33 protein-coding genes, 2 tRNA genes and 2 pseudogenes (1 of these 37 running past the window's edge) are annotated in these 43,257 nt (G+C 71.0%); 20 read left to right on the forward strand and 17 right to left on the reverse strand.

Annotated features, from left to right (window positions below):
• On the reverse strand, window positions 1-1,363 hold the 5' portion of the coding sequence (locus ACWDY5_RS07410; protein WP_449721422.1) for an MFS transporter. It extends 161 nt beyond the left edge of the window; 1,363 of the gene's 1,524 nt are visible here — the first part of the coding sequence; it begins with the start codon at window positions 1,361-1,363; its stop codon lies beyond the left edge, outside the window.
• 69 nt (window positions 1,364-1,432) lie between these two features.
• Here ACWDY5_RS07410 and ACWDY5_RS07415 point away from each other — a divergent pair, with 69 nt between their 5' ends.
• The 8 genes from ACWDY5_RS07415 (at window position 1,433) to ACWDY5_RS07450 (ending at window position 13,255) form a co-directional block, all read left to right on the forward strand.
• Window positions 1,433-2,035, forward strand: coding sequence for a TetR family transcriptional regulator C-terminal domain-containing protein (locus ACWDY5_RS07415; protein ID WP_449721423.1), 603 nt, complete (start codon window positions 1,433-1,435; stop codon window positions 2,033-2,035).
• A 269-nt stretch (window positions 2,036-2,304) separates the two neighbouring features.
• Complete coding sequence (locus tag ACWDY5_RS07420) at window positions 2,305-3,474, forward strand: serine hydrolase domain-containing protein (protein WP_449721424.1); 1,170 nt, start codon at window positions 2,305-2,307, stop codon at window positions 3,472-3,474.
• A gap of 350 nt (window positions 3,475-3,824) precedes the next feature.
• Window positions 3,825-9,473, forward strand: a complete 5,649-nt coding sequence (locus tag ACWDY5_RS07425; protein WP_449721425.1) for a hypothetical protein — start codon at window positions 3,825-3,827, stop codon at window positions 9,471-9,473.
• A 16-nt stretch (window positions 9,474-9,489) separates the two neighbouring features.
• Window positions 9,490-10,038, forward strand: a complete 549-nt coding sequence (locus ACWDY5_RS07430; protein WP_449721426.1) for an RICIN domain-containing protein — start codon at window positions 9,490-9,492, stop codon at window positions 10,036-10,038.
• Window positions 10,039-10,099: 61 nt separating this feature from the next.
• Entirely contained in the window at window positions 10,100-10,975 is an 876-nt protein-coding gene (locus tag ACWDY5_RS07435) for an ABC transporter ATP-binding protein (RefSeq protein WP_449721427.1), read from the forward strand.
• Window positions 10,972-11,958, forward strand: coding sequence for an ABC transporter permease (locus ACWDY5_RS07440; RefSeq protein WP_449721428.1), 987 nt, complete (start codon window positions 10,972-10,974; stop codon window positions 11,956-11,958). The genes ACWDY5_RS07435 and ACWDY5_RS07440 overlap by 4 nt, the downstream gene beginning before the upstream one ends.
• A 29-nt stretch (window positions 11,959-11,987) precedes the next feature.
• Window positions 11,988-12,386, forward strand: coding sequence for a GntR family transcriptional regulator (locus tag ACWDY5_RS07445; protein ID WP_283663390.1), 399 nt, complete (start codon window positions 11,988-11,990; stop codon window positions 12,384-12,386).
• A complete protein-coding gene (locus ACWDY5_RS07450) occupies window positions 12,374-13,255 on the forward strand; it encodes an ABC transporter ATP-binding protein (protein WP_449721429.1) in 882 nt (293 codons plus the stop codon). The genes ACWDY5_RS07445 and ACWDY5_RS07450 overlap by 13 nt, the downstream gene beginning before the upstream one ends.
• Here the strand turns inward: ACWDY5_RS07450 and ACWDY5_RS07455 are convergent.
• From ACWDY5_RS07455 to ACWDY5_RS07465, 3 genes are all read right to left on the reverse strand, one after another.
• Window positions 13,246-13,827: a hypothetical protein gene (locus ACWDY5_RS07455; RefSeq protein ID WP_449721430.1), complete on the reverse strand. Its 582-nt coding sequence runs from the start codon at window positions 13,825-13,827 to the stop codon at window positions 13,246-13,248. The two genes, ACWDY5_RS07450 and ACWDY5_RS07455, sit on opposite strands and share 10 nt — an antisense overlap.
• The gene (locus ACWDY5_RS07460) at window positions 13,740-14,123 is read right to left on the reverse strand and encodes an RNA polymerase sigma factor (protein WP_449721431.1); all 384 of its coding nucleotides are present in this window, start codon (window positions 14,121-14,123) and stop codon (window positions 13,740-13,742) included. The genes ACWDY5_RS07455 and ACWDY5_RS07460 overlap by 88 nt, the downstream gene beginning before the upstream one ends.
• 103 nt (window positions 14,124-14,226) lie before the next feature.
• Window positions 14,227-15,342 carry an acyltransferase family protein gene (locus ACWDY5_RS07465; protein WP_449721432.1) on the reverse strand — a complete coding sequence of 372 codons (1,116 nt, stop codon included), beginning with the start codon at window positions 15,340-15,342 and terminating at the stop codon, window positions 14,227-14,229.
• A gap of 94 nt (window positions 15,343-15,436) precedes the next feature.
• Here ACWDY5_RS07465 and ACWDY5_RS07470 point away from each other — a divergent pair, with 94 nt between their 5' ends.
• The gene (locus ACWDY5_RS07470; RefSeq protein WP_449721433.1) at window positions 15,437-16,708 is read left to right on the forward strand and encodes a glycosyltransferase 87 family protein; all 1,272 of its coding nucleotides are present in this window, start codon (window positions 15,437-15,439) and stop codon (window positions 16,706-16,708) included.
• On the opposite strand, the gene ACWDY5_RS07475 is transcribed toward ACWDY5_RS07470, so the two are convergent.
• A complete protein-coding gene (locus ACWDY5_RS07475) occupies window positions 16,678-17,511 on the reverse strand; it encodes a helix-turn-helix domain-containing protein (protein ID WP_449721434.1) in 834 nt (277 codons plus the stop codon). The two genes, ACWDY5_RS07470 and ACWDY5_RS07475, sit on opposite strands and share 31 nt — an antisense overlap.
• A gap of 101 nt (window positions 17,512-17,612) precedes the next feature.
• Here ACWDY5_RS07475 and ACWDY5_RS07480 point away from each other — a divergent pair, with 101 nt between their 5' ends.
• From ACWDY5_RS07480 to ACWDY5_RS07500, 5 genes and pseudogenes are all read left to right on the forward strand, one after another.
• Window positions 17,613-18,791 (forward strand): MFS transporter, encoded by a 1,179-nt coding sequence (locus tag ACWDY5_RS07480; protein WP_449721435.1) that lies wholly within the window; start codon window positions 17,613-17,615, stop codon window positions 18,789-18,791.
• Between the two features lie 97 nt (window positions 18,792-18,888).
• Window positions 18,889-19,229, forward strand: a pseudogene (locus ACWDY5_RS07485) (beta-ketoacyl synthase N-terminal-like domain-containing protein).
• Between the two features lie 22 nt (window positions 19,230-19,251).
• Window positions 19,252-19,774 (forward strand): annotated as a pseudogene (locus tag ACWDY5_RS07490) (ketoacyl-synthetase C-terminal extension domain-containing protein); the annotation flags it as partial.
• A 93-nt stretch (window positions 19,775-19,867) separates the two neighbouring features.
• Window positions 19,868-21,433, forward strand: coding sequence for a polyketide synthase dehydratase domain-containing protein (locus tag ACWDY5_RS07495; protein WP_449721436.1), 1,566 nt, complete (start codon window positions 19,868-19,870; stop codon window positions 21,431-21,433).
• Between the two features lie 43 nt (window positions 21,434-21,476).
• Window positions 21,477-23,651, forward strand: a complete 2,175-nt coding sequence (locus ACWDY5_RS07500; protein WP_449721437.1) for a type I polyketide synthase — start codon at window positions 21,477-21,479, stop codon at window positions 23,649-23,651.
• A 9-nt stretch (window positions 23,652-23,660) separates the two neighbouring features.
• Here ACWDY5_RS07500 and ACWDY5_RS07505 read toward each other — a convergent pair whose 3' ends face one another.
• The 3 genes from ACWDY5_RS07505 to ACWDY5_RS07515 all read right to left on the reverse strand — a co-directional run bounded on the left by ACWDY5_RS07505 (window position 23,661) and on the right by ACWDY5_RS07515 (window position 27,020).
• Entirely contained in the window at window positions 23,661-24,824 is a 1,164-nt protein-coding gene (locus ACWDY5_RS07505; protein WP_449721438.1) for a serine/threonine-protein kinase, read from the reverse strand.
• A gap of 100 nt (window positions 24,825-24,924) precedes the next feature.
• Window positions 24,925-25,794: an AraC family transcriptional regulator gene (locus ACWDY5_RS07510; RefSeq protein WP_449721439.1), complete on the reverse strand. Its 870-nt coding sequence runs from the start codon at window positions 25,792-25,794 to the stop codon at window positions 24,925-24,927.
• Between the two features lie 593 nt (window positions 25,795-26,387).
• Window positions 26,388-27,020: a TetR/AcrR family transcriptional regulator gene (locus ACWDY5_RS07515; RefSeq protein WP_449721440.1), complete on the reverse strand. Its 633-nt coding sequence runs from the start codon at window positions 27,018-27,020 to the stop codon at window positions 26,388-26,390.
• Between the two features lie 25 nt (window positions 27,021-27,045).
• Here ACWDY5_RS07515 and ACWDY5_RS07520 point away from each other — a divergent pair, with 25 nt between their 5' ends.
• From ACWDY5_RS07520 to ACWDY5_RS07530, 3 genes are all read left to right on the forward strand, one after another.
• Window positions 27,046-28,554, forward strand: a complete 1,509-nt coding sequence (locus ACWDY5_RS07520) for an amidohydrolase family protein (RefSeq protein ID WP_449721441.1) — start codon at window positions 27,046-27,048, stop codon at window positions 28,552-28,554.
• Window positions 28,555-28,607: 53 nt separating this feature from the next.
• Window positions 28,608-29,108 (forward strand): anthrone oxygenase family protein, encoded by a 501-nt coding sequence (locus ACWDY5_RS07525; RefSeq protein WP_449721442.1) that lies wholly within the window; start codon window positions 28,608-28,610, stop codon window positions 29,106-29,108.
• A 284-nt stretch (window positions 29,109-29,392) separates the two neighbouring features.
• Window positions 29,393-30,424, forward strand: a complete 1,032-nt coding sequence (locus ACWDY5_RS07530; protein ID WP_449721443.1) for an SGNH/GDSL hydrolase family protein — start codon at window positions 29,393-29,395, stop codon at window positions 30,422-30,424.
• A gap of 691 nt (window positions 30,425-31,115) precedes the next feature.
• Here ACWDY5_RS07530 and ACWDY5_RS07535 read toward each other — a convergent pair.
• Window positions 31,116-31,188 (reverse strand) — tRNA-Lys (locus tag ACWDY5_RS07535).
• A 296-nt stretch (window positions 31,189-31,484) separates the two neighbouring features.
• Between ACWDY5_RS07535 and ACWDY5_RS07540 the strand changes: the two genes are divergently transcribed.
• A complete protein-coding gene (locus ACWDY5_RS07540; RefSeq protein WP_449721444.1) occupies window positions 31,485-32,702 on the forward strand; it encodes a L,D-transpeptidase in 1,218 nt (405 codons plus the stop codon).
• A gap of 196 nt (window positions 32,703-32,898) precedes the next feature.
• Here ACWDY5_RS07540 and ACWDY5_RS07545 read toward each other — a convergent pair.
• Together ACWDY5_RS07545 and orn are read right to left on the reverse strand one after the other, a co-directional pair.
• Window positions 32,899-32,971: transfer RNA gene (locus ACWDY5_RS07545), tRNA-His, on the reverse strand.
• A gap of 66 nt (window positions 32,972-33,037) precedes the next feature.
• Window positions 33,038-33,658, reverse strand: coding sequence for an oligoribonuclease (gene orn / locus ACWDY5_RS07550; RefSeq protein WP_449721445.1), 621 nt, complete (start codon window positions 33,656-33,658; stop codon window positions 33,038-33,040).
• A gap of 117 nt (window positions 33,659-33,775) precedes the next feature.
• Between orn and ACWDY5_RS07555 the strand changes: the two genes are divergently transcribed.
• Complete coding sequence (locus tag ACWDY5_RS07555; RefSeq protein WP_449721446.1) at window positions 33,776-35,287, forward strand: helicase HerA-like domain-containing protein; 1,512 nt, start codon at window positions 33,776-33,778, stop codon at window positions 35,285-35,287.
• On the opposite strand, the gene ACWDY5_RS07560 is transcribed toward ACWDY5_RS07555, so the two are convergent.
• The 6 genes from ACWDY5_RS07560 to ACWDY5_RS07585 form a co-directional block, all read right to left on the reverse strand.
• Complete coding sequence (locus ACWDY5_RS07560; RefSeq protein WP_449721447.1) at window positions 35,284-36,894, reverse strand: PH domain-containing protein; 1,611 nt, start codon at window positions 36,892-36,894, stop codon at window positions 35,284-35,286. The two genes, ACWDY5_RS07555 and ACWDY5_RS07560, sit on opposite strands and share 4 nt — an antisense overlap.
• Window positions 36,891-37,412 (reverse strand): PH domain-containing protein, encoded by a 522-nt coding sequence (locus ACWDY5_RS07565; RefSeq protein WP_449721448.1) that lies wholly within the window; start codon window positions 37,410-37,412, stop codon window positions 36,891-36,893. Before ACWDY5_RS07565 ends, ACWDY5_RS07560 begins: the two co-directional genes overlap by 4 nt.
• Window positions 37,413-37,660: 248 nt before the next feature.
• A complete protein-coding gene (locus tag ACWDY5_RS07570) occupies window positions 37,661-39,295 on the reverse strand; it encodes an AMP-binding protein (RefSeq protein WP_449721449.1) in 1,635 nt (544 codons plus the stop codon).
• A gap of 26 nt (window positions 39,296-39,321) precedes the next feature.
• Window positions 39,322-41,226, reverse strand: a complete 1,905-nt coding sequence (locus ACWDY5_RS07575; RefSeq protein ID WP_449721450.1) for an SDR family oxidoreductase — start codon at window positions 41,224-41,226, stop codon at window positions 39,322-39,324.
• A 61-nt stretch (window positions 41,227-41,287) separates the two neighbouring features.
• Complete coding sequence (locus ACWDY5_RS07580) at window positions 41,288-41,812, reverse strand: GNAT family N-acetyltransferase (RefSeq protein WP_449721451.1); 525 nt, start codon at window positions 41,810-41,812, stop codon at window positions 41,288-41,290.
• On the reverse strand, window positions 41,812-42,015 hold the full coding sequence (locus ACWDY5_RS07585; protein ID WP_449721452.1) for a hypothetical protein: 204 nt from the start codon (window positions 42,013-42,015) through the stop codon (window positions 41,812-41,814). The genes ACWDY5_RS07580 and ACWDY5_RS07585 overlap by 1 nt, the downstream gene beginning before the upstream one ends.
• A gap of 168 nt (window positions 42,016-42,183) precedes the next feature.
• Here ACWDY5_RS07585 and sph point away from each other — a divergent pair, with 168 nt between their 5' ends.
• Entirely contained in the window at window positions 42,184-43,134 is a 951-nt protein-coding gene (gene sph / locus ACWDY5_RS07590) for a sphingomyelin phosphodiesterase (RefSeq protein ID WP_449721453.1), read from the forward strand.
• Window positions 43,135-43,257: the final 123 nt, after the last annotated feature.

A 43,257-nucleotide genomic window follows, 5' to 3' on the forward strand; every position in this document is an offset into this window, starting at 1 on the left:
ACGGCCAGCTGTAGCCGATGATCGCCAGCACCACCTGGGCCACCACGAAGATCACCGCGTGGCCGGCCCAGACGTTGAGCTCCGGGGCGTCCGGCTTGTCCGGCTTCGCTTCGGGGGCAACGGTTTCCGGAGCGGCCTCGGTGGCGGGGGCCGCTTCGGCGACCCTGGCCGGTTCGGCGACCGCGGCCGGTTCCGGCGCGGGCACCCGGTCGGACACCCCGATCCGCCGGATCGCGCCGCGCATCAGCAGCGCGGCGACCGCCAGCAGCACGGCCGCCACCACGCAGGCGATCTGCCAGCCGGTGCCCTGGTCGTAGAGCAGGCCCGCGCCGAAGGTGCCGATGGTCGCGCCGAGCAGGGTGGCGCTCTCGTAGATCGCCATGCCCCGGCCGAGGCTGCCGCCGGCGGCCTCGGCCACGATGGACTGCTCCACCGGGATGGCCGCGGCGAACGCGGCCGCGGACAGGATCCACATCCCGGCCAGCACCACCGGGTGCGGGGCGAAGGACAGGCCGACCGCGAACACCGCGCTGAGCAGCAGCGCCACCGTGACCACCCTGGTCCGGCCGAGCCGGGTGACCACGCCGTGCAGGTAGTCCGGCAGCACGCTGTAGACGATGAAGCCGGGCAGGAACACCGTGGCGATCGCGCCCAGCTGCAGGTTGTGCCCGCGCTGCAGGTGCATCAGCAGCAGCAGGGCCACCCCGGCCTCGGCGATCGCGGTGATCACGATGACGCCGAGCAGCGGGTACATCCGCCCGCCCAGCTCGCGCAGCCGTGGCGATGCCGAGTCGACCGCCGGTCTGCCGGGGGACTTCTGGATGGCCAGCACCACCGCCGCGGCCACGCAGGCCGCCGCGCACAGCCAGAACACGCCGGGGTAGTCGATCCGGGCGACCAGGGAGATGGCCGCGACCATCGCGATCAGCGTGCCCACGCCCTCGGCGGCGAACAGCTTGCTGAACGCGCCGCTGTCGGCCGGCAGGTCCTCGCCGACCTTGGCCCGCAGCGCCACCCAGAACAGCGCGCCGCCCGCGCCGCCGACCACCGCCGCGACCAGCGCCAGGCCGAACCCGGTGGCCAGCGCGAACAGCGCGAAGGAGGCCGCGTAGCCGAGCGCGCCGAGCGCGGCCAGCCGGGCCCGGTCGTACCGGTCGGCCAGCACCCCGGCCAGCGGGCGGATGAGGAAGGAGACCAGGGTCTCGGCCGCGGTCAGCGTGCCGACCAGGGTGGGGGACAGGCCGAGGGCCGCGCCCGCCCACAGCGGCAGCAGGAAGTCGAGCACCTCGACCGGGCCCTTGGTCAGGGCGGCGGCGAGCCGCTGGGACTTCGTGTGCCGCGCCTCGGTGACGGCCTGTGCCATGAACGGCCCCTTCCCCTATTAGAATACGATCGTATCCGCAAGCGGGCGAACGGGGCAATCGGAGGTCGGGTGCCGAGGATCGTGGACCACGGCCAGCGGCGGCGGATGATCGCCGAGGCGCTGCTGCGACTGGTGGCCAGTGAAGGCATCGAGACGGTCAGCGTGCGCACGGTGGCGGCCGAGGCAGGCATGTCCGCGGGCGCGGTGCAGAAGTACTTCGCCACCAAGGAGGAGATCTTCGAGTTCGCCCTCGAGCTGACCGGCGAACGCCTGGAACGCCGCTGGGCCACCCTCTCCGCCGACGGCGACTACCTCACCCTGCTCCGCGACCTGCTGCTGGAGACCTTGCCGCTGGACGCCGAGCGCCGGGCCGAGATGATCATCGTGACCGCGTTCACCGCCCGCGCCGCGGTGCGCGCCGACTGGGGCCAGCGGCTGCACGCCAACGACCGGGACATGCGCACCGCCACCGCCGCCTACCTGCGCATCGCCCAGGAATCCGGTCAGGTGCGCGCGGACCTGCCGGTGCTGACCCTGGCCGACCTGCTGCTCGCGCTCAGCGACGGTTTCGCGCTGCGCCTGCTGCACCTGCCGCTGGGCGCGCCGGGATCGGCCGGCCTGCTGGCCGCGCTGGACCTGGCGCTGCGGGAGCTGCTGGTCCCGCGCGGCTGATCGCTAGGGCGTGTCCGCCGGGTCGCGCCTGCGATAGCCGCGCCGGATCGGCCGCTGGCGGCACGGCCGGAACGCCCGAATACGCCCGGTATGAGGGCGTTTCGGCCGCACCGCCAGCGGCCGATCCGATCACGACTCTCGCAGACGCGACCCGGCGGACACGCCCTAGTACGCCCCGCGCAGGACCCGGTGATCCGCCTGGAGTTCGATGTGGGCGTAGCTCGGGCCTGGTTACCGTCGGCCAACGGCTGCGGAGCAAAGGAACCAGGATGAGAAGCACGCGGATGCTGACGGCCCTGCTCACCACGGGCGCGCTGCTGGCAGGAGCCGCGCCTGCCTCGGCAGCGGCGCCCCAGGACCGGCCGGAGGTGCGGGCGGCGATGGCCGAGCTGCTGGCCGCGGGCGCGGTCGGCGTCCAGCTCAGGGTGCACGACCGCCGCGGCGACTGGACCGCGAGCGCGGGCGCCACCCGGCTGGGCGGCCGCGCGCCGGTGCCGGCCAACGGCCGCTTCCGCACCGGCAGCGTGACCAAGGTCTTCGTGGCCACCGTGCTGCTCCAGCTGGTCGGCGAGGGCAGGGTGGAGCTGGACGAGCCGGTGCGCGAGTACCTGCCCGAGTTCACTGTGGACGGTCGCATCACGGTGCGGATGTTGTTGCAGCACACCAGCGGCCTGTTCGACTACTCCGGCGAGCACCGGCCGGACGGCAGCATCGAGTCGCTGATCCCGTTGGCCGGCGAGCGTTTTGTGGACAGCCGGTTCCGCTCCTACCAGCCCGCCGAGCTGGTCCGGCTCGCGCTGGCCAAGCCGGCCAACTTCGAGCCCGGCACGGACTGGTCCTACTCCAACACCAACTACCTGCTGGCCGGGCTGCTGATCGAGAAGGTCACCGGCACCTCCTACGCCAGTCAGCTGCGCAGGCGCGTCATCCTGCCGCTGGGCCTGTGGGACACCAGCCTGCCCGGCGCCCAGGAGGACATCCCCGGCCCGCACGCCAAGGGCTACTACGCCTACCGCGGCGCGGACGGCGTGCACACCGTCGACGTCACCCTGCTCAACCCGTCCTGGGCCGGCGCGGCGGGCGAGATGATCACCACCACCCAGGACCTGGACACCTTCCTGGCCGCGCTGCTGGGCGGCGAGCTGCTCAGCCCGCCGCTGCTGGCCGAGATGCGCAAGACCCGGCCAATGGCCGACAACGCCGCTTACGGCCTCGGCCTGATCCAGCGCGACGGCGGACCCGGCTGCGGCACGATGCTCGGCCACACCGGCGGCATCCACGGCTACCTCACCTTCGCCTTCGCCAGCCCGGACGGCAGCACCCGGATGGTGCTCTCCGCCTCGCTGCGCACCGCCAACCTGCGCAGCGGCGACATCGCCGACCCGGCCACCAACGAGGCCGCGGCCGCCGTGCAGGCCGCGGTGTTCTGCACCAGCTGACCCGGCCACCCGCGTGGCCGCCAGGGTTCCCTGTGCGGCCGAGCGGGACCTCGATGCCCGAGCACTTCGCCGACGACCCGTCGCGCCGAGTCCGCGCCGCTGCTCATTCCGGTCGCTTTCACCGATTCCGGTGGCCGTCGGAGGCCGCCCGCTCTGGCCCGGGGTATGCCCCCGAGGGCAGTCAGCCAGTCGCGCGATCGGTTGTTTCCGCTGGCCAGCGGCCGTATCCCGGCGCGGGGTCCAGATCGGAATACGCCCACACCCTGGCGTCCGGGGGCCGGTCCGGGTGAACTCCGGTACCGCGCAACGACCTGCTCAACCGGGTCTCCCCCCGACCGCGAGGAACTTCGATGAATGTGACAGGGTTCGCCAGACGTGTGGTCGCCCCGGTGGTGGCTGTCGCGGTGCTGGCGAGTGGTCTCGGCGCGCCGAATGCGGTCGCGGCCGAACCGGGCCTTCCGCCGGAGCAGTTGTCGAACGCGTTGTTCAACGCCGCGGTCCAGCTGAAGGACTCCGGCCGGGTGTACGACCGCAACCTCATCCTCACCGCGGAAATGGTCGACTGGCGGGCCAAGAACCCGACCGCGACGGCCGATGTGCTGGACCGGCACGCGGCGAAGGTGGAGAAGGTGGTCGCCGCCGCGGTCGCGCCGGCCACCGAACGGGACCTGGTGCCGGACGTCTTCGGCCGCGGCGTGGAGGCGCTGTACACCGTGCCCGAGGTGGACAAGGCAGGGCCGCAGCTCAAGGTGCTGCTCACCGTGCTGACCGCGCGCGACCTCAAGGCGACCAACGCGCCGGAGGAGCTGCGCGGGGTGCTGCACCAGTTCAGCGTGACCTCCTCCGACATCGCCCCGCAGATCTGGACCGCACTGCGCGAGGCGGTCAAGCGGGACGGCACGCTCAACGGGACCTGGAAGGCCAGGCTCGGCACGGCCACCGTGCCCGAGGCCGCCCCGGTGGACCCGGCCGCGCCGATCGACACCATGAAGCAGCTGCCGCAGATCAAGAAGGTCATCGACGTCGACGCCATCCAGGCCGCCTTCAAGCTGGGCACGAAGCAGGGGCTGGAGGCGCTGAACAAGCAGATCAAGCCGCTGATCAAGGTGCTCGGCGACCCGAACTCGCCGAACACCCCGCTCGGCCAGGCGATGGAGTGGGTCAAGAAGCACGTGGACCCGGTCACCGGCGAGCTGGTCCGGCCCTCCGATGAGGAGCAGAAGCAGTTCGAGGAGCGGATGAAGCAGTTCGACTCCGTGCTGGACGGGGTCAAGGGCGGCCTGATGGCCGTGGCGACCGTGGCCAAGATCCTGAACTCGCGCTACGCCAAGGACGTGGTGAAGTTCGCCGAGGCCCTGTACGCGATCGGCAAGAACGTGGTGCCGATGATCGCCGCGGTCACCGCGCTGGGCACCATCGCGGCCGGGGCCGCCATCGGCTCGGTGATCCCGGCCATCGGCACCGTGATCGGCGCGGTGGTCGGCCTGGTCGTCACCCTGGTCGGGCTGCTCGGCAGCGGAGGCGGCGGCCCCAGCCCCGAGTTGCAGGCCATCCAGGCCATGCACAAGGAGATGCGGGAGAGCTTCACGCAGCTCAAGGAGTTCCTGGTCCAGTTCCAGAAGAACGTCAACGCCAGGTTCGACCAGATCGACGCGGCGCTGAACAAGATCTACAGCGAGATGCTGGACAAGTTCAACCAGGTGCTGGTGGCCATCGAGCGGTCGAACTTCGAGCTGACCCAGGAGATCAGCACCCTGCACTCGGCCCTGCTCGGCCTGGCCACCAACGTGCAGAGCAACCACCAGCAGACCATGGCCGCGCTCCAGGACGGCGCGGCCAAGGAGTTCAAGGACTTCGTCGGCAAGTACCTGGACTACGCCGCCCGCGAAGGGCACCCGATCCCGTCCTACGACAACCGGCTGGGCGACAACTACCTGGAGGCCGCGCAGGCGTTCTCCGCGGCGGGCAATGGTCTTGCCCGGTCCAAGGTGTTCATGCGGGCCGGTGACGACGTGCCCTCGGACTCGGTGCTGGAGACCAACAGCTCGGCCTCCGCGGTGAACTACCTGACCAGGTACGCCAGCACGAGGTTCGGCGCGCAGTACGGCCAGAACTACCCCGCTGCGGGCACGCCCAACGCCGACCTGTTCGCCGCGGCGGCCCGCGCCTACGCCCTGCTGATGCAGCAGAACCAGCCGCTGGCCGCGAAGGAGAAGCTGGTCGAGCTCAACGGCAAGTTGACCGTGGCGCGGGTCGAGGACCTGTTGAAGGCGGGCGAGGACGTCGTGGCCGCGGCCCGCCGGTTCAACCAGCCGCGCGGCAGGCCGGTCACCGGGCCGTGGACGGCGACCAACACGCTGTTCACCGGCTTGCAGGAGGAGAACGGCAACCGGATCGCCGAGTTCGCCAACAGCCTGACCCAGCTGGAGAACGACAGCTCGGTGAACCCCACCGTCCGGCCCTACAACCTGTGGGGTGACCGGAACCAGACGGTCGTCGGCGAGATGAAGGCAGACGTCGGCCCGGTGCCGCACTGCTACCAGCCTGCTGAGGACAAGGTCGTGCGGCAGATGCCCGAGTTCATCAAGAGCGAGCACCTGCCGGCTCCGGTGCGGATGCTCAAGCAGCTCAACCCGAACATGCGCATGTGGACCTGCTGGACGCACATCTCCAGCGTGCGGGACTGGACGGAGAAGAAGCCCAGGCCGCCGATCACCATCCCGTGCCAGTACCACCCCGACCCGCCGCCGGGCTGCCGCAAGACCACGACCGTGCAGACGCACAAGAAGGCCGAGGTCCGGGTCGGCTTCGCGGTGATGGCCGACATTCCCGGCCGGGGCGACAACGAGGTGGCCAACATCAGCGGCGGCGGCGAGGTGGAGGTGTGCAACTACCCCGGCGCCATCCCCGCCGATGACGAGCCGTGGACCGGCTGTGGCCTGAACCCGGTCGACCTGGCCAAGAAGGTCGGACAGGTCGAGGCGTACCAGTCCGCCGGCACGATGTACCGGCCCAACCCGCACTACGTCGACTCCGTGGTCGACCGCCAGCTGCACGAGCGCCGCACCGCCTACTACGGCCTGGTCGCGAACCGGCTCAACCAGGAGAAGCTGGACTCGGCGAAGAACATCGACACCAACGTCCGGGTGCTGCGGGCCTTCACCGAGGTCGGCTTCCCGACCGCGCTGCAGAGCGACGCCCGGCTGCGCGAACTGTTGTACGGCACCAGGGCGATCCCGTCCTCGCTCAACCGCAGCAAGCTCCTGGGTGAGGCGAGCCCGCTGGCCGTGCTGTACACCAAGGCCGCGCTGAACTTGAGCGCGAACAAGGACGCGCTGCACGAGCAGTCCGTCTTCAGCAAGGCGGAGCTGCGCGACTGCACCGGGGTGCCCGCCGGGGTCACCAGCCAGGACCCAGTGGCCCGCTGCCTGGCCACGGTGGCCGGTTCGCGCCGGGCCGCGCTGGGCGAGCGGATCGAGTACTACGCCGCCGACCTCACCCAGAACCCGGCCGCACAGGACCCGCAGACGGTGACCGCGCTGATGCGGGCGCTGCGGATCGAGACCAAGGCAACCCACCCGGACTACCCGATCGAGGGCCCGGCGGACCCCGGCCCGACCCCGCCCGGCGACATGGGCAAGTCGGTGGGTGAGCTCGGCGGCTCCGGCCGCGCGACCTTGCAGGGCAAGCATTACCTGGCCTGGCAGGGCAAGCAGAACGAGGTGCTGATCGCCGCCAGCGCGGACGGCAGGCAGTGGTCACCGCCGGCCACCGTCTCCGGCCCGCACACCGCCAGTGACGCGCCCGCCATCCTGGCCTTCCAGGACAAGCTGCTGGCCTTCTGGCGCAGCGGGCCGTTCTCCTGGGCCGACGGCAACAACGACCGCACCATCGCGATGTCCACCAGCGCCGACGGCAAGACCTGGAGCGCGCCGGCCCGGCTGGTGCCGGTCACCGTCGGCAGCCAGGGCATCAGCGTGGCCGTGCAGAACAACAAGGTGCAGGTGATGTTCAGGGGCAGCGGCACGGACGGAACGAAGTACGTCACCTACAGCCACGACGGCAAGAACTGGAAGCGCCCCCAGCCCACCGTCAACAACGGCGGCACCAGCACCGCGCCGGGGTTGACCGCGCTCGGGGACAAGCTGGTCCAGCTGTGGCGGGGCTATGCCGCCGACCCGGCGATGTGGTTCGCCACCAGCGCCAACGGCGTGCAGTGGAGCGACCAGCGGGCGCTGGCCGGTTCCGCGGCCGACGGCGCGCCGAGCCTGGCCGTGCACAACGGGAAGGCCTTCGCGGTGTGGCGCAACGCGGCCAATGACGGGCTCTCGGTCAGCGACACCGCCGACGGCGGCGGCTGGGCCGCGCCGAGGGCACTGCACGCCGCCGCGCACGCGGTCGGGGTGCCCTCGCTGGGCGTGGTCGGCGGCAAGCTCGCCGCGATCTGGCGGGATGCCACCGACAACCACCGGGTCAACGTCTCCACCAGCGCCGACGGCATCACCTGGGCCGCGCCCGAGCCGATCTCCCGGATCCCCACCGAGGCCCGGCACCAGCAGAGCGAGGCACTGCTGGCCGCGGCCGCCGCGCACTGGAGCCGGTCCGAGCGGGAGCAGGCCGTGGTCAAGGCCAAGGAGGCGCTGGCGATCGCCCGCGAGATCGTGCCCGAGAGCCCCGGCTACGCGGCCACCCTGGCCCGCTGGATCCAGGCCCCGGTGAGCGGCTACCTGGCCGACACCGGCCGCCACGACGAGGCGATCTCCTTGCTGGACGAGGCGATCGCGGCCTACCAGAAGCTCGGTGAGCGGGAGCCGCAGAACCCCGAGCACCAGCTCCGTGAGGCCGATGTCACGGTGGCACAAGGCACGCGGATCTGGCACAAGGGCGATCGCGAGAAGGGCCGGGACAAGGCACTCGCCGGGGTCAACCTGGCGCGCACCTTGGTGGCCAAAGGGTCCGGCTACGCCACCGCCTTCGGCCAGTGGATCCGGACTCCGGTGAGCGGCTACCTCGCCGACACCGGGCGGCACGACGAGGCGATCTCCTTGCTGGGTGAGGCGATCGCGACCTACCGCAAGCTGGGCCAGCAGGAGCCGCAGAAGTTCGAGCACAAGCTGCACGAGGCGGATTCGACTGTGGCGCAGGGCATGCGGATGTGGCACAAGGGCGACCGGGAGCAGGGCCGCGACAAGGCCGTGGAGGGCGTGAACCTGGCCCGCACCCTGGTGGACAAGGGGCCCGGCTACGCCGCCGGGTTCGGGCAGTGGATCCGTTTCCCGGTCAGCGGCTACCTGGCCGAGACCGGCAAGCACGACGCGGCGATTTCCTTGCTGGGTGAGGCGATCGCGGCTTACCGGAAGCTGGCGCAGCAGGAGCCACAGAAGTTCGAGCACAAGCTGCACGAGGCCGATGCCACGGTGGCACAGGGCTTGCGCATGTGGCACAAGGGCGACCGGGAGCAGGGTCGCGACAAGGCGGTGGAGGGCGTCAACCTGGCCCGTCCGCTGGCCGCCAAGGGACCCGGCTACGCCGCCGCGTTCGCCCAGTGGGCCAAGTCGCCGGTCAGCGGCTTCCTGGCGGAGACCGGCAAGCACGATGAGGCGATCTCGTTGCTGGGCGAGGCCGTGGCCACCTACCGCAAGCTGGCCCAGCAGGAGCCGCAGCAGGTCCAGCACAAGGTCAACGAGGCGGATTCCCTGGTGTGGCAAGGCATCCGCACCTGGAACAAGGGCGACCGCCCGGCCGCGCTGACCAGGGTGGTGGAGGGCATCGGGGTGGCCCGGCAGCTCGCGCCGCAGGGTCCGGCACACGCCGACCGGCTGGGGGAGTGGCTGCTGACCCCCGGCGCGGACTACGCCGTCGGCAACGGGAAGAAGCCGGAGGCGATCGCGATGGCCAAGGAGGCGGTGGAGATCTACACCCGGCTGGCCCAGGCCGATCCGCAGTACCAGGCCAAGCTCGCCAACGCCAAGCAGAAGCTCACCGCGCTCCAAGGCTGAGAAGGACGTGTTCACGATGAGATCCAGCAGAACAGTTCTGGCGCTGGCCGTCACCGGCCTGCTCGCCATGGCAGGCCTGGCCCCGGCGCAGGCCGCGGAGGAGAGGTTGTTCCTGATCTCCACCACCAGCGCCCAGCCCGGCACCGAGGGCTGCCTCGCCCCGCTGTGGGGCAGCAAGGAGTCCGGCGCGTACCTCGGCTACGAGGTGTGCGACAACTCGAAGTCCCAGTCCTGGCGGGTGATCGAGCACGGCGGGGGCTGGTACGGATACCAGTCGGCCGGCTCCGGCATGTGCGTGACCGTGTTCAACGCGGGCACGGGCGCCGGCGAGGACCTGGTGCAACAGCCTTGCACCGGCGTGCCGCACCAGCGCTGGCGCACCGTCCAGCATGACCCGGTCGCGGTGACCCTGGAATGGCGGGCCCAGCACAGCGACAAGTGCCTCAGCGTCGCGGGCACCCGGGTCGCGCCCACCGACGTGCTCCAGCTGGACTGCTCGAACCAGGGCTGGCAGCGCTGGGCCCTGGTGAACTGGCCGGTGCCGCCGCCGGGCGGCGTGGGCTGACGAGGCGGCCGCTACCACCCTTTCACTAGTTAAGTAGTGAAAGGGTGGTAGCTTGCCGCTCATGGCAGTGGAGAAGAGCGCGCCGGTGCTGGCGGACGGGCTGGGCAAGAGGTACCCGAGGGGCTGGGCGCTGCGGGACTGCTCGCTGACCGTCCCGCCGGGCCGGATCGTGGCGCTGGTCGGGCCCAACGGCGCGGGCAAGAGCACGCTGATGGGCATGGTCACCGGTCTGGTCCGGCCCAGCGCGGGCCGGATCGCCGTCTTCGGCGAGCAGCCCCACGGCCGCGGCATGCACTCCTCGGTCTCCTTCCTGACCCAGCAGAAGCCGCTGTACCCGCAGTTCACCGTCGCTGAGACGCTCCGGCTCGGCAGGCACGCCAATCCCGCCTGGGACCAGGCCTACGCCGAGCAGCTGGTGGCGCGGGCCACCGTCCCGCTCTCCGCCAAGGTCGGCACGCTCTCCGGTGGGCAGCGCACCAGGGTCGCGCTGGCGTTGGCGCTGGGCAGGCGGCCGCGGCTGCTGATGCTGGACGAGCCGCTGGCCGACCTCGATCCGCTGGCCCGGCAGGCCGTGCTGGAGACGCTGGTGGCGGAGTGCCGGGGGCAGGGCATCACCGTGCTGCTGTCCTCGCACGTGCTCGCCGAGCTAGAAGGCGTGTGCGACCACCTGGTGCTGCTCACCGAGGGCCAGGTGCGGCTGGCCGGTGACGTCGCCCAGCTGGTGGGCGAGCACGCGCTGCTGGTCGGCCCGGCCGGTCAGCCGTGCCCGGTGCCGCCTGGCTCGATCATCGACGTGTTGGAGTCCAACGGGGTGCGGCAGGTGCTGGTGCCCGCGCGCGCCGTGGGCAGGCTGCCCGGCTGGCAGGCGTACCGGCCAGGGCTTGGCCAGCTCGCGCTCGGCTACATGCGCGGCGCGCGGGCGGAGGTGGCGGCATGACCTGGATCGTCTGGCGGCAGCAGCGTCCCGCGCTGATCAGCCTGGCCGTCGCGCTGCTCGCCGGGGTGGCGGCGATCCTGTTGCTGCGCGCGGGAATGACCGCCGACATCGCGGCCAAGGGCCTCGGCGCCTGCGTGGCGGACGGCCTGACTCCCGGCACGGCCTGTGGTGGCACGGCCGTCGGCGAGTTCCGGGACATCTGGTTCGACCGGTTGAAGATCGCGCAGATCCTGGTGCTCGCGCTGCCCGCGCTGATCGGCGTCTTCATCGGCGCGCCGCTGTTCGCGCGCGAGTTCGAGCAGGGCACGCACGTGCTCGCCTTCACCCAGTCGGTGAGCCGGACCCGCTGGGTGGCGAGCAAGGTCCTGGTCACCGCGGTGCCGGCGCTGGTCGTGCTGGTCGTGCTGCAACTCCTGGTTGGCGGCTGGCTGGCGGACGCGGGCATGCTCGGGCCGCTGACCTCAGGACCGTTCGCGTACAACAACTTCGGCAGCAGTGGGATCGCGCCGTTCACATACACCGTGTTCGCCTACACCCTTGGCATGTTCATCGGCGCGCTGTCCCGGCGGACGCTGATGGCGATGACCCTCTCACTCCTGGCGTTCGTGGTGCTCCGGTTCGTGCTCTCCGGCCTCCAGCCGCTGCTGCTCACCCCGGACCGCCTGGTCGCGGCCGATCCGACCCAGACCGCGATCCCGCCGAAGAGTGGCGCGCTGGTGGTGGACAGCGGCCACCTGGACGCGGCGGGCAACGTGGTGCCCGGCAGCTTCGCCCGGATCTCCGGCTGCGGCGCGCGCGGCGACGAGTCCGCGCCGGCCGACCTGGTCACCTGCTACCGCGAGCGCGGGCTGGCCAAGGCCTACGCCGACGTCATTCCGGCCGACGCGGCAGGCTCGCTGCACCTGCTGGAGGGCTCGATCTTCCTGGGGCTGGCGGTGCTGTTCGTGCTGGGCGCGGTGTGGGCGGTGCGCAGGCAGGTGTGAGCGGCGGTGACGCGCCTATGCTGAGCGGCGTGATCGAGTTTCGCATCGATCGGCACTCCGGGGTGGCCACCTACCTCCAGATCGCGCACCAGGTCAAGCAGGCGATGCGGATGGGCCTGCTGGGACCCGGCGACCAGCTGCCGACGGCCAGGGAGGTGGTGGCGGCCACCACGGTGAACCCCAACACCGTGCTCAAGGCCTACCGCGAGCTCGAGCACGAGGGCCTGGTGGAGGGCCGAAGGGGAATGGGCACGTTCGTGACCGCCTCGCTGGTCAGCGACGCGGCGCGGGCCGGCGCCCCGCTGCGCAAGGACCTGGAGCGGTGGATGGGCCGGGCGGTCACCGAGGGCCTGGTGGTGGAGGAGGTGGACGCGATCTACACCGACGTGCGGGACGCCCACTACCCGGCGGCGTCATGCGGGAGGTGACCGCCTGCCCGGTCCGGGTGACCGGCCTGGCCAAGCACTTCGGCCGCACAGCCGCGCTCAGCGACTGCTCGTTCACCCTGCCCGAGGGCAGCGTGACCGCGCTGGTCGGGCCGAACGGCGCGGGCAAGAGCACGCTGCTGTCGCTGGTCGCGGGCCTTTCCCGGCCGACCAGCGGCGAGATCAGCGTCTACGGCGCGCCGGTGCGCGGCCGGATGCACCCGGACATCTCGCTGCTCACCCAGCGCCGCCCGCTCTACGACGGGTTCACCGTGCGCGAGATGATGCGGGCCGGCGCGGCGATGAACGACCGCTGGTCGGCCGAGCGCGCGGACGAGGTGCTCGGGCTGCTCGCCGGGGTGGACCGGGACGCCAAGGTGGGCGAGCTGTCCACCGGCGCGCGCACCCAGGTGGCGATCGCGCTGGCGCTGGGCAGGCTGCCCAGGATGCTGCTGCTGGACGAGCCGCTCTCCGACCTGGACCCGCTGGCCCGGGACGAGACGCTGCGGATCGTGATGACCGAGGTCGCGGACCGGGGTACCACGGTGCTGCTGTCCTCGCACCTGCTCACCGACCTCGGCGATGTCTGCGACCACCTGCTGCTGCTCGACGAGGGCCGGGTCCAGGTGGCCGGTGACATCGAGGAAACCCTTGCCGGGCACCAGATCCTCATCGGTCCGGCGGACGCCACGCCAGCCGGGACCGGCACCGTGGTCGACTCCTCGCACACCGAGCGGCAGACCACCGCGCTGGTCCGCGGCGGGACCGCGCCGGAAGGCTGGCTGGCGGCGCGGCCCGACCTGGAGTCGCTGGTGATGGGTTACCTGCGGGCCTCGCGGACCCGCAGGAGCGCCACCGCCGGTCAGCCCTGAGCGCCCAGCGCGCCGACCACCTTCGAGGTCACCGAGCTGTTGCCGGTCTCGGTGCCCGCCTTGACGCCCAGCCAGTCCGCCGCCAGGACGGTCCGCGAGCCCAGGTAGTCCCCGCGTTCGGCGTCGATGACGATCTGGCTGGTCTGCCCGTTCGCGGTGAGACCGAGCGCGGAACCCTTGCGCCCGTTGAGGTGCACCGCGTTGGGGTCGCGGGGCAGCTTGGCCAGGTAGGCGGGGGTGGGGTTGGCGAAGTTCGCCGGATCGTCCTTGCCGAGGTGCGGGCCGCCCTTGCTCCGCCACTCGCCGAGCACCTGCGCCGGGATCCCGACGGGCTCATCGGCAGGGGAACCGGCCAGCCACTCCTTCGCACCCACGGCGGCGCGGCGGTGCAGCCACTCGCCCCGCCGGTCGGCCGGGATCCAGGTCTCCAGCTTCTGCCGCAGCAGGTAGGCGAAGTCCTGGCCGTGGTTGCCGTCGCCGGAGGTCATCCACTTGGCGTCCGCCAGCACGTACCGGAACTGGCCGGGCTGGAGCACCACGTCACCGGTGGTGGTCGCGGCCTTGTTGAGCACCTCGGCGGCGGCCGCGGAGGCCGCGCCGAAGCGGACCGGCGCACCGCCACCGACCGGACGTCGACCACCGAGGCGGTGCGCTCGTCCACGTGGTCGGCCACCGTGCGCCGCCCGTGCTCCCCGGACCAGGCCCGCAGGCGGCGGCCCTCCGAGCGCGCGTGCTGGCGCAGCAGGTTCATCGCGATGCCGAACACCCACGCCTTCAGGCTCGCCCGCTCCGGGTCGAAGGTGTCCCGGCGTTTCCAGCCGATCAGGAACGCCTCCGACACCAGGTCGTCCGCGACTTGGGCGTCCACCCGGAATGGTCGTAGAGCTCGACCCACGCTTCCCTGTCCAGAGGTTTCGTCACCCCCGGCCCTCCCGTTCGCGCCTGCGGCGCCGTTGTGGTGCTCACGGAACCTATTTGCCGACCGGCTCCGCCGCATTCCCGAGTGGACGGTGTGAGCCGGCCGACAGGGCCTCGCGGCGGCGGCCCAGCTCGATCAGCGGGCGCTCCACGAACCGGTAGCAGAGATCGGCCAGACCGATCGCGACCAGCGACACCGGCACCGCGAGCAGCAATCCGGCGGCGCCGGGCGCGACCACCACCACGATGCCGTGCGCGATGCTCTGCACCAGGTAGATCGAGTACGAGCGCTCGCCGAGGTACACCATCAGGCGAGTGGAGAGCAGCCGCTGTGGCAGTCCTGGCGCCAGCAGCGCGGGCAGCAGCAGGGCCGCCGCGATCGCGTAGAGCGGCACCACCGCGACGAAGCCGGGGATGCCGAGCACCGCGTTGTCCAGCAGGGTCGACACGGTCGCCACCGACAGGTGCGCGCCGAGGAACGCCAGGCACACCGCGCCTGCTACCCAGGGCCTGGTCAGCGGCTTGACCAGGGCGTATCCGCGTGGGTGGTGCATCACCATGGCGAGCGCGCAGCCGATGAGCACGGTGAAGTAGTGCACCGACCAGCCCTTGGGATCACTCGAGACGGTGAACGGGATGATCGCCAGCGCGAGCCCCATCAGCGCCGCGGTGACCAGCGGGCGGCTGCGCGGGAACAGCGTGAACGCCAGCAGCGGCCACAGCAGGTAGAACTTCTGCTCGATGCCCAGCGACCAGGAGTGCCCGTACGGCCCGCCGAGCCCGAACTCGTTGAAGAAGACGAGGTACAGCCCGAAGTCGCGGCCCAGCGGGTTCGCGCTGAACTGCCCGGCGACCAGCAGGCCCGCGGCGGTGAGCAACAGCACCACGAAGTACATCGGCAGGATGCGGAAGGCGCGCCGCCGGTAGAAGTTCGGCAGGTTGATCCGCCCGTTGCGGGCGTGCTCGCGCAGCAGCAGGGTGGTGATCAGGAAGCCGGAGAGCACGAAGAACACCTGCACCCCGAGCCAGCCCTGCAACAGGTCGGGGCCCTGGTTGTGGAAGAACACGACGAGCAGCGCGGCGATCGCGCGCACCCCGTCCAGTGCGGGAAAGCGCTTCAGCGCGAGGAACTCCTCGTGCCGCATCGGGGCGTGGCGAGTTGGGCTCATGGACACTAGTTGCCGATGGGGGTCTGAGTGTTTCATGAGGACAGTCACACCCCGGCCGATGAAACGCTGGGACCGCCATCGGCAACTAGTGTCCATGCAGAACGAGATCGTGGCGGCCAGACAGGCCCTCGCGGACGTCCCCCTGATGTCCGCCGAGGCGTTCGCCATCGGCCGCCGCAGGCTGTGGGAGTCCTTTTCGGACGATCAGGCCCGCCGCAGGTGGGCCCGCGCCCGCCGGGTGGCCTGGGTGCTGTGGTGGGTCGCGCTGGCCTGCCTGTCGCTCGCGCAGCTGAGCCGGAGCCTGATGGACCTGGAGGTCTACCGCAACGGCGGACTCGCCTGGCTGCACGGCATCCCGCTCTACATCGACTTCCCCGGCCCGCTCCCCGGCCCCCGGCTGCCCTTCACCTACCCGCCCGCGGCCGCGGTCCTGTTCAGCACCTTCGCCACCTTGCCTGCCTGGCTGACCACCGCCCTGCTCACCATGGCCGGCTTCCTCGCGCTGACCGCGGTCTGCCTGGTGGTGACCAGAAGGCTGTGCCGGCACCGGGATGTCGCGCACGCCCTCGGCCTGACCGCCGCGATCACCGCGATCGGCCTGGAACCCGTGCTCTCCACCTTCAACCTGGGCCAGATCAACCTGCTGCTGATGGCCCTGGTCGTGATCGACTGCCTGGCCGTCCGCGACCGCCGCCTGCGCGGCCTGCTGGTCGGCGTGGCCGCGGCGATCAAACTGACCCCCGCGGTGTTCGTGCTGTACTTCCTGGTGCGCCGCGACTGGCGGTCCGCGGCCAACTCCGCAGTCGCCTTCGCCATCCTCGCCGTCCTCGGATTCGCTTTCGCCCCAACGGATTCCGTCGAGTACTGGTTCCACGCCCTGACCGACCCGAGCCGCATCGGCGGCCTCGCCTACGGCCCGAACCAGTCCTTCCGCGGCCTGCTGCACCGCCTGAACCCGAACCCAGAGGCGATTTCCCTGCTGTGGCTAGGACTTTCCACACTTGCCATGCTGCTCGCGGTGCTCATCGCCCACGGCACCAGGCACAACCTGCTCGCCCTGCTGGCCATCGCGGCCGGCGGCCTGCTCGCCTCCCCGGTCTCCTGGTCCCACCACTGGGTCTGGTGCGTCCCGGCCTTCCTGCTGCTCGCCGCCCGCGCCCGCACCTGGTCGCACCGGAGCCTGCTCGCCGGTGTCCTCCTGCTGTACTGCACCAGCCCGTTCACCCTGCTGCCCCACTCCGACAACCGCGAGCTGCACTGGACCTTCTGGCAGCACATCCCCGGCAACGTCTACGTCTGGCTCGCCTTCGCCGCGCTGGTCGTGCTCGCGGTGGGTCAGGAGATGGACCGGAGCCGGAGACGCTGACCGCGGAGCTGATCGACGGCCTGGGCCGTGTGCTCGTCCGCGGGGAGGAACACCACCAGCTGCTGGGCGTCCGCGGCGAGCTCGAGCGTCTCCCGGACCAGCCGGAGCTCCGGCCCTGCCGGGTGGCTGAGCCGGAGAACTCCCCGCGGCGGCACCGCATGCCGTTTCAGCCGGCGCGCGAACTCCGGCCCGGCCACCGGAGCGAGCTCGGCGGTGAGCCATTCCAGGTTCTCCACCGACGGGGCCAGCCACAGGTCGAACGCCTGCTGGTCGGCGATGTCGTCCCAGTCGGCGAAGAAGGTCCGGGCGCGCGGGTCGGTGAAGACGTAGCGGGTGAGGTTCGGGGCGGCGGCGTCCAGCACCCCGGCCGCACCGGTGACCGACTCGAAACCGCCCGTCCAGGCGAGCACATCGCCCAGCCGGTTGGTGACGATCGCGATGCCCGGTTCCAGCAGCCGCAGTGTCGCCAGCACGGGCGGCCGCACCTGCCGGGGCGGTGGCACGGGCTGGATCTGGGTGGCGCACCCGCCGCGGGTGATCTTCGCCAGGTAGCGCAGGTGGTTGCGTTCCGAGGGGTCCAGGCTGAGCGCGTCGGCGAGCGCGTTGACCACCGCGGCCGAGGGGTTGGTGTCCCGGCCCTGCTCGATCCGGGTCAGGTACTCGACGCTGATCCCGGCCCGCGCCGCCAGGTCCAGCCGCCGCAACCCCGGCGAGCGCCGCCTGCCCCGCGCCGGTAGGCCCAGTGACTCCGGCTGGACGCTGTCCCGCTTGGCCCGGATGAAGTCGCCCAACGGCTTGCCCATACCGCGAGCGTAGGGCGCGGCCCGGCGGTCAGCGTGGCCGTGCCGGGGCCAGTCTGCGCGCGGCCTGGCTCTCTCCCCGGAGCGCACCGATCATGGTGGCCATGACGACCACGCGGCCGAAGCCGCGTTCCGGCCAGGCGCTGCTGGTGTGGGGACTGCTGGTGGTGGCCGCGAACCTGCGCGCCAGCATCACCGGCGTCGGCCCGCTGCTGGACCGCGTGCAGGCGGACCTGGACCTGACCCCCACGGCGGCGGGTCTGGTGAACACCCTGCCGCTACTGGCTTTCGCCGCGCTGTCCCCGGTGGTCCCGCGCCTGTCCGCGCGCTGGGGCCCGGAACGGCTGCTCGGCCTAGCGCTGGTCGTGCTGACCCTGGGCATCGCGACCCGCTGGATACCGGCGGCGCCCGCCCTGTTCGCTGGCACGGTGCTGGTCGGCGCGGGCATCGCCGTCGGCAACGTGGTCCTGCCCATCCTGGTCAAACGCGACTTCCCGACCAGGGTGGGCCTGTTGACCAGCGCCTACGCCACCGTGATGGGCGGCGTCGCGGCGGTGGCCTCCGGCGTGGCCGTCCCGATCAGCGAACTGGCCCCCGGCGGCTGGCACACCGCCCTCGGCGGCTGGATCCTGCTCGCACTGGTGGCCATCCTGCTGTGGCTCCCGCAGCTGCGGACCGCGCCGCCACCCGCGAACTCGGCCCGCGGGCACCGGCTGCCCTGGGGCTCGCCGCTGGCCTGGGCGGTCACCGCCTTCATGGGCTTGCAGTCCCTGGGCTTCTACATCGTGGTCACCTGGCTGCCCCAGGTGTTCCAGGACAACGGCGTGACCGCGGCCACCGCGGGCTGGCTGCTGTTCCTGCTCCAGGCGGTCGCGGTGCTGACCAGCCTGGCCACCCCGGCCGCCCTGCGCTGGGCGCGGGACCAGCGCGCACCGGCCGCGGTGAGCTCCGCGCTCCTGCTCGCCGGCTACCTCGTGCTCCTGCTGGCCCCGGACCAGGCGGTGCTGTGCAGCGTCCTGCTCGGCCTCGGCGGCGGCGCCAGCCTGGTGCTCGCCCTGGCCTTCTTCAGCCTGCGCGCCCAGGACGCGGCGACCGCGGGCGGACTGTCCGCGATGGCCCAGTCCATCGGCTACCTGCTGGCCGCCGCAGGCCCCGCGGTCTTCGGGCTGCTGCACACCGCCACCGCCGGCTGGCAGGCGCCCGTCCTGCTGCTGTGCCTGGCCGCGACCGGGCAGCTGATCGTCTCGATGGCGGCCGGCCGGGGCACGGTGGCCGGCCGGTGACGCTTGCGGCACAGGCGATGAACAGGGCTAACGACGATCACGGCTGACCCGACCAGCCGGAGGTGAGTCCCACCGGCTTCTACCGCGCCCCCAGTGGCTGTTCGACGCCCTTGCCGATCCGGCCCAGGCGGGCAAGAGCGCGGTGCGCCAGGGCGGGTTCCTGCACCAGGCCGACGAGTTCGACGCCGCCTTCTTCGGGCTGTCCCCGCGCGAGTGCTGGCCATGGACCCGCAGCAACGGCTGCTGCTGGAGACCGCCTGGGAGGCCCTGGAACACGCTGCCATCGACCCGGAGTCGTTGCGCGGCAGCGACACCGGCGTGTTCGCCGGGCTGATGTACCACGACTACGGCCAGGCCTACGACCGGATGCCGGAGAACCTGGAAGGCCTGCTCTACACCGGGAGCCTGGGCAGCGTGGCCTCGAGCCGGGTGGCCTAACGTGACGGAGTCAACGCCGCTGGTGGACTGGTCCGGCGGCATCCGGCTGCTGACCGAGGCGCAGCCCTGGCCGCGCCACGGCGCCGCACGACGGGCCGGGGTGTCCTCCTTCGGCATCAGCGGCACCAACGCGCACCTCGTGCCGGAGGAGGCACCCGAGCAGGACACCCCGCCCAGTGGCGAACCGGAACCGGCGGTGGTGCCCTGGGTGCTCTCCGCCCGCAGCCCGGAAGCGTTGCGGGCACAGGCGGAGCGACTGCGCACTGCGACCGATGAACTGTCCACTGTGGACGCGGGCTGGTCGCTGGCCTCGGGTCGCGCGGTGTTCGAGCACCGCGCGGTGCTGCTGGGCGAACGCGCCCAGCTGACCGACGGCCTGGCCGCGCTGGCCACCGGAACCCTGGCCGCCAACCTGGTCACCGGGCACACCGCGGCCAAGCGGCGCAAGGTCGTGTTCGTCTTCCCCGGCCAGGGTTCGCAGTGGGCCGGGATGGCCAAGGAGCTACTGGCCAGTTCGCCGGTGTTCGCCGGCGCGATGGCCGACTGCGAACAGGCGCTGGCCCCGCATCTGGACTGGTCGCTGCGCGCCGTGGTGTGCGGCGAGCCGGGGGTACTGGTACCGGAACCTGCGCCAGACCGTGCGGCTGGAGGAGGCCACCAGGGCGCTGCTGGCCGAGCAGTACGACGTGTTCCTGGAGATGAGCCCGCACCCGGTGCTCACCGTCGGCATCCAGGAGACCATCGAGGACGCCGGCGCCGAGGCCATGGTCACCGGCACGCTGCGCCGCGACCTCGGCGGCCCCGCCCAGCTGCTGACCGCGTTCGCGACCGCGTTCACCCAGGGCGTGGCGGTGGACTGGGCCGCGGCCTTCGCCGGAACCGGTGCCACCCGGGCCGACCTGCCCACCTACGCCTTCCAGCGGCAGAGCTACTGGCTCACCGCCAAGTCCGGCTCCGGCGAGGTCGCGCGGGCCGGGCTGAGCGCACCCGGCCACCCGCTGCTGGGCGCCACCGTGGACAGCGCGACCGGCGGGGACACCCTGCTCACCGGCTGGCTCTCCCAGCACGCCCAGCCTTGGCTCGCCGACCATCGAGTGCTGGACGCGGTGCTCCTGCCAGGCGCGGCGCTGCTGGAGATGGCGCTGCGCGCGGGAGAGCGGACCGGCTGCCACCGGGTGGACGAGCTGACCCTGCTGGAGCCGCTGATCCTGCCGGACCAGGGCGGTGTGGACCTCCAGGTGGTGGTCGGCCAGCCGGACGATTCCGGTCGCCGCCCGCTGAGCGTGCACTCCCGCCCGGACTCCGCCCGCGACACCGGCCAGCCCTGGACCCGGCACGCCACCGGCACGCTCGCCACCGCCACCCCGCCCGCGACCCCACCGGACTGGCCCTCCGAGGGCGGCACGGAAGTCGACCTGGCCGAGTTCTACCCCCGGCTCGCCGAGCAGGGCTACACCTACGGCCCGGCCTTCCGCGGCCTGCGCAGGCTGACCCGGCAGGGCGCGGACCTGTTTGCCGAGATCGAGCTGCCCGAACGGCGCGGCCAGTCCGGCGAGTTCGTGCTCGACCCCGCGCTGCTGGACGCGGCCCTGCACCCACTGCTGCTCGGTGTGACCGAGGGCGCGGGCCCGGCCGTGCTGCCCTTCGCCTGGTCCGGCGTCACCGTGCACGCGGTCGGCACGCGCCCTTCCCGGGTGCGCCTGCGCCTGGACACCGACGCCACCGATTCGGTCTCCGCCGCGCTCACCCTGCTCGACACCGCAGGCACCGTGGTCGCCACGGTCGACTCCCTGCTGCTGCGCCCCATCACCGCGGACGGCCTGCGCACCACCCGCCCGGACGGCCTCTACCGCCTGGCCTGGACCACCATGCCCACCGCCCCCGCGGCCACCGGCGAACCCTGGGCCGTCCTCGGCCAGGACGAGTCGCTGACCCCGGCCACCCTTGGCCGCGCACTCACCACGCACCCAGACCTCACCGCGCTGGCCGGGGCGGGCACCGTCCCCGCCACGGTGCTGCTGCCGATCACCGACAGCGGCGAACCCGACCTGGCCGAGCGCACCACAACGCTGCTGCACGACCTCCTGTCGACCCTTCAGCACTGGCTGACCGAGGAACGCTTCACCGACTCCCGCCTGGTGGTGCTCACCCGCCCTGCGCGACGGCACACTCCAGTCACCCAGACTCGCCAGAGCGGCCACTGACACCCTCATCCCACCCGCCACGGGCCACTGGCGGCTGGTCCCGGTGGCGCACACCGCCCCCGACGACCTCGCACTGATGGAGCACGGCCCGGAACCCCTTGGCGCAGGCCAGGTCCGGATCGCGGTGCGCGCCGCGGGCCTGAACTTCCGCGACGTGCTGATCGCCCTGGGCATGGTGCCGGAGCGGAACGTGACCATGGGCGCGGAGGGCGCGGGCGTGGTCATCGAGACCGGCCCAGGGGTCACCGACCTGGCGCCGGGCGACCGGGTCATGGGCTACTTCAACGGCGCGTTCGGCCCCGAGGCCGTCGCCGACCGCCGACTGCTGGCCCTCATGCCCGAGGGCTGGACCTTCGCCCAAGCCGCCGCCGTCCCCATGGTCTACCTGACCGCCTACTACGGCCTGGTCGACCTGGGCAGGCTGCAGCCGGGCGAGTCGGTGCTGATCCACGCCGCGGCAGGCGGGGTCGGCATGGCCGCCCTGCAACTGGCCCGCCACCTGGGTGCCGAGGTCTACGCCACCGCCAGCCCCGCCAAGTGGAACACCTTGCGCGCCATGGGTTTGCCTGCTGACCGCATCGCCAACTCCCGCACCCTGGAGTTCCGCGACCGGTTCCGCACCGGCGTGGACGTGGTGCTCAACTCACTGGCCGAGGAGTTCATCGACGCCTCGCTGGCGCTGCTCAACCCCGGCGGACGCTTCCTGGAAATGGGCAAGACCGACATCCGCGAGCCCGCCGAAGTCGAGGCCGCGCACCCCGGCGTGACCTACCGCGTCTTCGACCTGACCACCCTGGCCCGCCCCGAACCGGACTTCCCCGGCGCCGACCCGGAACGCCTGCGCGACATCCTCGCCGAGGTGCTCGTCCTGTTCGACAAGGGCGTGCTGCAACCCTCCCCGCTGACCACCTGGGACATCCGCCGCGCCAAGGAGGCATTCCGCTTCCTGGCCCAGGCCAAGGGCGTCGGCAAGGTGGTCCTGACCATCCCGCCCACCACCCACCACACGGTCCTGATCACCGGCGGCACCGGCACCCTGGGCGCACTGGTAGCCCGCCACCTGGCCACCCGCCACCCCGGCATCCACCTGCTCCTGACCAGCCGCAGCGGCCTGAACGCCCCCGGTGCCGCAGACCTCGCCACCGAGCTCCGCGACCTGGGCGCGGAGGTCACCATCACCGCGTGCGACACCGCCAACCGAGCCGACCTGACCGCCCTGCTCGCCACCATCCCGCCCAGCCGCCCACTCACCGACGTGGTGCACGCCGCGGGCCTGCTGGACGACGGCGTGCTCACCGCGCTGACCCCGGCCCAGCTGACCAACGTGTTGCGCCCCAAGGTGAACGCCGCCTGGCACCTGCACGAGCTGACCCAGCACCTGGACCTCACCTCCTTCGTGCTGTTCTCCTCCATCGCCGGTGTCACCGGCACCCCGGGCCAGGCCAACTACGCCGCCGCCAACACCTTCCTGGACGCCCTGGCCCAGCACCGCCACCAAGAAGGCCTGCCCGCCACCAGCCTCGCCTGGGGCCTGTGGGCGCAAGCCAGTGGCATGACCGCGCACCTGAGCCAAACCGACCTCGACCGCATGACCCGCGGCGGCCTCATCCCCATCACTCCGGAAACCGGCCTGGCCCTCTACGACTCCGCCCAAACCCTCGGCGAACCACTGGTGATCACCGCCCCCCTCAACGAGTCCACCCTGCAAACCAGCCCCGACCCCCTCCCCGCCCTCTACCGCGGCCTGGTCACCGCCACACCCCGCCGCCACACCCCCGAGTCCAAGCCCCACACCGAAACCACCCTCACCGAACGCCTGCTCCCGCTCCCCGCTCCCGCCCGCGAACACCTGCTCATCGACCTGGTCCGCACCCACCTGGCCGCCGTCCTGGGCCACGACTCCACCGAGGACATCACCCCCGACCAGTCCTTCGACGACCTGGGCCTGGACTCGCTCACCTCAGTCGAGCTCCGCAATCGCCTCAACACCGCCACCACCCTGCGCCTGCCCACCACGGTCGCCTTCGACCACCCCTCCGCGACCGAGCTCGCCACCCACCTGCTCACCCAGCTCGACATCCCCGAACCAGACCCGGACGCACCGGTCCTGGCCGCCATCGCCCACCTGCGCGAACTCCTCACCGCCGCAGCCGCCGACAACCGCCCCCTGACCCACCTCACCGACCAACTCGCCACCCTCATGCCCCAAGGAGGCTGAGCCACCGGATCAGCCCTTCTTCTTCCCCTGCCCCGGAGCCTTGTCCTTGCCGCTCTTGGCTTTCTTCCCAGGTCTGTCGAGGACGGTCGTGGTTCCGCTCTGCCCGACGGTGACCACCGGCGGCGGCGCGGAGGGGGTGGGAACCGTCGACGTGGCGGGCGGCGGCGCCGGCGCGGTGGTGAGCGAGGCGGTGCTGGTGCCCGTCGCCGGGGGAGGGGCTGAGCTGTCCGATCCGGACCCACCGGTGGCACCCCAGACGACGCCGATCACGCCGAGCAGCGCGGCCGCGCCGGTGAGCAGCGCGGGCCGGGAGAACACCGGCGTCCGCTTCGCCCCGACCTCCGCCACGTCGACCGGAAGGGTGGGACCGGCGACCTGCTCACCGCGCAGGACCCGCGCACAGGCGAGCGCGCTGGGCCGCCGCTTCGGCGTCAGCGACGTCATCGTCAACAGCAGCTGGGCCAAGTCCGCAGGCAGGTCCTCGGGAATGGCGGGCGCGCGGTGCAGCCGGGCAACGGCCGCCTCCGCCTCGCCACCCTGGTACTCCTGCCGCCCGGTCAGACATTCCAGCAACACCAAACCCAGGGCGTAGATGTCAGCAGGCGGCGCGACCTCGGTACCGCGAACCTGTTCCGGGGCCAGATAGGCAACCGTGCCCACGATCTCGTCGGCCCGGGTCAACCGGGTGCTGCCCAACAGATAGGCCAAGCCGAAGTCGGCGAGGTGAGCATTGCCCGCACCGTCAAAAAGGATGTTCGACGGCTTGATGTCGCGATGAACCACATCCCGGTCATGCACGTACGCCAGCGCCTCGGCAACCTGCGCCCCCAGCCCACGCACCACGTCCGCCGGCAGCGGCCCGTCCGCGATGCGATCGCGCAGCGTGTCCCCCTCGACAAGCTGCAACACCAGGAACATCACCCCGTCGCTGGTCCCCGCGTCGTGCACGCAGACCAGCCCGCGATGGGACAGCCCCGCCAGGGTCCGGACCTCGTTGTCAAAGCGGCGACCAGCCGCAACGTCCCACCCCGGCCGGAACAGCTTGATCGCGACAAGGCGGTCCAGCACCGTGTCGTAGGCCCGCCGAACCTCCGCCGTGCCCCCGGTGCCCAGGCACTCGCCCAGCCGGTACCGCCCCGCCACCAGCTCCTCGCCACACGGCACCGACACCACCGCACCTCCACCGCCCACCAGGACATGTTGGAGTGCCCGGCGGCCAACAACCACAAACCACAACCATGCCGAAGCCGCGAGGCCGCCGCCAGGGAGTCCGTCACGCCGGTTCGACGGGCAGCCACAGCTCGCAGGTCGCGGTGCTGAAGTCCGCCGCGCGGTCGAGGACCGTGACGATCGACGGGCCCGGTCGCAGGCGCCACGGGTTGGACGGGAACCACTCGGTCGCGGTCGCGGCCCAGGTCGTCTGCAACGCCTGCGGGTACGGACCGGCGGTGCGGAAGACCGCCCACCTGCCCGCAGGCACCTCAATGCCGTCGAGGTCATCGGGGACCGGTGTGTCCGGGGAGACGGCGACCCCGTGCAGGTAGGTCAGGTCGCTGCCCTCGGTGGCATCGGGGCCGAGGTCGTCGCAGACCTGAAGCAAGCCCGCCGGCTCGGTGTCGCCGAGGGCTTTGAGCCGGAGGTGCTCCTCCTGCGGCAGGGCGGCGATGTGCTGCTGGATGTGCGGGTTGATCCCGTGGTGGATGAGCGGGACGCGGATGGCGTGTCCGACGAGCCGGAACGCGGAGCGGTCGACGATGCGGGTGTCCATGGGGATCGTCCCTTCGACGGTCAGGCGGAACCTGAGCTGTGGTTGTGTGCGAAGGGGACCTCCGTCCCGGCGGACGTCACCGGGACCGGCGCCGTGGACCGCCCGGAACGCGCGTCCGAACGCCTCGGTCGAGCCGTACCCGTGCCGGACGGCGATGCTCAGCAGGTCGTCCTCGCCCCGGACAACGTCGGCCGCGGCCACGGTCATGCGGCGCCGGCGCACGTACTCCGACAACGGCATGCCCGCCAGCGACGAGAACATCCGCCGCAGGTGATACCCGGTCGTGCCGAACGCCCTGGCCAGCCCGTCGACGTCGGACTCCTCGCCCAGGCGCTCCTCGACAAGATCGACGAGCCGGTTGAGCGCCGAGATCATGAGCCCTCCTTCACCGCCAACCCTGCCCGCAGGCACCCCGCCCGCGCCCGACCGCAGCGAACCGATCCGATCATTCCGGGACTGACGCGAAGCGGACGCGCTCCCATGCCACGATGCGGGTGCTGAGAGCCATCGTCAATGTGGGATCCACTGTGGACGATCCAAAAAGAACAATCCCACCTGCTGATGCAGATGGGATTGATTCTGTATATGTGCGCCGCCAGGGACTCGAACCCCGAACCCGCTGATTAAGAGTCAGCGTGGAGCCGTATCGCCTGATGTCGCGCGGGTTCATCGCATGTCGTTTCCGCAGGTCGCGTCAAGTTGGGCGTGTCGGTGGATGGCGCATGTTGTTGGCACATTTTCCGCAGCGGAGCGACCACGGAGCGACCACGGAGCGACCCGCAGCGTGGAGCGGAGGCTTGCGCATGTTTGGTGCCCTGGGGGGATCACAAAAGGATGGACCTGGGCTGAACGGCGGTTTCGTATCGGCAGGTTGGTGGTTGAGGGCTGTTTCGTACTGTCTCCGTGCTATTGACGACTCCGGGGGAGTGTCTTGCCCCGCCCGACTGTCCGTGTCGCCACGTGGCTGATCAGGTCCTGGACTCGGAACCTGAAACGAGGTCGGTGATCGTGGCCGGGTTGACGCCGCAGACACGCAGGACGCTCCTGGCGAGCGCTTCGGTGGCGTCCGGCAGCGTCATCCTTCCCGCGTTCACCGCGTCCCCCGCGGCGTGGCCGAGTGTGACGACGGCGGTCGCGAGCCACGGGGTGGGGACGTCGGTGGTGAACTCGCCCGATCGCCGGCCTCGGGTGAGCAGCCGGTCGAGGTGGTCGACCACCGGTTGGTGGCGGGCGTGGTCCGCTTCGACGTCGGCCGTGGTGGCGATGCTCAGCAGTAGCGGGTAGCGCTGAAGCGTTCGCCAGCTCGCGTCGAGCAGGCGGAACAACGCGTCGGCCGCCGGGCCCTCGTCCAGGCGTGCGGCATCCATTTCGGCAACCGCCTCGCCGGTGATCACATCGATCACCGCGCCGATGAGTGCCTCGCGGGTCTTGAAGTGGGCGTAGACGGTCTGTCGGCTCACCCCGGCCGCGCCGGCGATGTCCTCGACGCTCGCGTTGGGTTGGGCGGCCAGGATCTCCTTCGCGGCCAACAGGATCGCGCCGGCGCTGCGGTCGGCGTCGGAGCGGCGCCGCCGACGCCGGGGAGTCGTTATCTCGGACACGTTGTCAAGATTAGCAAGAGCCTTTATGTTTGACAGCATGTCAGATTTAACGAGAGGGGTTGGTCGTCGTGATGTGCTCCGGGCGGGTGCGGTCATGGCGGCCGCCGGGGCGGCGGCTGCGGCGGTGCCCGCGGGTTGGGCCGCGGCGGCGTCGGGGGAACGCGTTCTCGCGCTGACTGGTGTCACGGTCGTCGACGTCACCGGGCGCCCGTCCAGGCGCGATATGACCGTGCTCATCCACGAGGAGCGCATTGTCGTGGTCGGACGCCGCGACTCGGTTCAGTTGCCGGTCGGTGCGAAGGTCTTGGACCTACCCGGGAAGTTCGTGATCCCCGGATTGTGGGACGCGCACGTGCACAGCATTCCCGCCGAGCGGATCTCTCCGCCGCTGTACCTGGTCAACGGCGTCACCGCGGTTCGGGAGATGTCCGGCTCGGCGTTGCTGCACGAGTGGCGTGACCGGGTTGACCGCGGCGAGTTGCTGGGTCCGCGGTCGGTCATCGCCAGCCGGATCGTCGACGGCGCACCGACCATCGGTGACCCGGCGGCCTTCGTCGAGGTCGCCACCGAAGACCAGGCCCGCGGGGCGGTCCGGCGAGCCAAACGGGATGGCGCGGACTTCGTGAAGGTGTACTCGCGGCTGCCCGGCGACCTGCACCGCGCGATCGCCGAGGAGGCGCGTAGACAGCGGATCCCGTTCGCCGGGCACTGCCCGGACGCGGTCCCGCTCAGTACGGCCAGCGCGGCGGGCCAGTACAGCATCGAGCACCTGTACTCGACCTGGTACGACACCTCCGCCCGGGAGAAGGAACTGCGCGCCCGGATCGCCGGGCTGACGATCGGCCGGAGTGACTACGTCACCTGGATGCGCGAGATCCACCGGCTGGAATGGGATGCTGCCGGCAGTTACAGCCCGAGGAAGGCGGCGGCGGTGTTCGCCACGCTGGCCCGCAACCGAACCCGGATCGTCCCCACCCTCGCGGTGTACCGGGTGCTGGACCGGCCGGCGGAGGTCGCGCCGGCCGACGAGCGACTGAAGTACGTGCCGGTGGCGGTGGTCGAAGGCTGGCGCTGGGCGCTGGAGAACATCGTCAAGGCTGGCTGGACACCGGAGGAAACCGCCCAGCGGCACACCCTGTTCGATCACCGGCTGGCGTTCGTGGGCGAGCTGGCCCGAGCCGGCGTGCCGGTCGTCGCCGGTACCGACGGGGGCGACATGCCGTTCGTCATCCCCGGGTTCAGCCTGCATGACGAGCTCGCCTCGCTGGTGCGCGCCGGGCTCTCACCACTCGACGCGCTGCGGGCCGCGACCATCGAACCGGCACGCATGCTGGGCCTGGACGACACGCTCGGCACCGTCGAACAGGGCAAGCTCGCCGACCTAGTGGTGCTGGACGCCGATCCGCTGGTCGACATCCGCAACACCACCCGCATCCACACCGTGATCACACGCGGACGCGTCATCTCCCCGGAACAACGCACCCGAATGCTCGCCGACATCGCCGCCGCAGCGGCCGATCCCACCACGTCCTGAACCCATCCGATCCCCGAAGTCATTGCCACACAACCGAACCCGAGGAGATTTTCATGCCGATCCGACTGGTCACGGGGCTCGCGCTGTTGTCCACCGGCCTGCTCGCCGGCGCTTTCGGCTACGGCGCGGTCAACGTGGCGACCACGTTCAACGTGGTGCCGCTCGACGTGCGCCTGACCTTCCACTCGGCACTCATGCAGATGAACGGCCCTGTCATGCAGACCACGATGGCGCTGGCCGCGCTGAGCTCACTCGCACTCGCCGTCCTGGCCCGCGGCACGCAACGGCGTCTGGCCGGCGCAGCCGGTGCACTGGCCGTGGCGTCATTCCTGATCACCCGCTTCGGCAACGTGCCGATCAACGGCCGGATCAAGGTCTGGGCCGTCACCACACCACCAGCCGACTACGCGACGCACCTCCAGCGATGGGAGACCTTCAACATCGTGCGCACCCTCACCGCGCTCATCGCGTTCGTGCTCGTCATCACCATCGCCATCCGCGCAACCCGCGCCTGGCACGCCGACCACAAGCCCGAGCTTCCCGCAACGGCGTGACAACCGCGCCGGTAATCCACTTCAGACTCGCAAGGAGATCATTCGTGCGGCCGGTAAGAACTTTGACGTCACTCACGGTCCTGGCTCTCGCCACGGCGCTCGCCGGCACCGGGGCCGCCTCGGCGGCACCCGCGGAAACAGCCCTCCCCAGCACCGTGGTCCGCTGGGCCGCAGCCTGGTCGGCCTCGCCCCAGCGCCCGAGCGCCAACTTCACGCCCAACTGGTCCGAGCAGGGCTTCGCCGGCCAGACCGTGCGCCAGTCAGCGCGAGTCAGTCTCGACGGCGTGGCCGTGCGGATCCGCCTGGCCAACACCTACGGGGCCACCCCACTGACCGTCACCGGCGCCACTGTCGCGCGCAACGCGGGCGGCGCCGCCGTACAGCCCGGATCGGTTCGTCGCCTGACCGTCGGCGGGGCCTCGACGTTCACCGTTCCGGCCGGAGCCGAACTCGCGAGCGATCCGGTGCCCTTGCCCGTCAGGGCGCTGGACTCGGTGACGGTCACGCTGTACTTCGCCGCGCCGACCGGACCCGCGACCTACCACGCCCAGGCGATGACGACGAGCTACCGCGCCACCGGCGACCACACCGCCGACCTGCGCGCCACCGCGTTCACCGAATCCACCGCGTCCTGGTACCACCTCAACGGAGTCGACATCATCGGCGCGGCGTGCCGCCGGGACGGGGTGGTGCTGTTCGGAGACTCGCTCACCGACGGCTACGGATCCACCCCCGGTGCGGACAACCGCTACCCCGACGAGCTCGCCGAACGACTGGCCGCCACCGGACACCCGCGCGCCGTGCTCAACCAGGGCATCGGCGGCAACCGGATGACCGTCGACTCCGCCTGGCTCGGCGACAAGGCCACCACCCGATTCCACCGCGACGTCCTCGACCAGCCCGGCGTCGGCACGGTCATCGTGCTGGCAGGCATCAACGACATCGGCATGAGCGAGGCACGCCAACCCCTCGCCACCCCCTACACCGAGGTGTCGGCCGCCGAGATCATCGCCGGACATCGCGAGCTGATCCGCCAAGCCCGCGCCAAGGGGCTGCGGGTCATCGGCGGCACGATGCCGCCGATGAAGGGATCGCGCTACTACACCCCGCTCAGCGAAGCGAAGCGGGACGAGGTCAACACCTGGCTCCGAACCAGCGACGAGTACGACGCAGTGATCGACTTTGACCGCGCACTCGCTTGGCCCACCGACACGGACCAGCTCGACCCCGCCTTCGACAGCGGCGACCACCTGCACCCCAACGACGCGGGCTACCGCGCGATGGCGGACGCCGTTAACATCCCCGACCTCGGCTGACCCAACCGCCCGCACTGGGGGCTCAGTCATGCCCAGGCAAGGAGTAGCCAGCCTGACGCGACTCGACGGGGAACGACCAACTGGCGGTCATCGAGTTCCGAGCGCCACGGCGTCACGTACACACCGGCGTAGGGTCGCCATGCAACCCGCCACGCGTGCTACCGATCCGCCCACCCTGTAGGGCACGAACCGGACCTGGGATGACCTGCGGAATCGCGATTCCGGGCTCGTGTCAGCCTCTTGACGGGACCTGGTTTGACCAGCGGAAGCGCTTGATCAATTGAGTGCTTCCACTGGGAGAGATCCTGGTTGCCCTTGGAGCCCCGCTGCGGAACTGACTGGGCGACGGCTGGCGGCTTAAAGGGTGTCGTTGAGGGCCAACGGTTTACCCGGAACGACTGGTGCCCGGTCTACCGGTGGCGGCGCCCGCTTGCCGGGGTTCCAGTCACGTGTCCGGATTCGCGAGTTCGGCAGTGCGCTACTGGGAGCGCACGATCTTCGTCAAAACCTTCGGTGCCAAACCGACGCGGACGGCGACGCGGTTCGATGGCTGCGTCCCTCAGTCGTGATGATCTTGGATTCCGCAGGCCGCCCGCAGTCGAGCAACCAGGGGAGCAACCAAGAGTCCACTATGGACAATCTAAAACAAACGATCCCACCCGCATCAGCAGGTGGGATCGATTCTGTATTGTGCGCCGCCAGGGACTCGAACCCCGAACCCGCTGATTAAGAGTCAGCTGCTCTGCCAGTTGAGCTAGCGGCGCTAGATTTTCCGCGTCGTCCGGAGGGCTCCCCGTCCGACGTGGAGAACATTAGCACAGGGGTTTCGCAGACTAGAAATCGGCTGGTCATCGTCCTGCGACTACTCCGTTCAGGCGATCTTTGGGTGATCAAGGACCGGGGGCAACCCAGCGCGCCGTCGTGGCGTCCTTTGGGGTAGAAGAGTGCGGTCCGTCCGATCTGGACTCAACGTCCGTAGGTCTTGCGGTTCCGCCACGTACGGGTGCTTTCGTGTAGCACACTGTGCTCCCCCTCTGAACTTCGAATGGACGGATTGACCATGGTGGTGTTCGGTAGCCCCGCGGTGCGCCGCACGCCTCGCGCGCTGCTGGTGGCGACGCTGGGCTTGGCAGCCGTGCTGGTTGCTGGTTGCACGGGCAACGCGCCCGCGGAGACGCAGCCGAAGCAGGCGGCCGACACCTCTGCGGCGGCTGCGCCCAAGCTGCCGATCAACTTCGCGCTCACGCCCGCGGACGCGGCCGGCAACGTCGCACCGGGTGAGCCGGTGACGGTGGTGGCCACCAACGGCACGCTCGGCGAGGTCTCGCTGGTCAACGCCGAGGGCAAGCAGGTCGCGGGCGAGCTCGCGCCCGACAAGACCAAGTGGACCTCCACTGAGGCGCTGGGCTACGACAAGAAGTACACGCTGACCGCCGCGGGCAAGGGCACCGACGGCAAGGACGCCACCGCCAAGTCGGCGTTCAGCACGGTGAAGCCCGGCAAGCAGATCGCCATCAACGTGTTCAACCCGAAGCACGGCGAGACCGTCGGCGTCGGCATGCCGCTGCAGTTCGGCTTCTCCAGCCCGCCGCCGGACAAGAAGGCGGCCGAGCGGGCGATCCAGATCACCACCGAGCCCAAGGCCGAGGGCGCCTTCTACTGGTTCTCCGACAAGGAGGTCCGGTGGCGCCCGCAGCACTACTGGAAGCCCGGCACCAAGATCAAGGTGAACGCGGCCATCTACGGCAAGAGCCTGGGCGGCAACACCTTCGGCATGGAGGACCGCAAGGCTGACGTCGCCGTCGGCGACGAGTTCATCGCCGAGGCCGATGGCAAGTCGCACCAGATGATCATCAAGGTGAACGGCCAGGTCGTGAAGGAGATGCCCATCTCCATGGGCCGCCCCGCCTTCCCCTCCAACAACGGCACCCACGTCGTCACCGAACGCCACGCCAGCAAGCTGATGGACTCCACCACCTACGGCCTCTCCCTGGACCAGGGCGGCTACAAAACCCCGGTCAAGTGGGCCACCCGCATCAGCAACGGCGGCATCTTCATCCACGGCGCCCCCTGGTCAGTCCGAGACCAAGGCCACCGCAACGTGAGCCACGGCTGCCTCAACGCCTCCCTCGACAACGCCAAGTGGTTCTACGACAACGCCAAAAAGGGCGACATCGTGGTAGTCACCAACACCGGTGGCCCCAACCTCCAGCCCTGGGACGGCTTCGGCGACTGGCAGGTCCCCTGGGAAGAGTGGCTCAAGGGCGGCAAGAAGTAACCAAGGACGACAACCAACACGAAGGGCCCCGCAACCGCGGGGCCCTTCGCGTTGGAGGAGTGACCGACATCTCAACCCAACCCCGCTGGTTCAGCACCGCCCGCACCGTGGGGGTCCGGGGGCTCGGCCCCCGGTGTGGATACGAAAACGCGAAAGCCCCTCTCAAGCGAAGCGCGAGAGAGGGGCCTCCAGAGCGGGTGAGTGACGGGACTTGAACCCGCGACATCTCGGACCACAACCGAGTGCTCTACCAGCTGAGCTACACCCACCATGTGCTGCTCACCGGTGCCGGTGAGCGGTACGGAGACATACTAGCGTGCCGGTGCCACAAGATTCTAATCGGCTGCCTTCTTGGGGCGGTGGGTGCCGAGGGCGCGGGCGGCGGCGAGGGTCTGTTCGGTGGTGGGGCCGGGCTGGGGGACGAAGACGGTGCGGCGGTAGTAGGCGAGTTCGGTGATCGACTCGCGGATGTCGGCGAGGGCGCGGTGGGCCAGGCCCTTGGCCGGCTGGCCGTAGTAGACCTTGGGGTACCAGCGGCGGGCGAGCTCCTTGATGCTGGAGACGTCGACCATGCGGTAGTGCAGGTGGGCGTCGAGCAGATGCATGTCCCTGGCGATGAAGCCGCGGTCGGTGGCGATGGAGTTGCCGGCCAGCGGCGCGGAGCGCACTTCGGGCACGTACTCCTTGATGTAGTCCAGCACCTGCCGTTCGGCGTCGGCCAGGGTCACCGTGGAGCGGCGGACCTCGTCGGTGAGGCCGGAGCGCGCGTGCATGTCGCGCACGATGTCCGGCATGCTGTCGAGCACCTCGTCCGCGGCGTGGATCACGATGTCCACCCCGTCACCGAGGATGTTGAGGTCCGCGTCGGTGACCAAAGCGGCAATCTCGATGAGGGCGTCCTTGCTGAGGTCCAGCCCGGTCATCTCGCAGTCGATCCACACTAGACGTTCTGTCACCCGGGTGAGCCTATCCCGCGTCGGCGCGTCACACTCCCGTGGCGCACAGCAGGTCGGCGGCGTTTTTCCGTCTTACGCTCGATCGGCGGGTATCCGCACGGGCTGATGGAGGTCGGCATGGCCGAGCAGGCACACGAGATCGCCGCCGGGTACGCCTCGGCGGGCGCCGCGCTGGAGCTGGGCGCGGTGGTCATCGGCGGCGCCGCGACCCCGGATGCCCGCGTCCGCTTGCCCTTGGCCACCTTGAACCGGCACGGCCTGGTCGCGGGGGCGACCGGCACCGGCAAGACCAAGACCCTCCAGTTGATCGCCGAGCAGCTCTCCGCCGCCGGCGTGCCGGTCCTGATGGCCGACATCAAGGGCGACCTGTCCGGTCTCGCCCGGCCCGGCGAGCACAGCGACAAACTGCAAGAACGCGCCACCGAACTGGCCGACGACTGGCAACCCACCGCCTGCCCCGTCCAGTTCCTCTCCCTCGGCTCATCCGGCCTCGGCGTCCCGGTCAGAGCCACCATCACCGGCTTCGGCCCGCTCCTGCTCAGCAAGGTCCTCGGCCTCAACGAGACCCAGGAGTCCACCCTCGGCCTGATCTTCCACTGGGCCGACTCGCAAGGCCTGGCGCTGCTCGACATCAAGGACCTGCGCTCGGTCATCCAGCACCTGACCAGCGAGGAGGGCAAAGCCGACCTCTCCGGCATCGGCGGCGTCTCCAGCTCCACCGCCGGGGTGATCCTGCGCGCACTGGTGAACCTGGAGTCCCAGGGCGGCGACACCTTCTTCGGCGAACCCGAGCTCGACGTCGCCGACCTGATGCGCCAGCAGGACGGCCGGGCCGTGGTCAACCTCCTGGAAGTCGGCGACCTGCAGACCAAGCCAGCCCTGTTCTCCACCTTCCTCATGTGGCTGCTCGCCGAGCTGTTCGAGCACCTACCGGAAGAGGGTGACCTGGACAAACCCAAGCTGGTGTTCTTCTTCGACGAGGCGCACCTGCTCTTCGACGGCGCGTCCAAGGCCTTCGTGGAGCGGATCACCCAGACGGTGAAGCTGATCCGGTCCAAGGGCGTCGGGGTGTTCTTCTGCACCCAGCTGCCCACCGACCTGCCGAACCCGGTGCTCTCCCAGCTCGGCGCGCGGATCCAGCACGCCCTGCGCGCCTTCACCCCGGAGGACGCCAAGGCCCTCGCGCAGACCGTGAAGACCTACCCGCGCACCCCGCACTACGACCTGGGCGAGGCGCTGACCTCGCTGGGCATCGGCGAGGCGATCGTCACCGTGCTCTCCGAGCGCGGCGCGCCGACCCCGGTGGCCTGGACCCGGCTGCGCCCGCCGCGTTCGCTGATGGACACCATCGGGCCGGAGGCGATCGGCCAGGCGGCCAGGGACAGCGAGCTGCACGCCCGCTACGCCGAGTCCATCGACCGCGAGTCCGCCTACGAGAAGCTCACCGCGAAAGTCTCCGGCGCCGAAGCCGAGCAGCCCGGGGAGGAGCCACCGGCGAAGGCCGAGCCCGGCCTGGTCGAGCAGGTGCTCGGCAACTCCGCGGTGAAGTCCTTCCTGCGCTCCGCGGCCAGCGCGCTGGGCCGGGAGATCACCAGAGGCGTGTTCGGCACCGCCCGGCGCCGGCGCTAGCCGCGTTCCAGGAACGGGGTCAGCAGCTCCGGCACCGCGTCCTCGGCCAGCGCCAGCCCGTCGGTCTGGTCCACGTACTGCACCTCGTACAGCCCGGCCCCGGTGGCGCTGGTCGCGCCCACGGTGAGCAGCCCTGCCCGCCGTTGCAGCAGGCTCTGCCGGATCTTCCAGCCGATGATCCCGGTGCGTTGCAGCACCACCGTGGTGCGCACCACCGAACCGGACCGGCTGATGAGGTACTTCTCCGTCAGCGCGTGGCCGAGGTTGCGGTACTCGTCCCAGCTGATCAGCAGCACGATCGGGATCAGCGCCAGCGCGGCCACCCACGGCCACGTCGGCAGCACGTCCTGCCAGGCCAGCACGGCCAGGGTGCCGATGATCAGCGGCAGCACGATGAAGTCCCACAGCAGCAACCGGCGCAGCGCGGCCCGAGGGTGCTTGCGCAGCGGGGTCTGGGTCGGCGCGGGCTCGACCTCGAGCACCTCGGCGGTCACCCGGTGCGCCTCGGTGACCGGCGCGGGCGGCAGCAGCATGCCGCTGTCCTCGCCGGTGCCAAGGCCGGTGGCCACCGCCTTCACCGTGGCCGCCCCGACCTGCCGGAGCAGCAGCTGCTCGTGCAGCTCCACGCCCTTGACCCGGTTCTCCTCGATGGTCACCGAGCGCAGGGTGAGCAGGCCGTAGGCCACGTGCAGGGTGCCGTCCTCGCGGCGGGTGAGCTTGTAGTTCCAGTAGGAGAGCACGTAGACGACCAGCGAGCCGAGCACCGCCAGCACCAGCAGCACGCCCAGCGCGGCCGCGACGACCAGCGCGATCGGGGTGTGCCGGACCCAGTTCAGCAGGGCTTCCAGCGCGGGCAGGTGCCGCACGTCGATGTCCAGGGTGCGGGCCAGCCAGGCGCCCGCCGCGCCCAGCGCGCCGACCGCGATCAGGCCGAACAGGGTGAACGGCGCGTAGCGCAGCCACTTCGGGTCCAGCTGGGAGAGCACCCGCTCCGGCTGGCCGGTCTCCGGATCGGTCACCACCGCGTCGGCCACGGTGCCGTCCGCGCGCACCGGCGGCAGTGCCTCGGTGCTGGCCACCCGTGCGGGCAGCCTGCGCAGCAGCAGCGCGCGCAGCCGTTCGGCCTCGGCGTTGTCGATGGCGTCCAGGGACAGCTCGTCCTCGGTGCCCTGGTCCTGGCGGCCGGTGCCGATCTTGACCACGGACAGGCCGAAGATCCGGTGGAAGATGTCCGCGGTGGCGTCCACGGTGCGCAGCCGGTCCCGCGCCACCGAGCGCTCCTTGCGGAAGACCAGGCCGGCGTGCAGCTCGACGTGCGTCGCGGTGACCCGGTAGCGGGTGGTGTACCAGCGCAGCACGCCGAAGACGATCAGCGCCACCGCGGCCGCGATGCCGATGCCCATCTCCCAGGGCCGCAGCCCGGAGAACCCGCGCACCACCAGCAGCAGGAAGGCGATCCCGAGCAGGCTCGCGATCTGCGAGAGCGGCGCGACCACCACGGTGCGCTTGTGCAACCGCTGCCAGTCCTGCTCCACCTGCACCGCGTCCGGGGCCTCCGGCGCGACCGGGAATCCGTCCACTTCGGACGGACGTGCCTCGTGGCTCATGTCGCGTCACCGGGGGTGGCCTCGGTGATCGCCACCAACTGGTCGACCAGCGCGGCGGCCACGTCCTTGTCCAGCCCCTCGATCTTGAGCGCGCCCGCGGCCGAGGCGGTGGTCACGGTCACCGTGGACAGGCCGAGCGCCCGTTGCAGCGGCCCGCGCTCGGTGTCCACGGTCTGCACCCTGGACAGCGGCGCGATCCGCCATTCCCTGGAGAACCAGCCGGTCTGGGTGTAGACGGCCTGGTCGGTGGTCTCCCAGCGGTTCCAGCGGTACCGCAGCCGGGGCACGAAGATCAGGTCAAGGGCCGCCCAGACCACGACCAGCGCCGCGGCCAGCGACCACCAGATGGTCACGCCCCAGATCAGGACGGTCACCACGAGCGCGATGAGGGCGAACACCCACACGATCACGCTCTGCAGCGCCCACCAGGTCTTGGCCTGCGGGCTGACCTGGTTGGCCGGTTCGCGCAGCCGGAGCTGGAGGCGATCACGGGTGTTCGGAGTTGATGCCACGTTCACAGGGGCAACTGTGCCCCAGTTGAGGGGGCGATGCCATGCGTTCGGCGCGGTGCCCGACTTTGGTGACGCCGGGCTCGACTTTGGTGGGGCGCGACAGGGTGGTGTGTGTTCGGGGGATCACCCTGCCGCGCCAACCGGCCGGTCCCCGGGCCTCGGGGGGCGTCGACCCGGCAAAGCCGGACCGACCGGAGTCCTTGATCAACTCCAGTCTGCCCGGTGTGCCGGGGGTCACCGCGGGCGGGGGTGGGTCAGCTCGGGCGGGGCAGCTCGCGCTTGAGCACCTTGCCGGTGGCGTTGCGCGGCAAGGCTTCCAGGAACACCACGTCCCGTGGCACGCAGTGCCGGGCCAGGTTGGCCTTGACCAGCTCGCGCACCGCCTCGGCGTCCAGGTCGGCCTCCTCGTCGAGCACCACGTAGGCGGCCAGCCGCTGGCCGAACTCGCGGTCCGGCACGCCGAGCACGGCCGCCTCGCGCACCTGCGGCTGCCGGGCCAGCAGGTCCTCCACCTCGCGCGGGTACACGTTCTCGCCGCCGGAGACGATCATGTCGTCGTCCCGGCCCGCGACGAACAACCGGCCTGCCGGGTCCAGGTAGCCGACGTCGCCGGTGCACATCATGCCGTCGCGGACCTCTTTGGACTTGCCGTTGGTGTAGCCGTCGAAGAGCAGCCCGTTGGCCACGAAGATCCGTCCGGTGCCCCCGCGCGGCACCGGGTTTCCCGACTCGTCCAGGATCGCCAGCCGGGTGCCCAGCGGCGGTTTGCCCGCGGTGGCCGGGGCGGCGGTCAGCTCGGCCGGGGTGGCCACGCTGACCCAGGAGACCTCGGTGGAGCCGTAGAGGTTGTAGAGCACCGGCCCGAACTGGCGCTGGAACTCCACCGCGAGCTCGCCGGGCAGCGCGGAGCCGCTGGAGGCGACGATCTTCAGCTGTGCCGGGTGGTACTTGCGCAGCACCTCCCGCGGCAGCTCCAGGATGCGTTGCAGCATCACCGGAACCGCGAACAGCACCGCGCACTGCTCCTTCTCCAGAGCCTCCACTGTGGACTCCGGGTCGAACCGGCGGTGCAGCACAAGGGGACAGCCCAGCAGCAGGCCGAGCTGCAGGGCGGCCAGGCCCCAGGTGTGGAACATGGGCGCGGCCACCAGCAGCCGCTGCCCGTAGCGCAGCGGGATCCGGGACAGCAGGGTGGCCGCGGAGAACAGGCCGTGCACCTCGGGCCTGCGCGCGCCCTTGGGCGTGCCGGTGGTGCCGGAGGTGAGCACGATGACCCGGCCGTGCGCCGAGGGCACCGGCAGCTCGGTGGCGGGGGAGGACTCGATCAGCGACTCGATCGTCTCGCTGCGGGTCTTCTCATCCGGCCACGCGGTCACCCTGCGCACCCCGCGCGGGGCCTTGGCCAGCAGCGGGCGGAACTCCGCGTCGGCCACCACCAGGTTGATGCCCTCTTCCTTGAGCACCGCGCCGACCTGGGCCGCGGACGCGCCGGTGTTGAGCAGCACCAGGTGCACGCCGAGCTTGCCCGCGGCGACCATGGACTCGACCAGGCCGCGGTGGTTGCGGCAGAGCACGGCCAGCTTGTCGCCGGTGGCCAGGCCGAGCCCGGCCAGGCCGTGCGCCAGCCTGGTGCTGCGGGTGTCCACCTCGGCCCAGGTCAGGGTGCCCAGCTCGTCGATGATCGCGGGGGCGTCCGGGTGGCGGCAGGCGCCGACCGCGTAGCCGCCGGGCAGGGTCAGCGACCAGCGGCGCAGCGCGCGCGCCATCTGGTAGAGCCGGTCGGGGCGGACCGGCATGACGATTCCGGTGCGGGCCAGCACCAGCAGGCCGAGCAGGCTGGTGCCGCATTGACCGAGTAGTCGGCGGGCGGTGGCGACCACGGTGGTCACGCTCAACTCCTTCGGCAGCGTGCTGTTCAGACGGCGCCCAGGCGATAGATCACGTTCATCACCCGGTCCACCGCCTTGGGGGCAATGGCGTAGGAGGTGGCGCCGAGCGTGCCCACCGGCAGGGAGATCCTGGTGGGCCGCTTGATCAGCGCTTTCAGCACGAGGTTGGCGGCCTGTTCCGGGGAGGCCGCCGGCAGCCGCCGGTAGACCTTGGTCGGTTCGATCATGGGGGTGCGCACCAGCGGCATGTGCACGGTGGTGAAGGTGATCCCGTTGCCGTGCGCCTCCGCGCCGGCCACCCTGGTGAAGGCGTCCAGCGCGGCCTTGGAGGCCAGGTAGGCGGCGAAGCGCGGGGTGCCGACCTGGGTGCCCTGGGTGGAGATGTTGACGATGTGGCCGAACCGGCGGGCGGTCATGTGCGGCAGCAGGCCGAGGATGAGCCGGACCGGGGCGTGGTAGTTGATCGCCATGGTCCGCTCGAAGTCGTGCTGCCGGTCGGTGGAGCGCAGCAGCGAGCGGCGGATCGACCGCCCGGCGTTGTTGACCAGCATGTCCACCGCCTCGTGCTGGGCGAGCACGTCCTTGAGCATGGCCCGCACCGCCTCGGCGTCGGTGAGGTCGCAGGGGTAGGTGAACGCGGTGCCCCCGGCCGAGGTGATCTCCTCGCGCACCTGCGCCAGCTCCTCCGCGCGCCGGGCCACCAGCAGCGGGATGCCGCCGTGCCGGGCGACCGCGAGCGCGGTGGCCCGGCCGATGCCGGAGGAGGCGCCGGTGATCATCACGGTGCGCCCGCCGAGCGCGCCCCCGGACCGGGGACGGCGGGCCCGGTCCGGGTCGAGGTGCTCCGACCAGTACCGCCAGAGCGTGTCCGCGTACTCGCGGAGCTCGGGCACCCGCAGGCCGCTGCCGGCCAGCGCGCCCTGGGTGGCGGTGCTGTCGAAGGTGGCGGTCAGGGTCAGGTGCGGCAGCGCTTCCGCCGGCACGCCGAGCCGCTCGAACACCAGTTTCGCGCCGGGGACGCGTTCGGCGGCGCGGCTGAGCGCGCGCAGGCCACGGTCGCTGAGCGCGCGCAGTGGCGCGGACAGCGGACCGGGCAGCGAGAACGCCATCGTTGGCGCGCCCGCGACCGCGGCGAAGGCGTTGTAGACCTCGGTGATCGGCTGCGGGCGCGGCGAGGTCAGGTGGAAGGTCCGGCCGGGCGGGTGCGCGGCGTGCGCGAGGTGGTCGATGGCGTCCACCACGTAGTCCACCGGCACCACGTTGGTCGCGCCGAGGTCCGCGCCGACCAGCGGCAACCGGCTGGGCAGCTTGGCGAGACGGGCGAAGGTGGGGAAGAAGAAGTACGGCCCGTCCACCTTGTCGATCTCCCCGGTCCGGGAGTCGCCGACCACCACCGCGGGCCGGTAGATCCGCCACGGCACCGCGTGCTGGGAGCGCACGATCTGCTCGGCGGCGAACTTGGTCGCGTGGTACGGCGAGGCGAACCGCTGGCCCAGGTCGAAGTCCTGTTCGGTGAACACGCCGCGGTGCTCGCCGGCCACGGCCACCGAGGACACGTGGTGCAGCCAGGACACCCCGAGCTCGGCGGCCAGGTCGACCACGCGCTGGGTGCCGTCCACGTTGACCGCGCTGTTGTGCTCCTCGGTGGCGGTGAGGTCGTAGACCGCGCCCAGGTGCAGCAGGTGGTCGATCCCGCCGGCCAGCCGCCTGCGGTCCATGTCGCCGAGGCCGAGTCCGTCCTCGGCCAGGTCGCCGAGCACCGGCATGACCAGCTCCCGCCGCGGCCAGCGGGCCGCGATCCGGTCGAGCTTGTCCTGTGACGCCGGTCTGACCAGCACATATACCCGGTCGCAGGTCTCGCGGGCGAGTAGCCGCTCGACCAGCGCACTGCCAAGGAACCCGGTAGCCCCGGTCACGAAGTAGGTGCTCACCGCCACCTCCCTTGGCGGTGATTCTGACACTACCTACTCGCGAGTAGCTAGTCCCAGTTGCTCATTGGTCCACGCGGAGTTCCAGCACCTGGCCACGCCAAGCCTCCACCTGAACCGATTCCACCGGCGTAAACCCGGCCCGCACGTAGTACTGGACCAGTGCCCCACCGCCGCCTGCCCAGCAGTCCACCCGAACCTTCTTCAGTCCGAGTTGGACGGCCTCGGCCCGCGCGTGTGCCAGCAGCGCGGCCCCCGCGCCCCTGGCGTCCGGGGTCCGGCGGCCGACCAGGCCCATCACGTACAGCTCGGGTTCGGTGGCGGGGGAGACGTAGGCGGGGGCGGGGCCGACCGAGCTCACCGCCAGGGTCAGCCCGTCCCGCTCGGCCACCCGCAGCGCGCCGGCCTCGGCCCAGCCGCGGACCTGCTGGACGCGCTGCGGGATGGCGGAGAAGGGGGCGGTGCCCCATTGACCGGTGCGGCCGCGTTCGGTCAGCCAGCGCACGGCGTCGTCGAAGAGCGCCAGCATCGTGTCCGCGTCCCTGACCGTGCCGCGCCGCACGGTCAGGGTCCCCCAGGTCTCTGTCATCACTGCTCCGTAGTCACCGCCGCGTAGATGGCCGCCTCGCGTAGGGCGGCCCGTAACCGTCCCACCTCCAGTGGCTCCAGCACAGCAGCTTCGCCAGGTGGCGCGACGATCACGACCGAGCCCTGCTTGACGAAGACGGTCAGCTCACGTCTCCGCCCAGCCACATCCCGGCACCACACCTGCCACTCCCGTCGGACAACCACGGCCCCCGACCTCCAGCCTTGCCGTCTCACGTCCAAGGACGCTCGCGGAACCGGGACGTCTCGGGTCGCGCTTCGTGACGCACCTTCGCGCAGGTTTCTTACTCCGTTCGCCCACTTGACCGATAGAGGTATCGACAGGGTGACCCAGCTCGCTCATTCTTGGTGCCCATGCGAACCCGAACGCTACTCACGTTCCTGCTGGTCCTGGGCGTCACCGGAGCGCTGACCCCCACCGCGCAGGCCGAGCAGCCGTTCCCCAGGATCGCCAGCCACAACGTCTTCCTCTTCTCCAAGTTGATCTACCCCAGTTGGGGCCAGGACCAGCGCGCCGACCTCATCGACAGCCAGGGCGTCCTGGCCGGACAAGACGTGGTCGTCCTCCAGGAAGCCTTCGACAACTCCTCCTCCGAGCGCCTGTTCACCAACCTGTCCGACACCTACCCCCACCGCACCCCCGTGGTAGGCCGCAGCAAGACAGGCTGGGACACCACCCGAGGCGACTACACCGACCTGTACCCCGAGGACGGCGGCGTGGCCATCCTCAGCCGCTGGCCGATCACGGAACGGGTCCAGCACGTCTACAAGCCGAAATGCGGCACCGACGCCTTCTCCGCCAAGGGCTTCGCCTACGCGAGGATCAACTCACCCGGCGGTCCGGTACATGTGCTCGGCACTCATTTGCAGGCCGACGACGGCGGCTGCAACGGCAAGGCCCCGGAAATCCGCGCGGGCCAGCTGACCGAGCTGGCCGCGTACATCCGGGAGCGCAACTTCCCGGCAAGCGAACCGGTGATCGTCGCGGGTGACCTGAACGTGGTCCTGGGCACCCCGGAGCACGCAGCGGCCCTGGCGACCCTCAACGCCAACGCCCCGGCGCACACCGGCCACCCGTACTCCTACGACCCGCAGACCAACTCCATCGCCAAGGACCGGGACGCGACCGGGCCTCGGCAGCAACTCGACTACATCCTCCTGGTGAAGGGCCACCGGGGTCCGGCGAACTGGGTCAACGAGACCCGCGCGATCCACTCTCCTAAGTGGACAGTGAAGTCGTGGGGCAAGGAGCACACGTACACCGACTACTCCGACCACTACCCGGTGTTCGCCACAGGGAGCTAGCGACCAAGAACCAGCGACGGACTCGCGGCGGGCTGGCTTTTCGAAAACCTGTCCGAAGTCTTGAGGTTCCCCATGCCCGTCAACCTGGAGAAAACTAACCACATCCCAGCGAGCAGACGCTCA

The organism is Crossiella sp. NPDC003009, assembly GCF_053591555.1.

What these genes read in the sequence shown, in the direction of transcription:
- sph (WP_449721453.1), top strand. Translation starts at nt 42,184, where the DNA reads ATGCGAACCCGAACGCTACTCACGTTCCTGCTGGTCCTGGGCGTCACC.
- ACWDY5_RS07560 (WP_449721447.1), bottom strand. Translation starts at nt 36,894, where the DNA reads ATGAGCCACGAGGCACGTCCGTCCGAAGTGGACGGATTCCCGGTCGCG.
- ACWDY5_RS07435 (WP_449721427.1), top strand. Translation starts at nt 10,100, where the DNA reads ATGGCAGTGGAGAAGAGCGCGCCGGTGCTGGCGGACGGGCTGGGCAAG.
- ACWDY5_RS07425 (WP_449721425.1), top strand. Translation starts at nt 3,825, where the DNA reads ATGAATGTGACAGGGTTCGCCAGACGTGTGGTCGCCCCGGTGGTGGCT.
- ACWDY5_RS07555 (WP_449721446.1), top strand. Translation starts at nt 33,776, where the DNA reads ATGGCCGAGCAGGCACACGAGATCGCCGCCGGGTACGCCTCGGCGGGC.
- ACWDY5_RS07540 (WP_449721444.1), top strand. Translation starts at nt 31,485, where the DNA reads ATGGTGGTGTTCGGTAGCCCCGCGGTGCGCCGCACGCCTCGCGCGCTG.
- ACWDY5_RS07470 (WP_449721433.1), top strand. Translation starts at nt 15,437, where the DNA reads ATGCAGAACGAGATCGTGGCGGCCAGACAGGCCCTCGCGGACGTCCCC.
- ACWDY5_RS07475 (WP_449721434.1), bottom strand. Translation starts at nt 17,511, where the DNA reads ATGGGCAAGCCGTTGGGCGACTTCATCCGGGCCAAGCGGGACAGCGTC.
- ACWDY5_RS07430 (WP_449721426.1), top strand. Translation starts at nt 9,490, where the DNA reads ATGAGATCCAGCAGAACAGTTCTGGCGCTGGCCGTCACCGGCCTGCTC.
- ACWDY5_RS07420 (WP_449721424.1), top strand. Translation starts at nt 2,305, where the DNA reads ATGAGAAGCACGCGGATGCTGACGGCCCTGCTCACCACGGGCGCGCTG.
- ACWDY5_RS07510 (WP_449721439.1), bottom strand. Translation starts at nt 25,794, where the DNA reads ATGATCTCGGCGCTCAACCGGCTCGTCGATCTTGTCGAGGAGCGCCTG.
- ACWDY5_RS07465 (WP_449721432.1), bottom strand. Translation starts at nt 15,342, where the DNA reads ATGAGCCCAACTCGCCACGCCCCGATGCGGCACGAGGAGTTCCTCGCG.
- ACWDY5_RS07480 (WP_449721435.1), top strand. Translation starts at nt 17,613, where the DNA reads ATGACGACCACGCGGCCGAAGCCGCGTTCCGGCCAGGCGCTGCTGGTG.
- ACWDY5_RS07525 (WP_449721442.1), top strand. Translation starts at nt 28,608, where the DNA reads ATGCCGATCCGACTGGTCACGGGGCTCGCGCTGTTGTCCACCGGCCTG.
- ACWDY5_RS07450 (WP_449721429.1), top strand. Translation starts at nt 12,374, where the DNA reads ATGCGGGAGGTGACCGCCTGCCCGGTCCGGGTGACCGGCCTGGCCAAG.
- ACWDY5_RS07580 (WP_449721451.1), bottom strand. Translation starts at nt 41,812, where the DNA reads ATGACAGAGACCTGGGGGACCCTGACCGTGCGGCGCGGCACGGTCAGG.
- ACWDY5_RS07440 (WP_449721428.1), top strand. Translation starts at nt 10,972, where the DNA reads ATGACCTGGATCGTCTGGCGGCAGCAGCGTCCCGCGCTGATCAGCCTG.
- ACWDY5_RS07520 (WP_449721441.1), top strand. Translation starts at nt 27,046, where the DNA reads ATGTTTGACAGCATGTCAGATTTAACGAGAGGGGTTGGTCGTCGTGAT.